The organism is Streptomyces cellostaticus, from assembly GCF_023630175.1.
Classification (GTDB): Bacteria; Actinomycetota; Actinomycetes; order Streptomycetales; family Streptomycetaceae; genus Streptomyces; species Streptomyces cellostaticus_A.
Genome location: NZ_JALLIN010000046.1, coordinates 1 through 56,690 on the forward strand (window position 1 = coordinate 1; position 56,690 = coordinate 56,690).

Annotated in this window: 51 protein-coding genes, 2 tRNA genes and 1 pseudogene (1 of these 54 running past the window's edge); 31 read left to right on the forward strand and 23 right to left on the reverse strand. The window is 72.3% G+C overall.

The window, feature by feature from the left end; all coding sequences use genetic code 11:
• From MXD57_RS25245 to MXD57_RS25255, 3 genes are all read right to left on the reverse strand, one after another.
• Nucleotides 1–1,054, reverse strand: a 1,054-nt coding sequence (locus tag MXD57_RS25245) for an acyl-CoA carboxylase subunit beta (RefSeq protein WP_250404325.1), incomplete at its 3' end; no start/stop codon positions are given.
• 105 nt (nt 1,055–1,159) lie between these two features.
• Nucleotides 1,160–1,963 carry an AfsR/SARP family transcriptional regulator gene (locus MXD57_RS25250; protein WP_250404326.1) on the reverse strand — a complete coding sequence of 268 codons (804 nt, stop codon included), beginning with the start codon at nt 1,961–1,963 and terminating at the stop codon, nt 1,160–1,162.
• Between the two features lie 275 nt (nt 1,964–2,238).
• A tRNA-OTHER gene (locus tag MXD57_RS25255) sits at nt 2,239–2,335 on the reverse strand.
• 174 nt (nt 2,336–2,509) lie between these two features.
• Between MXD57_RS25255 and MXD57_RS25260 the strand changes: the two genes are divergently transcribed.
• The 6 genes from MXD57_RS25260 to fabI all read left to right on the forward strand — a co-directional run bounded on the left by MXD57_RS25260 (nt 2,510) and on the right by fabI (nt 7,825).
• Nucleotides 2,510–3,517, forward strand: coding sequence for a DUF2156 domain-containing protein (locus MXD57_RS25260; protein WP_250404327.1), 1,008 nt, complete (start codon nt 2,510–2,512; stop codon nt 3,515–3,517).
• A 32-nt stretch (nt 3,518–3,549) separates the two neighbouring features.
• Nucleotides 3,550–3,699, forward strand: a complete 150-nt coding sequence (locus tag MXD57_RS25265; protein WP_250404328.1) for a hypothetical protein — start codon at nt 3,550–3,552, stop codon at nt 3,697–3,699.
• 322 nt (nt 3,700–4,021) lie between these two features.
• Entirely contained in the window at nt 4,022–5,134 is a 1,113-nt protein-coding gene (locus MXD57_RS25270; RefSeq protein WP_250404329.1) for a fatty acid desaturase family protein, read from the forward strand.
• A gap of 198 nt (nt 5,135–5,332) precedes the next feature.
• A complete protein-coding gene (locus tag MXD57_RS25275; protein ID WP_250404330.1) occupies nt 5,333–6,703 on the forward strand; it encodes an MFS transporter in 1,371 nt (456 codons plus the stop codon).
• A gap of 28 nt (nt 6,704–6,731) precedes the next feature.
• Nucleotides 6,732–7,061 (forward strand): ferredoxin, encoded by a 330-nt coding sequence (gene fdxA / locus MXD57_RS25280; RefSeq protein WP_250404331.1) that lies wholly within the window; start codon nt 6,732–6,734, stop codon nt 7,059–7,061.
• A complete protein-coding gene (fabI, locus tag MXD57_RS25285; protein ID WP_250404332.1) occupies nt 7,058–7,825 on the forward strand; it encodes an enoyl-ACP reductase FabI in 768 nt (255 codons plus the stop codon). The genes fdxA and fabI overlap by 4 nt, the downstream gene beginning before the upstream one ends.
• An 86-nt stretch (nt 7,826–7,911) precedes the next feature.
• Here the strand turns inward: fabI and serS are convergent, their stop codons facing one another.
• The 12 genes from serS to MXD57_RS25345 form a co-directional block, all read right to left on the reverse strand.
• Nucleotides 7,912–9,189, reverse strand: a complete 1,278-nt coding sequence (gene serS, locus MXD57_RS25290; protein WP_250404333.1) for a serine--tRNA ligase — start codon at nt 9,187–9,189, stop codon at nt 7,912–7,914.
• A complete protein-coding gene (locus MXD57_RS25295; RefSeq protein WP_250404334.1) occupies nt 9,173–10,651 on the reverse strand; it encodes an APC family permease in 1,479 nt (492 codons plus the stop codon). Before MXD57_RS25295 ends, serS begins: the two co-directional genes overlap by 17 nt.
• A gap of 102 nt (nt 10,652–10,753) precedes the next feature.
• On the reverse strand, nt 10,754–11,974 hold the full coding sequence (locus MXD57_RS25300) for a beta-ketoacyl-[acyl-carrier-protein] synthase family protein (RefSeq protein ID WP_250404335.1): 1,221 nt from the start codon (nt 11,972–11,974) through the stop codon (nt 10,754–10,756).
• Nucleotides 11,974–12,204: a phosphopantetheine-binding protein gene (locus MXD57_RS25305; protein WP_046422004.1), complete on the reverse strand. Its 231-nt coding sequence runs from the start codon at nt 12,202–12,204 to the stop codon at nt 11,974–11,976. The genes MXD57_RS25300 and MXD57_RS25305 overlap by 1 nt, the downstream gene beginning before the upstream one ends.
• Nucleotides 12,205–12,273: 69 nt before the next feature.
• A complete protein-coding gene (locus tag MXD57_RS25310) occupies nt 12,274–13,281 on the reverse strand; it encodes a beta-ketoacyl-ACP synthase III (RefSeq protein WP_250404336.1) in 1,008 nt (335 codons plus the stop codon).
• Nucleotides 13,278–14,270, reverse strand: coding sequence for a VlmB-like protein (locus MXD57_RS25315; RefSeq protein ID WP_250404337.1), 993 nt, complete (start codon nt 14,268–14,270; stop codon nt 13,278–13,280). Before MXD57_RS25315 ends, MXD57_RS25310 begins: the two co-directional genes overlap by 4 nt.
• A complete protein-coding gene (locus MXD57_RS25320) occupies nt 14,267–14,818 on the reverse strand; it encodes a flavin reductase family protein (RefSeq protein WP_250404338.1) in 552 nt (183 codons plus the stop codon). The genes MXD57_RS25315 and MXD57_RS25320 overlap by 4 nt, the downstream gene beginning before the upstream one ends.
• The gene (locus tag MXD57_RS25325) at nt 14,818–15,348 is read right to left on the reverse strand and encodes a hypothetical protein (RefSeq protein ID WP_250404339.1); all 531 of its coding nucleotides are present in this window, start codon (nt 15,346–15,348) and stop codon (nt 14,818–14,820) included. Before MXD57_RS25325 ends, MXD57_RS25320 begins: the two co-directional genes overlap by 1 nt.
• A 21-nt stretch (nt 15,349–15,369) precedes the next feature.
• A complete protein-coding gene (locus MXD57_RS25330) occupies nt 15,370–15,852 on the reverse strand; it encodes a type II toxin-antitoxin system RatA family toxin (protein WP_250404340.1) in 483 nt (160 codons plus the stop codon).
• Nucleotides 15,853–15,854: 2 nt separating this feature from the next.
• Nucleotides 15,855–17,159 carry an aspartate aminotransferase family protein gene (locus MXD57_RS25335; RefSeq protein ID WP_250404341.1) on the reverse strand — a complete coding sequence of 435 codons (1,305 nt, stop codon included), beginning with the start codon at nt 17,157–17,159 and terminating at the stop codon, nt 15,855–15,857.
• A gap of 213 nt (nt 17,160–17,372) precedes the next feature.
• Nucleotides 17,373–18,515, reverse strand: coding sequence for an acyl-CoA dehydrogenase family protein (locus tag MXD57_RS25340; protein ID WP_250404342.1), 1,143 nt, complete (start codon nt 18,513–18,515; stop codon nt 17,373–17,375).
• Nucleotides 18,516–18,550: 35 nt separating this feature from the next.
• Nucleotides 18,551–20,188, reverse strand: a complete 1,638-nt coding sequence (locus tag MXD57_RS25345) for an aldehyde dehydrogenase family protein (protein ID WP_250404343.1) — start codon at nt 20,186–20,188, stop codon at nt 18,551–18,553.
• Between the two features lie 160 nt (nt 20,189–20,348).
• Here MXD57_RS25345 and MXD57_RS25350 point away from each other — a divergent pair, with 160 nt between their 5' ends.
• From MXD57_RS25350 to MXD57_RS25385, 8 genes are all read left to right on the forward strand, one after another.
• Nucleotides 20,349–20,648 (forward strand): acyl carrier protein, encoded by a 300-nt coding sequence (locus tag MXD57_RS25350; RefSeq protein WP_250404344.1) that lies wholly within the window; start codon nt 20,349–20,351, stop codon nt 20,646–20,648.
• Nucleotides 20,649–20,659: 11 nt separating this feature from the next.
• On the forward strand, nt 20,660–26,380 hold the full coding sequence (locus tag MXD57_RS25355; RefSeq protein WP_250404345.1) for a type I polyketide synthase: 5,721 nt from the start codon (nt 20,660–20,662) through the stop codon (nt 26,378–26,380).
• 22 nt (nt 26,381–26,402) lie between these two features.
• A complete protein-coding gene (locus tag MXD57_RS25360) occupies nt 26,403–28,016 on the forward strand; it encodes a fatty acid--CoA ligase (protein WP_250404346.1) in 1,614 nt (537 codons plus the stop codon).
• Nucleotides 28,017–28,064: 48 nt separating this feature from the next.
• On the forward strand, nt 28,065–29,066 hold the full coding sequence (locus MXD57_RS25365) for an LLM class flavin-dependent oxidoreductase (protein WP_250404347.1): 1,002 nt from the start codon (nt 28,065–28,067) through the stop codon (nt 29,064–29,066).
• A 29-nt stretch (nt 29,067–29,095) separates the two neighbouring features.
• On the forward strand, nt 29,096–29,863 hold the full coding sequence (locus tag MXD57_RS25370; protein WP_250404374.1) for a thioesterase II family protein: 768 nt from the start codon (nt 29,096–29,098) through the stop codon (nt 29,861–29,863).
• Nucleotides 29,864–29,960: 97 nt separating this feature from the next.
• Nucleotides 29,961–30,980: a ketoacyl-ACP synthase III family protein gene (locus MXD57_RS25375; RefSeq protein WP_250404348.1), complete on the forward strand. Its 1,020-nt coding sequence runs from the start codon at nt 29,961–29,963 to the stop codon at nt 30,978–30,980.
• A gap of 162 nt (nt 30,981–31,142) precedes the next feature.
• Nucleotides 31,143–32,162 carry a ketoacyl-ACP synthase III family protein gene (locus tag MXD57_RS25380; protein WP_250404349.1) on the forward strand — a complete coding sequence of 340 codons (1,020 nt, stop codon included), beginning with the start codon at nt 31,143–31,145 and terminating at the stop codon, nt 32,160–32,162.
• A gap of 72 nt (nt 32,163–32,234) precedes the next feature.
• Entirely contained in the window at nt 32,235–33,692 is a 1,458-nt protein-coding gene (locus tag MXD57_RS25385; RefSeq protein WP_250404350.1) for an MFS transporter, read from the forward strand.
• Nucleotides 33,693–33,873: 181 nt separating this feature from the next.
• Here MXD57_RS25385 and MXD57_RS25390 read toward each other — a convergent pair whose 3' ends face one another.
• Nucleotides 33,874–34,752, reverse strand: coding sequence for a maleylpyruvate isomerase N-terminal domain-containing protein (locus MXD57_RS25390; protein ID WP_250404351.1), 879 nt, complete (start codon nt 34,750–34,752; stop codon nt 33,874–33,876).
• A gap of 306 nt (nt 34,753–35,058) precedes the next feature.
• Between MXD57_RS25390 and MXD57_RS25395 the strand changes: the two genes are divergently transcribed.
• From MXD57_RS25395 to MXD57_RS25405, 3 genes are all read left to right on the forward strand, one after another.
• Complete coding sequence (locus tag MXD57_RS25395) at nt 35,059–36,009, forward strand: diacylglycerol/lipid kinase family protein (protein WP_250404352.1); 951 nt, start codon at nt 35,059–35,061, stop codon at nt 36,007–36,009.
• A 61-nt stretch (nt 36,010–36,070) separates the two neighbouring features.
• The gene (locus MXD57_RS25400; protein WP_250404353.1) at nt 36,071–36,439 is read left to right on the forward strand and encodes a nuclear transport factor 2 family protein; all 369 of its coding nucleotides are present in this window, start codon (nt 36,071–36,073) and stop codon (nt 36,437–36,439) included.
• A gap of 94 nt (nt 36,440–36,533) precedes the next feature.
• Entirely contained in the window at nt 36,534–38,102 is a 1,569-nt protein-coding gene (locus tag MXD57_RS25405; RefSeq protein WP_250404354.1) for an MmgE/PrpD family protein, read from the forward strand.
• A gap of 272 nt (nt 38,103–38,374) precedes the next feature.
• On the opposite strand, the gene MXD57_RS25410 is transcribed toward MXD57_RS25405, so the two are convergent.
• Nucleotides 38,375–38,827, reverse strand: coding sequence for a nucleoside deaminase (locus MXD57_RS25410; RefSeq protein WP_250404355.1), 453 nt, complete (start codon nt 38,825–38,827; stop codon nt 38,375–38,377).
• On the reverse strand, nt 38,824–39,636 hold the full coding sequence (locus MXD57_RS25415) for an LLM class flavin-dependent oxidoreductase (protein ID WP_250404356.1): 813 nt from the start codon (nt 39,634–39,636) through the stop codon (nt 38,824–38,826). The genes MXD57_RS25410 and MXD57_RS25415 overlap by 4 nt, the downstream gene beginning before the upstream one ends.
• Before the next feature lie 93 nt (nt 39,637–39,729).
• Here MXD57_RS25415 and MXD57_RS25420 point away from each other — a divergent pair, with 93 nt between their 5' ends.
• On the forward strand, nt 39,730–40,176 hold the full coding sequence (locus tag MXD57_RS25420; protein ID WP_250404357.1) for an Lrp/AsnC family transcriptional regulator: 447 nt from the start codon (nt 39,730–39,732) through the stop codon (nt 40,174–40,176).
• Between the two features lie 112 nt (nt 40,177–40,288).
• On the opposite strand, the gene MXD57_RS25425 is transcribed toward MXD57_RS25420, so the two are convergent.
• The gene (locus tag MXD57_RS25425) at nt 40,289–41,569 is read right to left on the reverse strand and encodes an NB-ARC domain-containing protein (protein WP_250404358.1); all 1,281 of its coding nucleotides are present in this window, start codon (nt 41,567–41,569) and stop codon (nt 40,289–40,291) included.
• Complete coding sequence (locus tag MXD57_RS25430; protein WP_250404359.1) at nt 41,566–42,363, reverse strand: GntR family transcriptional regulator; 798 nt, start codon at nt 42,361–42,363, stop codon at nt 41,566–41,568. The genes MXD57_RS25425 and MXD57_RS25430 overlap by 4 nt, the downstream gene beginning before the upstream one ends.
• Before the next feature lie 315 nt (nt 42,364–42,678).
• On the opposite strand from MXD57_RS25430, the gene MXD57_RS25435 reads away from it, so the two are divergent.
• The 10 genes from MXD57_RS25435 to MXD57_RS25480 all read left to right on the forward strand — a co-directional run bounded on the left by MXD57_RS25435 (nt 42,679) and on the right by MXD57_RS25480 (nt 53,692).
• Nucleotides 42,679–43,959: an extracellular solute-binding protein gene (locus tag MXD57_RS25435; protein WP_250404360.1), complete on the forward strand. Its 1,281-nt coding sequence runs from the start codon at nt 42,679–42,681 to the stop codon at nt 43,957–43,959.
• A gap of 107 nt (nt 43,960–44,066) precedes the next feature.
• Nucleotides 44,067–45,065: a carbohydrate ABC transporter permease gene (locus MXD57_RS25440; RefSeq protein WP_250404361.1), complete on the forward strand. Its 999-nt coding sequence runs from the start codon at nt 44,067–44,069 to the stop codon at nt 45,063–45,065.
• A complete protein-coding gene (locus tag MXD57_RS25445; RefSeq protein WP_250404362.1) occupies nt 45,062–45,892 on the forward strand; it encodes a carbohydrate ABC transporter permease in 831 nt (276 codons plus the stop codon). Before MXD57_RS25440 ends, MXD57_RS25445 begins: the two co-directional genes overlap by 4 nt.
• Nucleotides 45,893–45,899: 7 nt before the next feature.
• Nucleotides 45,900–47,411: a glycoside hydrolase family 3 protein gene (locus MXD57_RS25450; RefSeq protein ID WP_250404363.1), complete on the forward strand. Its 1,512-nt coding sequence runs from the start codon at nt 45,900–45,902 to the stop codon at nt 47,409–47,411.
• A 203-nt stretch (nt 47,412–47,614) separates the two neighbouring features.
• Nucleotides 47,615–48,649: a phytanoyl-CoA dioxygenase family protein gene (locus MXD57_RS25455; RefSeq protein WP_250404364.1), complete on the forward strand. Its 1,035-nt coding sequence runs from the start codon at nt 47,615–47,617 to the stop codon at nt 48,647–48,649.
• A complete protein-coding gene (locus MXD57_RS25460) occupies nt 48,646–49,959 on the forward strand; it encodes a DUF6271 family protein (protein ID WP_250404365.1) in 1,314 nt (437 codons plus the stop codon). The genes MXD57_RS25455 and MXD57_RS25460 overlap by 4 nt, the downstream gene beginning before the upstream one ends.
• Complete coding sequence (locus MXD57_RS25465) at nt 49,956–51,137, forward strand: type III PLP-dependent enzyme (protein ID WP_250404366.1); 1,182 nt, start codon at nt 49,956–49,958, stop codon at nt 51,135–51,137. The genes MXD57_RS25460 and MXD57_RS25465 overlap by 4 nt, the downstream gene beginning before the upstream one ends.
• A 1-nt stretch (nt 51,138) precedes the next feature.
• Nucleotides 51,139–51,645 carry a GNAT family N-acetyltransferase gene (locus MXD57_RS25470; RefSeq protein WP_250404367.1) on the forward strand — a complete coding sequence of 169 codons (507 nt, stop codon included), beginning with the start codon at nt 51,139–51,141 and terminating at the stop codon, nt 51,643–51,645.
• Entirely contained in the window at nt 51,645–52,808 is a 1,164-nt protein-coding gene (locus tag MXD57_RS25475) for an MFS transporter (protein ID WP_250404368.1), read from the forward strand. The genes MXD57_RS25470 and MXD57_RS25475 overlap by 1 nt, the downstream gene beginning before the upstream one ends.
• Nucleotides 52,809–53,350: 542 nt before the next feature.
• Nucleotides 53,351–53,692 (forward strand): hypothetical protein, encoded by a 342-nt coding sequence (locus tag MXD57_RS25480; RefSeq protein WP_250404369.1) that lies wholly within the window; start codon nt 53,351–53,353, stop codon nt 53,690–53,692.
• 128 nt (nt 53,693–53,820) lie between these two features.
• On the opposite strand, the gene MXD57_RS25485 is transcribed toward MXD57_RS25480, so the two are convergent.
• Both MXD57_RS25485 and MXD57_RS25490 read right to left on the reverse strand, forming a co-directional pair.
• Nucleotides 53,821–53,917 (reverse strand) — tRNA-Ser (locus MXD57_RS25485).
• 184 nt (nt 53,918–54,101) lie between these two features.
• Complete coding sequence (locus tag MXD57_RS25490; protein ID WP_250404375.1) at nt 54,102–54,866, reverse strand: hypothetical protein; 765 nt, start codon at nt 54,864–54,866, stop codon at nt 54,102–54,104.
• A 249-nt stretch (nt 54,867–55,115) separates the two neighbouring features.
• Here MXD57_RS25490 and MXD57_RS25495 point away from each other — a divergent pair.
• The 3 genes and pseudogenes from MXD57_RS25495 to MXD57_RS25505 form a co-directional block, all read left to right on the forward strand.
• Nucleotides 55,116–55,223, forward strand: a pseudogene (locus MXD57_RS25495) (helix-turn-helix domain-containing protein); the annotation flags it as partial.
• Between the two features lie 81 nt (nt 55,224–55,304).
• A complete protein-coding gene (locus tag MXD57_RS25500; RefSeq protein ID WP_250404376.1) occupies nt 55,305–55,844 on the forward strand; it encodes a hypothetical protein in 540 nt (179 codons plus the stop codon).
• 104 nt (nt 55,845–55,948) lie between these two features.
• Entirely contained in the window at nt 55,949–56,254 is a 306-nt protein-coding gene (locus MXD57_RS25505) for a hypothetical protein (RefSeq protein ID WP_250404370.1), read from the forward strand.
• Nucleotides 56,255–56,435: 181 nt separating this feature from the next.
• Here MXD57_RS25505 and MXD57_RS25510 read toward each other — a convergent pair whose 3' ends face one another.
• Nucleotides 56,436–56,690: the 3' portion of a class I SAM-dependent methyltransferase gene (locus tag MXD57_RS25510; RefSeq protein ID WP_250404371.1), read on the reverse strand. The gene runs 486 nt beyond the window's last position; only the last 255 of its 741 coding nucleotides appear in the window; the start codon falls outside the window, past its right edge; the stop codon is at nt 56,436–56,438.

The following is a 56,690-nucleotide window of genomic DNA, read 5'->3' on the forward strand; positions in this document are numbered from 1 at the left end:
TGAAGGCGTCGCACATCTGCACGAAGCGGGCGGCCTTCTCGGACGCCTCGATGTCCAGCACGCCCGCCAGCACCTGCGGCTGGTTGGCGACGATGCCGACGACCTGGCCGTCCAGCCGGGCCAGCGCGCAGATGATGTTGCGCGCCCAGCGCTCGTGGACCTCGAGGTACTCGCCGTCGTCGACGATCTCCTCGATGACCCTGGCCATGTCGTACGGGCGGTTGCCGTCGGCCGGGACCAGGTCGAGCAGGACGTCGGAACGGCGGTCCACCGGGTCCGAGGAGTCCGTCCCGGGCGGGTTCTCGCGGTTGTTCTGCGGCAGCAGCGAGAGCAGGTAGCGCACCTCGCCGATGCAGGTCTCCTCGTCGTCGTAGGCGAAGTGGCAGACGCCGGAGGTCTCGGCGTGGACGTCGGCGCCGCCGAGCCCGTTCTGGGTGATCTCCTCGCCGGTGACCGCCTTGACGACGTCCGGGCCGGTGATGAACATCTGCGAGGTCTCGCGGACCATGAAGACGAAGTCCGTCAGCGCCGGGCTGTAGGCGGCGCCGCCCGCGCACGGGCCGAGCATCACCGAGATCTGCGGGATGACACCGCTGGCCTTCGTGTTGCGCTGGAAGATGCCGCCGTAGCCGGCGAGTGCGGAGACGCCCTCCTGGATGCGGGCGCCCGCGCCGTCGTTGAGGGAGACCAGGGGCGCGCCGGCCGCGATGGCCATGTCCATGATCTTGTGGATCTTGGTGGCGTGGGCCTCGCCCAGGGCGCCGCCGAAGATCCGGAAGTCGTGGGCGTAGACGAAGACCGTACGGCCCTCCACCGTGCCCCAGCCGGTGACGACACCGTCGGTGTACGGCTTCTTCGCCTCCAGGCCGAAACCGCTCGCCCGGTGCCGGCGCAGCGGTTCGACCTCGTGGAAGGAACCGTCGTCGAGCAGCAGGCCGATGCGTTCGCGCACGGTGAGCTTGCCCTTGGCCTTCTGGGCGGCGGTCGCCTTCTCGCTGGGGCCGGCGAGTACGCGCTCGCGTATGCCGGCCAGTTCCTCGACCTGGGACCTCATGTTTCCCCCTCCATGCCGGGCGGACCCCGTGGGGCGTGGTGGTTCCGTGCTTCCGCTCGTCCGTCGAGCGTGGCAACGCGGACTGACCGGGGACTGACGGACCGCTTACGCGGCGCGGGCGCTCGCGACGGGCTGGAGGCGGGCTTCGCCGGTCAGCGCGGGGTCGTGGGAGAGGATGGCGTGCTCGACGCGGCGCAGGGCGGGGGAGGGCTGGATGCCGAGTTCGTCGTCGAGGTGGCGGCGCATCCGGTGGAAGACGTCGAGCGCGTCGGCCTGCCGTCCGGAGCCGTACAGGGCGATCATGAGCTGCTCGCAGAACCGTTCCCGCAGCGGGTGGTTGGTGTGCGCCTCGGCCAGCTCGGCGAGCACCGCGGCATGGCGGCCGAGCCGCAGTTCGGCGTCGAAGCGCAGTTCCATGGCGCGCATCCGGTACTCCTCGTAGCGGGCGCCCGCGAGCTGGCACAGGGTTCCGCCGGTGAACCCGCCGAAGACCGGGCCGCGCCACATCCCGAGCGCGTCGGCGAGCAGCCGCGCGGTGCGCGCCGCGTCGGTGGCGGTGGCCGACTCGGCCAGCCGTACGGCCCGGATGAACTCGGCCGCGTCCAACTCGCCCTCGCCGACGCACAGCCGGTAGCCGGAGGGGTGCATCGTCAGCCGGGACGCCGGCCGGTCCGGCTCCAGGTCGCGGAGCCTGCGGCGAAGCCGGCTGACATGGGCCTGGAGGGCGTTGGCCTGGTGATCGGGGACGGCGTCCCCCCACATCTCCTCGGCCAGCCCCTCCCCGGACACCGGCTGGCCCTCGCTGACCAGCAGCGTCTGCACCAGTGTGCGCTGCAGGTCACCCGAGATGTCCGCCGGGCCGGCGTCGGTGAGTATCTGCAGTGCGCCGAGAATGGAGAACCTCAGCATGTATTCCCCCCTTTGGTGAAAATTCCTGGCGAAGGTTGTTTCTTTCTGGGGTGGTGCTGCGGTGAAAAGAACGGGTGACGCAATGCGCCGCGCCCCGGCGGGCGTCCGCTTCCGGGACGTCCCGCCGGGGCGGTTGTTCCGCCGGGACGGGGGGACGACCGGCGGCTCAGGGGCGTCCGGTGCCGTGCCGTCATCGGCGCGGCACCGGAGGGGGGTACAGGCGGTTCGCGTGCCGGATCAGCAATTCTTTTTCCCCCGTGCGGAATTCCGGACCCTGGCGGAGAGGGCAGGATTCGAACCTGCGCGGACCGTCGCCGGCCCGACCTCGAGGCGTGCTCCAGGTCCCCGATCAGCCACTCCGGGCACCTCTCCGTGTTTCCGGCCCGGTTTCCCGTGCCGTTCACGGGAACAACATTGACACCTCGCGCTGACGGAAAGCTGACACGCTTCTGACGCAGGCAATGAATTCCTTTCGGCTCTTTTCCAGGACCTCCTTCCGGTGTTGTACTCCCTTCGATGGAAAACGCTCCCGAAAGGGGTACGGGAATGACCGCCACCACCACCGAAACCGTCACGGACAACCCGGTCCTGGACGCAGTACGCACCCACACCGCGAGCGAGAACGCGAGTGCGTTCCTCGCTCTCAACAGCGGAAACAGTATCTTCACCGTCCCGGGCGCGGACGGTGTGATCGTGTACCGCCGCACCGGCCGCTGGGCCGTCCAGCTCGGCGGCCCCTTCGCCGCCGAGAAGGACTACGGCACCCTGCTCGACGCCTTCCGCGGCCACGTCCGCGACGAGGGGCTGCGGCTCGTCGGCATCCAGCTCCAGCGCGCCGACGCCGAGCGGTACGCCCGGCTCGGCTTCACCGTCAACCAGGTGGGCGCCTCCTGGGCGGTGGGCCTCGGCGAGTTCACGCTGCGCGGCACCAAGTTCATGCAGCTCCGCAACAAGATCTCCCGCGCGCTCCGCAACGGCCTGCAGATCCGGGAGGTCGACGCGGGCGACGTGGGCGACGCCATCGCCACCATCGACCAGGCCTGGCTCGGCTCCAAGGGCGGGGCCCAGCAACTGGAGTTCCTCGTAGGCCAGATCGGCGGCGAGGTCCAGCGGCACCGCCGGCTGTTCGTCGGCACCATCGACGGCGCTCCGGTCGCGTACATCTCGTACTCGCCGGTCTACGGCAGCCGGGCCGGCTGGATGCACGACCTCAGCCGCCGTATCCCCGAGGGCTCCCCGGGCCTGATGGAGGCCATCAACGCGCACGCCATCGAGGTGTTCAGGGCCGAGGGCGTCGAGTGGCTGCACTTCGGGTTCACGCCGTTCACCGGCCTGGACGCGGACCACGAACTCGACGGCCACAGCCCGGCGTTCCAGTGGCTGATGCACGCCCTGTGGGCCGAGGGCGCCGCCCTGTACCCGGCGCAGACCCAGCTCTCGTACAAGCAGAAGTGGGCCCCCGACGTGCTGATCCCGGAGTACGTCGCCTTCGACGGCCCGCAGGCCTCGCTGCCCGGCTTCGCGCACGTCTTCCGCGCCTGCAACGCCTTCTGACCCGCCACCGCGAACGACGAGAGGACACCGAGATGAGCCAGTCCACCGAGGAACTCCAGCACGCAACGGTCGAGCAGCTGATGGCCGTCATCGGCGCGCCCGACGACGAGTCGGTCGCCGACGCCGCCGACGCGGCCGTCCGCGCCCTCGACGAGCGGCTGCGCGCCGAGGCGGCCGCCTGAGCCGCTGCCGGGCGCGCCGGCGGGAGCCGGCGCACACCCGGTCAGACCGGTATCAGTGCCACATCAGCGTTCCACGGAACGCTGGACACACGTTCGCCCGGCGGTCCGGACCGGGAGTACCGCACTGTGCTCCCGTCGCCGGGCCCGCCGGGCGAAGCGGGGCCCTGCCGTCGCCCTCCGGGCGCACGCCGGGAGTTCGGCGACAGGGCCCATCCCGCGACGGTGACCCACGCGGGAGCCTTGTCGACTCGCGGCGCCCGCAGGTCCGCGGGGCAGCGGCGCCGCCGCCCGATCCGGGCACTTCTCCCAAGGAGAGCAACGCATGCAGCGTCCGCACATACAAGAAGCCGCGGCCCTGGCCGCCGGTGGAGGCGCCGGCGCCGGGCAGCGCACCGGTGCCTCGGCGACCTTCGCCGAGCTGCTCAAACGGGTCAAGGCCGAGGGCCTGCTGGACCTCGACCCCCGGTACTACGTGGGCAAGCTGGCCCTCAACACCACCCTGCTGCTGATCGGGTTCGCCGTCTTCTTCGAGCTGGGCGACTCCTGGTGGCAGCTCCTCACGGCCGTGTGGATGGGCCTGTGCGGCGGCCAGTCGGCGTTCATGTGGCACGACGCCGGACACAAGGCGATGTTCCGCAGCAAGAAGGCCGCCTCCGCGGTCGGATACGTCCACGCCAACCTGGTCAACGGGGTCAGCTACGGCTGGTGGGTCAACCACCACAACCGGCACCACAGCAACCCCAACCACCTGGACATGGACCCGGACATCGGCCGGCGCACCGCCATCTTCGACATCAAGCAGTACCCCACCCGCAAGGGCACCCAGAAGTTCGTCGTGCGCTACCAGAGCGTGCTGTTCTTCGTGCTGCTCGTGCTCGAGGGCTTCAAGATGCTGCGCACGGCCGTCCTGTCCATCGTCCAGGGCAAGACGAAGCGGCCGGTGCTGGAGACCTTTCTGATCGTGCTGCGCACCGCCGTCTACCTCGGCCTGGTGTTCACCGTCCTGTCCCCGGTGCTCGCGGTCGCCTTCGTCGTGGTCCAGCACGCCGCGCTCGGCGTCTACTTCGGAATGATCTTCGCCCCGAACCACAAGGGCATGCAGGTGCGCGACGGCGAGGCGGAGACCCTGGACTGGCTGGAGCGCCAGGTCCTCACCTCCCGCAACATCCGGCCCAGCCGGCTGGTCGACTTCCTCTACGGCGGCCTCAACTACCAGGTCGAGCACCACCTGTTCCCGGCGATGCCGCAGAAGAACCTGGGCCGCGCGCGGGAGCTGACCATGGAGTACTGCGCCGAGCGCGGAGTGCCGTACCACGAGGTCGGGTTCTGGGCCTCGTACCGCGAGGTGGCCTCCTTCCTGCACGAGGTCAGCGCGCCGGTGCGGCGCGGTGACGTCGAGGAGCAGATCCGGCGCCGGGCCGTGGAAGCGGCCTGAGTCCGGCCGGCGATCCCCACCGGCCCACCTTCCCCCCCACACTCCCCACACCCCCCACACCCCCCACACCCTCCCGCACCACCCGTTCCCCCACGCCCCGGCCCCCGGGCCGTACGCCCGGGCCCGTCGGCGGCCCGGGCGGTTCCCTTCCCGGGTGCGCACCACCGGTCCCCAGGAGCCTCCTAAGGAGCCAGCCCCATGTCCCAGACCACCGCGGCGGCGGGTGATGTCACCGCTCCCGCCCCGATCGGTGTCCGCCTGGACCGCATGCCGATCACTCCCCTGCACCGCAGACTCACCGCGGTCATCGGCGTCGGCCTGTTCTTCGACACCTTCGAGAACAACCTCTCGGGCACCATCGCCAAGGTGCTGCAGAGCGACTTCGCCTTCGGCGCGACCTCGCTCAAACTCGTCCTGGCCTCCGTGTTCGTCGGCCAGTTCATCGGATCCCTGACCCTCGGCCGGATCGCGGACCGGTTCGGCCGGCGCCGGGCCTTCCTGATCAACCTCGCCATCTACTCGGCCTTCTCACTGCTCGGCGCGTTCTCTCCGAACGCCACCTGGCTGATCGTCACCCGCTTCCTGGCCGGCGTCGGCATCGGCGCCGAGCAGGCCCTGTCCGACTGCTACCTGGCCGACGTGCTGCCCGCGAGGAAGCGCGGCCGGTTCATCGCCTGGGCCTACACCCTCGCCTTCTGCGGAGTGCCCGCGGTGGGCTTCGCCGCGCTGTGGCTGGTACCGCTCACCCCGCTGGGGGTGGCGGGCTGGCGCTGGCTGTTCGTGCTCGGCGCGCTCGGCTCCGCCGTCGTGTGGTGCCTGCGCCGGCAGCTCATCGAGTCCCCGCGGTGGCTGGCCTCGGCCGGCCGGAACGCGGAGGCGGAGCGGCTGGTCGCCCGGATGGAGGCGGAGGCCGCCGGCCGCGGACCGGTCCTGGAGCAGCCCGCGCCCGCCGAACCCGGCCCGGCCGCCCGGAACTCCCGGCTGCGGGACGTCCTGCGCCCCGGCATGCGCCGCCGGACCCTGGTGCTGTGGCTGTTCTGCGTGCTGTCGGTCGTCGGCTACTACGGCTTCGGCACGCTCGCCCCGCAGATCGTCGCCGCCAAGGGCTACGGCATCGTCGCGGGGCTCGGCTTCACCGCGCTGTCCTTCCTCGGCTACCCGGTGGGCTCCGCGCTCGCCCTGCCCGTAGTGGACCGCCTGGAGCGCCGCACCCTGGTCGCCCTCTCGGCGGGCGCGATGGTGGTGGCCGGACTCGGCTTCGCCTACGCCGGCTCGGCCGCGCTGATCGTGGCCTGCGGCTTCGCCTACACCCTGTTCAGCAACGTCTTCTCCAGCGTCAGCCACGTGTACCTGTCCGAGCAGTACCCCACCGCGATCCGCGCCACCGCCTCCGGCGCCGCCTACTCGCTGTCCAAACTCAGCGCAGCGGCCATCCCGTTCGTGCTGCTTCCGGTGCTGGAGGGGCACGGCGCGGGTGCCCTGTTCAGTGTCATCGCCGCCGCCATGGCCGTCCTCGCCGTCACCGTGCTGACCCTGGGCGAGCGCACCACCGGCGTACCGGTCAAGTGAACGTGACCCCCCAACCGAGGAGTTGAGCATGGCCTACGTCATCGGACTGCCCTGCGTCGACGTCAAGGACCGCTCCTGCGTCGACGAGTGTCCCGTGGACTGCATCTACGAGGGCCGCCGCGCCCTGTACATCCATCCGGAGGAATGCGTGGACTGCGGCGCCTGCGAACCGGTCTGCCCGGTCGACGCCATCTACTTCCACGACGACATGCCCGAGGAGTGGGGCGACGACCACGCGGCGTCCAACGCCGCCTTCTTCGCCGGCCTCGACTCGCCCGGCGGCGCCGCCGCGGCCGGCCCGCAGGACCACGACTCCCCGCTGGTCGGCGCACTGCCGAAGGGGGTGTCGGTGGCATGAGCGGCATCCTCGCGGGCAAGCGGATCCTGGTCACCGGTGTCGTCACGGACGCCTCCATCGCCTTCCACGTGGCCCGGATCGCCCAGGAGGAGGGCGCCGAGGTCCTGCTCACCGGATTCGGCCGCCTCTCCCTGATCGAGCGGTTCGCGGGCAAGCTGCCCCAGCCCGCCCCCGTCATCGAACTGGACGTCACCGACCAGAGCCACCTGGACGGCCTCGCCGAACGGATCGGCGAGCACACCGACTCCCTCGACGGCGTCGTGCACTCCATCGCCTACGGCCCCCAGGGCGCCTTCTCCTTCCTCGACGGCACCTGGGACGACGTGTCGACGGCCGTGCAGGTCTCGGCGTACTCCCTGAAGTCGCTCACCACGGCCTGCCTGCCGCTGCTGGAGCGGCGCGGCGGCTCGGTCGTCGGCCTCACCTTCGACGCCGCCGTCGCCTGGCCGCACTACGACTGGATGGGGGTCGCCAAGGCCGCCCTGGAGTCCACCAGCCGCTACCTCGCCCGGGACCTCGGTGACCGCGGCATCCGCTGCAACCTCGTCGCCGCCGGACCGCTGCGCTCCATGGCCGCCAAGTCCATCCCGGGCTTCGCGGAGCTGGCCGACGTGTGGACCACCCGGCGCGCCCCGGCGGGCTGGGACCTCACCGACCCGGAGCCGGCCGCACGCGGTGTGGTCGCGCTGCTGTCGGACTTCTTCCCGCGGACCACGGGCGAGATCGTGCACGTGGACGGCGGGGTGCACATGACGGGCGCCTGAACCGCCGAAAGGGGCGGGAGCCGAGGACCGGTCCTCGGCTCCCGCCCCTTTCGCGTGCGGTCGGGCTCCGTCCGGCGCACCGGGCCCTACTCGGTGGCCCCGCCCGGCAGGATCCGCCGGAAGCCGGTGTACGGCACCAGCGCCTCGGGCAGGACCACGGAGCCGTCGTCCTGGACGCCCTGCTCCAGCAGCGCGGCCACCGTCCGGCCGATCGGCAGCGCCGAGCCGTTCAGCGTGGCCGCGGGCGTCTTGCGGCCGTCGGCCCGCTTCACCCGGATGTCGGCGCGGCGGGCCTGGAAGGTGCCGCAGTCGGACACCGAGGAGATCTCCCGGAACGCGCCGCCACCGGGCAGCCACACCTCGATGTCGTACGTCATCCGGGCCGAGAAGCCCATGTCGCCCGCGGGCAGCAGGACGGTGCGGAACGACAGTTCCAGCCGGCGCAGGCACTCCTCCGCGTGTCCCACCATCAGCTCGAGCTGTTCCTGTGCCTGTTCCGGGGCGCAGACGCGCACCAGCTCCACCTTCTCGAACTGGTGCAGCCGCAGCACGCCCCGGGTGTCCCGGCCGTAGGCGCCGGCCTCCGCGCGGAAGCAGGGGGTGCGGGCGGTGAAGGCGTACGGCAGTGTGCGCGCGTCCAGGAGCTGCCCGGCCACCAGGTTGGTCAGCGGCACCTCGGCGGTCGGGATCAGGAACAGCTCCCGGTCCGCGACCTTCGTGCGGAACAGGTCCTCCTCGAACTTGGGAAGCTGCCCGGTACCGGTCATGGTGTCCCGGTTGACCAGGAACGGCACCGACTGCTCGGTGTAGCCGTGCTCCCGGGTGTGCAGGTCGAGGAAGAAGCCCCCGAGGGCCCGTTCGAGGCGCGCCCCCGCGCCGTGCGCGACGCTGAACCGGGCGCCGGACAGCCGTGCCGCGGCGGGGGGGTCGAGGATGCCGAGGGCCTCGCCGATCTCGGCGTGGTGCCGGGCACCGGCCGCCGGGCGCGGGTCCGGGCCACCGCGCCGTACCTCCACCGCCTCCTTCTCGGAGTCACCGTCCGGTACGGCGTCCAGCGGCAGGTTGGGGATGCCGAGCAGCAGCTCGGTCAGCCCGGCCGCGGCGGTCCGGGCGGTGGCCTCGGCCCGCTGCACCTCGGCCCGCAGCGCGCGGGCGGCCTCCTTCTCCGCCTCCGTGGGCGGCCCCGAACGGCGGGCCTTGGCGGTGCGGTTCAGCTCGGTGCGCAGCCGGGTCACCTCGGACTGCGCGGCCGAACGGGCGCGCAGCGCGGTACCGAGGGCGTCCAGGTCGAGGTCGTGGCGGCGGCGGGCCAGGCGCCGGACGGCGTCCTCGCCTGCCGCGGTCAGCTCACTGGGATCGTGCATGACGGTCTCCTGACAGGGCGGGGGAGGGGGCCGGGACGGGTTCGGCGGTGTGCCGGACGCCGAGCATGCGGTAGCGCGCCGGGTGGGCCGAACGCAGCCTCGCCGCGTACAGCAGGCCGCCCGCGGCGACCAGCGGCAGCAGCCAGGGCAGCGCGGCGATCACCGCGGACGGGGAGCCGGTGAGCATGTCGAAGTTGCCGACCACCAGCCACACCGAGGCGGCGAGACCGGCGAAGCCCAGCAGCGGGGCGACGGTCTCCCGCCACCAGTGCCCGGTGCCGGTACGCGCCCGCAGCCCGAGCACGGACAGCGCGGCCAGCGCCTGCAGCGCGACGATGCCCAGCGTGCCGAGCCCGAGCATGCTGGTGGTCAGGTCGGCGTACGGGTCGAGGCCCGCGACGGCGAAGCCGGCCACGACCACCGCGGTGAGCGCGCTCTGCGCGACGCTGGCCCGGTGCGGGGAGCGGTGCCGGGTGTGCTCGGCGGCCAGCGCGCCCGGCAGCAGGCCGTCACCGGCGAGCACCTGGGCGTACCGCCCGGCGGCGCTGTGCAGGGCCAGCGTCGCCGCGAACAGGCTGGTGCACAGCAGGATCTGCAGTCCGGTGCTGCCCGCCTTGCCGAGGAAGTCGTCGCCGAGGACGAAGAACAGGTCGCCCATCTGCCTGCCGGCGACCTCGCGCACGTTGTCGCTGCCGACGGCGCCGACCGCCAGCCAGCTCGTGAGCGCGTAGAAGCCGGCGATCAGGGTGACGGCCACATAGGTGGCGCGCGGCACGCTGCGCCGCGGGTCCTTCGCCTCCTTGCCGTACAGCGCGGCCGACTCGAAGCCGATGAAGGAGACGAACGCGAACATCAGGGAGACGCCGACGCCGTGCCCGGCCGCGGTGTGCGGCGAGAAGGAGGCGGTGGGCAGGGCGTGCAGCCCGTGGCGGGCGAGGATCGCCACGTCCAGCGCGGCCAGCACCCCGATCTCGCCGAGCATCAGCAGGGCCAGCACCCGGGCGCTGAGCGCGATCTCCCGGTAGCCGAGCACCGCCATCAGGACGATCCCGACGGCCGCGCACCACTGCCACGACACCGTCAGCCCGTGGGCCGCCAGCACGAGCTGGGTGAAGTAGCCGAGGGCGCCCGCGAGGCCGATGGTGGCGCAGTTGTAGGAGAGCAGGGCGACATAGCCGGCGGCGACCGCGGGCGGCCGGCCGAGCCCGTCGGCGACGGAGGCGTAGAAGCCGCCGGAGCCGCCGGTGCGGCGGGCGCTGACCGCGTACCCCACGGAGAAGCACAGCAGGGTGACGCCGGCGAACAGGAAGGCGGCGGGCACGCCGGCCCCGTCGCCGAAGGCGAACGCGAGCGGAACGGTACCGACCATCGCGGACAGCGGCGCGGCGGCGGCGACGATCAGGAAGAGGATGTGCCCGGTACCGAGGCGGCCGGACGGGGGTGGGGAACCACTGGAGGACATGACGACTCCGAGACAGGGGAGAGGGACGGGGACAGCCGCCCGCCGGGACTTCTCGGCGGACGGCTGCTGCGACGTGACGGGCGGACCGGACCCGGCGGGTGTCTACGCGGGTGCGATCGCCAGGGCCGTGTTCTGTCCGCCGAACCCCAGCGAGTTGCTCAGCGCCAGGTCGATCGGCATCGATGTGACCGTCTGGGCCAGCTTGATCTCGATCCGCGGATCGGGCATGACCAGGTTGGCGACGGGCGGGATGACCTCGTTCTCGACGCTGAGCAAGGCGAACGCGGCCTCGACCGCGCCGGCGGCGCCCAGCAGGTGACCGGTGACTCCCTTCGTGGACGTGACCAGCGGGTCCCCGCGCAGGGACCGCTGGATCATGCGGGCCTCCGACAGGTCGTTCAACGGGGTCGACGTGCCGTGGGCGTTGACGTGCTGCACGTCGTCCGGATCGGCGCCCGCGTCGGCGAGGGCCGCGCGTACCGCCGCCTCGATGCCGGCGCCGTCCGGGTGGGGCGACGTCATGTGGTGGGCGTCGGCGGTGGCGCCGTAGCCGATGATCCGGCCGTGTACGTGGGCGCCCCGGGCCCGGGCGTCCGCGACCCGCTCCATCACGAGGATCCCGGCGCCCTCCCCGGCCACGAAGCCGTCCCGGTCGACGTCGAACGGGCGGGAGGCGGAAGCGGGATCGTCGTGCCGCTTCGACAGCGCGCCCATCTGGGCGAACCCGGCCATGACCAGTGGGGTGATCATGGCCTCGCTGCCGCCCGCGAGGACGATGTCGCAGCGGCCGAGGGCGAGCAGGTCCCGGGCGGTCCCGATGGCGGTCGCGCCCGAGGCGCAGGCGGTGGCCACCACCAGGTTGGGCCCGGTCGCCCCGAACTCGATGGCCGTCTGACCGGCCAGCATGTTCGGGAGCTGCATGGGCAGCAGCAGCGGCGACACGCGGTCGGCGCCCTGCTCGCGCAGCACATGGTGCTGCTCCTCGACGGTGCCCGGCCCGCCGTCGGCGCAGCCGAGCACGACACCCACCCGCGCGCCGTCCCAGGTCTGCGGGTCCAGGCCCGCGTCGGCCACCGCCTCGTGGGCGGCGACCAGCGCGAACTGCACGAACCTGTCGAGACGATGGGCGCGCCGCGCGCTGAGCAGCGTTTCGGGGTCGAAGCCGGGCACCCGGCAGGAGATCTGTACGGGGTTGTCCGCCAGTACCGGATCGAGGGCGGCGGCCGGCCTGCCGTCGCAGACCGCCGCCCAGCTCGGTCCGACCCCGACCCCACCCGGGGTGACCAGACCGAGTCCGGTGACGGCGATGTCCATGCCGGCCATCAGACCTTCGCGCTCCGCTCCTCCATGAGCCGGACCATGTCGGCCACGGTCTCGGCCTCCAGGAGGTCGTCGTCGCTGATGTCCAGGTCCAGCTCGGACTTCAGCAGCAGCGACAGCTCCACCACGGCGAGCGAGTCCAGTTCGATGTCCTCGCGGGTGGCCTCCGGAGTGATCGCCTCGGGCGACACCTTGAGCTTGTTGGACAGGATTTCCTTGAGCTGCTCCAGCATGTCCGTTCCTTTCGAAGGGCGTACGCACCCCGCGTACCGCTGAGTTCGGTATGGGTTACTGACGGTCGGTCAGAATGTCTGCAGCTCCGGCCAGACGACGGTGCCCGCGCCCCAGGCCAGCCCGCCGCCGAACGCGGTGAGCAGGACCCGGTGGCCCGCGGCGAGCCGGCCCTCGGCGGTGGCCTCGGCCAGCAGCAGCGGAATCGAGGCGGCACCGGTGTTGCCGACCCGTTCGATGTTGCTCAACTGCTTGTCCTCGGGCAGCCCGAGGCGTTTGGCCACCGCTTCCAGGATCCGGGCGTTGGCCTGGTGCGCGGCGAACCGGTCGACGTCCTCCAGACGCCAGCCGACGCGTTCGGCTGCCTCGGCGGAGACGGACGTCATCCGCTCCACCGCGTGCCGGTAGGTCTCCCGGCCGAGCATGTGGAAGTACCGGTCCGCCGGGTCGACCGGGCGGTCGGTGGAGCGCTGCCGGGAGCCGCCGGCCGGCACCTCGATCAGGTGGCTCAGCTCGCCGTCGCTGCCGAGCACCAGCGGGCCGACCGCTCCGGGCTCGTTCGCCGAGCCGGCCCGCAGCACCACCGCGCCCGCGCCGTCGGCGAAGATCACCGCGGTGGTGCGGTCCTCCGGGTTGATGATCGTGGTGAAGGCGTCCGCGGCGATCAGCAGCACACTGTCCGCCACCTCGGCCGCGATGAGCCCGGCGGCCGAGGCCAGCCCGTACAGGAAGCCCGAGCAGACGGCCGACACGTCGAAGGCGGGTACCTGCCCGAGCCCCAGCCGGGCCGCCACCTGCGGTGCGGTGGCCGGGCAGGGCTGGTCGGGGGTGGTGGTGGCCAGCACCACCGCCCCGACCCGCTCGTCGCCCGCCGACTTCAGCGCCCTCAGGCCCGCCTCCACCGCCAGGTCGCCGGTGGAGGTGCCCGGGGTGATGAAGCATCGTTCGGCGATCCCGGTGCGGGAGCGGATCCACGCGTCCGAGGTGTCGAGCCGCTGCGACAGGTCGTCGTTGGTCACCACGTTGGGCGGGACGTACGAGCCGATCCCCGTGATGACCGCGGCCCGCCCGGTGCTCATGCGCCGGCCTCCGATGCGGGTGCCGACGCCAGGACCTCCAGAGGCAGCCCCATGTACTTCATGCGGACCTCGGCCATCTCGTCGGTCCACCGCTCGGCCATGTCGTAGCGCTCCTCGGCGGTGGTGTCGAGCAGCCGCACGCCCGGCCAGACCTCGTAGTCGCCGATCTTGTCGGCGTGCTCGGACATGCCCTGCTGGAACAGCTCCTCGCGGTGGATGACGAACTCCCGGTCCGGGATCTCGTCCCACAGCTTCACGCCCGAGCGCAGGATCTCCAGCAGCCGCGGCCTGTACTCCGGGTGCGCGATCACGTGGTCGCGCAGGATGGTGCTGGCCACGGTGAGGTGGCGGATCTCGTCGATGGCGGTGCCCCGCGAGATCTCGCCGGTCGCCGGGGACAGCGGGGTCCACTTGCGTTCGCTCAGCTCGGCCGCCGGGGCGAGCACCCCCTCGATGATGATGGCGAACACCGCGACGCCGCCGGGGAAGTCGCCCTGGTCGCGCACGATGTCCAGGGTGAAGTCCACCACCGGGTCCAGGACCCGCCTGCGGTAGTCCCGGGCCATCTCCTCGATGTCCTTCAGCAGGGTGCCCGCCGGGATGCCCAGATCCACCAGGTGCTGCCGGAAGACCCGGGCGTGCCGGGCCTCGTCGATGAGCTGGGTGGCGTAGAACTCCATCTCGGGGATGCCCGGAGCGATCGACACGTAGTGGCCGAGCAGCCGGGTGGCCAGCTCCTCCGCCAGCGCACGGAAGCCGAACTCCAGCACCAGTGCCTCGCGCAGCGGGCCGGGCGCCTTCAGGAAGTCGGGCGTGATCGCGTTCTCGTGGTGGCCGGTCGCCCCGCGGTCGCGCAGGGTTCCCTGGGCCACCGAGGTGATCCAGTAGGCGAGGTCGCACTCCTCGGGGCCGAGGGTGAGTTCCTTCGCGCCGTCGAGCAGACCGGGCGCCTTGTCCCAGTCCGCCTCGGGGGCAACGGGTGCGGTCATGATGCGGCGGCCTCCTTCGCCGGACGCAGGGAACCGGCGAACAGCCCGCCGGCGTAACTGAACAGCGGCAGACCCGGGTCGGCCGTGGCGCGTACGACATGGCCGAGCAGCAGCTCGCTGTCGCCGGCCGCGTGGGCCGAGTGGAAGCGGCAGACGTAGTGCGCGAGCGCGCCCGCGATCAGCGGGGCGTGCGCGTACCGGTCCGCCGTCCAGGCGAGGCCCGCGAAGGCCGCGTCGCCGTCCGGACGGCCGCTGGCGGCGAACCGCCGGGCCACGTCGGCCTGGTCGCCGCCGAGCACGTTGATCGCGAACCGGCCCTCGGCGGCGGCCAGCCGGGCGAACGACGAGCCCGCCCGCAGCACCACGCCGACCAGCAGCGGCGAGCGTGACACGAGGGTGACCGTGCTGGCGGTCGTGCCGTGCATCCGGTCCTCGGGACCGGTGGTGAGCACCGACACCGGGGACGCCAGGTGGTACAGCGCCCGGCGGCGCTCGGCCGGGTCCTGGCGGACCGGCCGGGCGGCGCGTACATCGGTCGCGGTGGTCATCACACGGCCTCCGTCTCCCGGACGACCGGCCGCGCGGGCACGTGACCGACCGGCTCCGGGTCCATGGCGTGCCCGACCGGCTTGGGGTGGGGCAGGCCCAGGTCGTCCAGCAGCCGCAGGTAGCCCTGCTGGCGCACCGGCTCGAAGGGCAGTGCGAAGGACTTCATGAAGTTGCCGAACAGGCCCCGGTCGCCGAACAGGTGGAACGGCAGCACCAGCAGCGCCCACTCCGGCTTGACCAGCCAGCACCACAGCGCGGCCACCGCCCCCTGCGTGATGAGGCTGTGCATGACGTTGTAGAGGACGTAGTAGGCCTTGTGGATCGGCCGGCCGCCGCTCTTCTTGAACGCGATGGCGCCGGGGATGTAGCCGATCAGGTCGATGTAGAGGAACAGGCCGATCGCGGGCAGCCAGCGGATGTCGCCGAAGTGGTAGACGATCAGTCCGGTGGTGACGGCGAGGCCCACCAGGTACTCGGCGCGGTGCAGCGAGTACGTGCGCGGTGTCTCGAAGGGGTTCGCCTGGTCCATGGTCAGCTCCTCGCGCGGGTGCTAGGCGCCGACCGCGGCGGGTTGGGTGAGTTCGATGCCGCCCTGGATGCGCACACCCGGGAACAGGCCGGTCAGCGCCCAGGCGACGGTCTCCTTGATGACCCGCTCGGCGATCGGGTCGAGGATGCCCTCCAGGCTCGGGATGCCGAAGTCGAAGTCGGCGTCGAAGCGGACGGTGACGTCGTCCCCGGACTGCCGGACGGACCAGGCCCCGGAGAAGGAGTCGAAGTCGCCGTCGGACTGCTCGAAGCGGATCTCGCCGCTCTCCGGCAGCACCGTGTCGTCCTCGGTCCAGCGCAGCAGGCCGCTGCGGAAGTGCAGCTCCCAGCTCGACGAGGCCTTGGGGTCGGGGTAGGAGGCGTGCACGGTAGTCGCGTTGACGTGGGGCGCCAGGTCCGGGAATCGCTCCCAGCGCCGTACGGCGTGCAGGACCGTTTCGGCCTGCTCCGCGGGTATCAGGGCATCGAGTTCGACGTGCCGCACGATCAGTTACCGCCTTCCGGCATTTTGGCCGCGCCCTTGATCAGGTCGCGGGTGGCCAGGTCGAAGGAGTCGACGAGGAAGTCCACGTCGGTGTCGTCCAGCACGGCGGGCGGGGTGAACCGCACCACCGAGCTGCCGTTCATGGAGTGGTTGGCGACCACGCCGTGGTTGAACAGTTCGATCAGCAGCTCGCCGGCCAGTCCGGCCTCGACGAGCTCCACGCCGATGAGCAGGCCCCGGCCGCGCACCTCGACCACGAGTTCGGGGATGTTGCGCCGGGCGACCTCGGTGATCCGCGGCAGCAGCCGGGCACCGATGTCCATGGCGCGGGTGACCAGGCGCTCCTCCTTGACCGCCCGGATCGCGCCCTGCACCGCCGCCATCAGCACCGGCTGGCCGGAGAACGTGGCGGTGTGCACGTAGGGGTCCTTGTCGAAGGGGCGGAACGCCTTGCGGGTGGCGACGGCCGCCGACACCGGCATCACTCCGCCGCCGAGCGCCTTGCCGGTGAGCAGGACGTCCGGGACGACGCCCTCGATGTCGGCGCCCCACCACTCGCCGAGCCGCCCGAAGCCGGACTGGACCTCGTCGAGGATCAGGAAGCCCTCGTACTCCCGGACCAGTTCCTCGACCCGCTTGAGGTAGCCCTTCGGCGGGATGATGACACCGCCCTCGCCCTGCACCGGCTCGAGGATCACGCAGACCTCACCGGGGTGGGCCCTCAGCTCCTCCTCCAGGGCGTCGGCGTCGCCGAACGGCAGGTGCCGGAAGTCGGGGACGAGCGGACGGAACGGCGCCTGGTAGACGTCCTTGGCGGTCGCCGAGAGGGCGCCCAGGGTCTTGCCGTGGTAGCCGCCGCGCATCGAGACGGTCCGCTTGAACCCGTTCGCACGGGCCAGCTTCAGGCCCGTCTCCACCGCCTCGGCGCCGGACAGCGCGAAGTGCACGCGGTCCAGTCCGGGCGGCAGCACGGAGACCAGGGACTCGGCGGCGCGGGCCACCGTCGGCTCCAGCAGGATGCGGGTCGCGGTGGGGTGGGTGCGGAGCTGGCGCTCCACCTCCTCCATCACGATCGGGTGGCGGGCGCCCATGATGAACACGCCGTAGCCGCCGGCGTTCAGGAAGCGCTCACCGTCGCTGGTGGTGAGCCAGGCGCCCTCGGACGCCGTCTCCATGTGGCTGCCGAACAGTTCGGCGAGCGTGGCCCGGCCCTTGCTGAGGTGGGCCCGGTAGAGGTTGAGGATGTCCGCCTCGTGGTCGGCGGCGGAGACCGGCGCCGGTGCCGGCGATTCCTGGATGACGGTCACGTGTCGCTCACTCCAAGGGTGTGGGTGGGTCGGGAGGCCTTCGGCGGCGCCAGGGCCGTGACCGGGAAGGTCTGCCGGAAGGCTCGCGGCGTCCGGTGCGGTGCGCCGCAGGGCGGAGCCTCGCCCGGGTACTGGACGTACTCGGGCGGCGCGACAACGCGGCGAGGTGCCGTGCCGGGCGTCGCGGGCCGGTGAACCTTGGCGGTCACGGCGCTAGGCCAGTACCAGCGGACCCCCGTCGAAGTAGGTGAGCAGCGGCTCCGCGGCCGCGATGCGGGACGGCGGGTGGAAGGCCAGGGCGCGCGTCGCGGCGGCGACCTGCGCGCTGGCGGAGTTGACGATGAAGTCCAGGCCGCCGAGCAGCTCCAGCGCCCGCGCCACGATGTCCGGCAGCGCGTTCTGCACGGCGTACCGGGCGACCAGCACCCGGGCCACCGACTCCTCGTCGCCCGGCTCCTGGCCGGTGCCGCGGGCCACGCCCTCCAGCAGGGCGAGGGCGGCCTCCATGTCCACGGCGAGGGCGGCGCGATCCCCGGCGCTGCCCCGCCGCCGCTCCAGCACCTGCTCGACCAGTGCGGCGGCACCGCCCGCGTATCCGGCGGAGATCAGCATCTCGAACCAGACGAACCCGGCCGACTGCAGGTCGTCGAGGCGGGTGGGGTCGTCGGCACCGGCGCGGACGACCATGTCCGCGGGGATGAACACGTCCTCCAGGCGGACCTCGTCGCTCTCGGCGCCGGCCAGCAGGTCGTTGCCCCAGAACGGGTGCACGGACAGCCCCGGCGCGTCGGACGGGACGAGCGCGAGCGCCAGCTCCGGCTCGCCCCCGTCCTCGCCGTGGATGGCGATGGACGCGGTGAGCAGGCTCATCGAACGGGCCAGGCTGCACGGCTTCTTCGAGCCGGACAGCAGGAAGCCGCCCTCCACGGGCCGCGCGGTCACGGCCGGCTTCAGGATGTTCTGCGCGGTCCGGCCCTCGGCCCAGCCGGAGGCCATCACCTGCTGGTCCGGGACGATCCGGTGCAGCAGCGCGGTCTGCGCGTCGGTGAGCCGGCCGGACTTGACGGCCAGCGAGTACAGCATCGCGGCGGTGAAGTGATGCATGGAGACGGCCGCGACCAGCGACGGGGACACGGCGCCGAGGGCGAGCTGCACGCGCAGCGCCTCCAGCGGGGCGGCGCCGTGGCCGCCGTAGCTCTCGGGTATGAGCAGACCCACCCCGCCGTGGATGCGGAACAGGTCGATCACCGGGCTGCCGGGCTGCTCCCGCTCGGCGTACGGGATCTGCTCCAACTCCTTGAGCAGTCCGGGATGGAACCGCTCGCACACGGTCCGGGCAGCATCGAGGGAACGCACGGGAAACCTCCGGAAGACGTCGAGAACGAGGTCGGTCAGGCGCCGAAGACCGCGTCGTACGGGCTCACGTCGCGGGCGATGCTGACTCCCTGGATGTGGGAGGTCTTGAGCATCGGGTAGTTGGCCTCACCGAAGGCGCCGCCGGTGCGGCCGGTGCCGCCGTGGCTGGGCAGGTACGGCAGGAAGCCGATGTGGGAGTCGTTGACCTTCAGCAGACCGCCGTTGACCACGCGGCGCACGAAGGTCTCGATGATGTGGTCCGAACGCGACCACAGGGAGTTGCGCAGACCGTAGTCGTTGCTGTTGACGAACTGCAGGAAGGCCTCCAGCAGGGCGTCGTCGTTGTCCCGCTCGGGGACCACGATCGGGATCAGCGGGAAGAACGTCTCCTCGCGGACCACGTCGTACGTGCGGGCCCGGTCCAGGCCGTCCACCCGCACCACCGTCGGCTGCAGGAACACGCCCGTCTCCGACACCGTGCCGTCGACCTCGGTGCGGTTGCCGCCGGTCACCAGTTCGGCGCCGTTGTCCAGTGCCTGGCGCAGCAGCCGGAAGAAGCGCTCGCTGCGCCTGACCGGCGACAGCAGCACGTCCTCCTCCTCGGGCAGGCCCGGCCTGATGCCCTTGACCTGCTCCTTCACCTCCGCGATCAGCGACTCGGCGAGGTCCGGGTGGACCAGGACGTAGTTGGGCACCATGCAGATCTGACCGGATCCGTAGAACGACTCGGTGATGGCCTCGGCCGCCCACTTCACGTCGGCGTCCTTCCAGACCACGATGCCGTCGTTGCCGGCGAGTTCGAGGATCGGCTTCTTGCCGTGCGCCACGCAGCTCTGCTCGAAGCGCAGTCCCTCCTGGCTGCCGCCGATGTAGAAGATGTCGTCGATCAGCGGGTCGGCGATCCAGCGGTCCATCGTCTGCTTGGGGTTGGAGCACACCGCGTTCAGCACACCGGCCGGCGCGTCGATCTCCTCCAGCAGCGGGGCGACGATGTCCCGAAGCAACCACATGGTGGACAGCGCGATCGAGCGCGGCGCGCGCACCACCACGGCATTGCCCGCCATCAGCGCCAGCACGCACAGGGCGGCGCTCGGCAGCGGGGCGTTCTGGGGCGGGTTGAAGGCGACCACGCCGTCCGGCTGGCGGTGCAGGATCAGCTTGCGGCCGTTGTACTCCTTCTCCACCCGCATCTGCTTCAGATACCAGCGCAGGGAGCCCGGGGCATAGATCTGCAGCAGGCAGCTCAGCTCCCACCGGGCGAGCTTCACCGGGTGGGACTCCGCGACCAGCATGCGCAGGAACTCGTCCTGGTGCTTGATCAGCTCCTCGCGGAAGCGGGTGCCCAGCTGCATCCGCCGCTCCAGCGGAACGGCGGCCCAGTCGGGGGCGGCCGCGGCCGCTGCCTGGGTGGCCAGGTCGATGGCGGAGTCGTCCGCGATCGCGCAGCGCCCGACGACGTAGGGGTGCTTGGCCGCCTCGGACTCCGGGTCCTGTTCCAGGGAGCGCTTCAGGCTGACGCTCGTGAAAACGTCCTCCAGCAGCGAACGCCCGCTGACGGTGTAGACCCAGCCGTCGCCGGCCACGTCCTTGCCCGCGATGTAGAGGTCGTAACTCTTCAATGCGGAAGGTGCCTCAGCACTCTCCTCCTGCTCCTGCGCGGCTTCGCGAAGCATCTTCAGCCTTTCGGATATGGCGTGTGGATTTCTTGAAGCAATGCGAGCCTGGCAGCGGAATCTGACCCGGCGCTGACGCATGACTGACCGCGCCGATCCGGCCAACACGTCGGCCTGATGCCGTCAGTGGGGCGTCAGTCGGCGCTGGTTGCATGACCGCATGCCACCCGTCGACAGCACGATCCAGCGGTTGCGCGACCTGCCGCGCAGCGAACTCGCCGAAGAAATCGAGTCAATCGTCCTGGAGAAGTTCAGGGCGGTCCTGCTCATGGACGATTCCGAGGAACTTCCCCTCGACATCAGCTATTTCGATCTCGGCCTCACGTCGCTGCGGCTGACCGAGATACGGCAGAGCCTGGAGCAGCTCCTGGACCTGTCGATCAACGTCAACGTGCTCTTCAACGAGCCGACGGTCGCCCATCTCGTCGACCACCTGACCCAGGAAATCCAGGACGCTTGAGGAGTCGTTCCATGCCGCGTACGGAATCAGAGCAGGCGCCCGAACCGGTCGCGATCGTCGGAATCGGTCTGCGGTTCCCCGGCGGCAGCGGCTCGCCCGACGAGTTCGACGCCTTCCTGCGGGAGGGCCGCAGCGGAATCGGCCCGATCCCCCGGGACCGCTGGGACGTCGAGGCGTTCACGCCCGAGGGGCCCGACGACAAGGGCAAGATCATCGCCAAGGCCGGCGGCTTCCTCGACCGCATCGACCTGTTCGACGCCGGCTTCTTCAACATCAGTCCGAAGGAAGCCCGTTACATGGACCCCCAGCAGCGGCTGCTGCTGGAGACCGCCTGGCAGGCCCTGGAGCACGCGGGCATCGACCCGGCGCCGCTGCGCCGCGGCAACGGCGGCGTGTACATCGGCGCCAGCTCCATCGACTACGCCCTCGAGCTGGACTCCCTCCCGTACGAGGAGCTGGACGGCCACCTCGCCTCCGGCATCACCATGTTCCCGCTGTCCGGCCGGCTCTCGTACTTCCTGGGCTGGCGCGGTCCGAGCATGAGCGTCGACACCGCCTGCTCCTCCTCGCTGGTCGCCCTGCACCTGGCCGTGCAGGCGCTGCGCGCCGGCGAGAGCGACATCGCGCTGTGCGGCGGCGTCAACGCCCTGCACCACCCGCGCATCCCGGTGATGTTCTCCAACGCCCAGATGCTGTCCCCGGACGGCCACTGCAAGACCTTCGACGAGGCCGCCGACGGCTACGCGCGGGCCGAGGGCTGCGGCATCGTCGTCCTCAAGCGGCTCTCCGACGCCCGGCGCGACGGCGACCGCGTCCTGGCCCTGGTGCGCGGCACGGCCGTCGGTCAGGACGGCGACAGCGCCGGCCTGACCGTGCCCAACGGCCCCGCCCAGGAGAAGGTCATCCGGGCCGCGCTGGAGACCGCCCACCTCGGCCCCGAGGACATCTCCTACGTCGAGGCGCACGGCACCGGCACCCCCCTCGGCGACCCCATCGAGTTCGGCGCCATCGGCGACGTCTTCGTCGACTCCCACACCAAGGACCGGCCGGTGCTGGTCGGTTCGGTGAAGACCAACCTCGGCCACATGGAGCCGGCCTCCGGCATCGTCGGCGTCATCAAGACCGTGCTGCAGCTCCGCTCCGGCACGGTCTACCCGCACGTGGGACTCAACACCCCGTCGGGCCGCATCCCCTGGGACCTGTACCCGCTGCGGGTGCCCACCGAGTGCGAGCCGTGGCGTGCCGAGGTCAAACGCGCCGTCGTCAACAGCTTCGGCTTCGCCGGGACCATCGGCGCCGTCGTACTGGAGGAGGCGCCCGGGAAAACCGAGCGCGTGGAGCCCGAACTCCCCTACGCTGCACCGGTGTTCACTGTGTCCGCGAAAAGCGCCGGCGCCCTGCGGGAGCAGGCCGCCCGTTACCGGCGGCTCCTCGACGACGAGCCCGGACTGCAGGTCGGCGCCCTCGCGTACACCGCCAACGTCGCGCGCGCCCACCACCCCTACCGGGCCGCCGCGCCGGTCGCCGACCGCGCCGCCCTCGCCCGGCTGCTGGACCGGGTCGCCGAGGCCGAGCACGAGGGCCCCACCGGCATCCGCAAGACCGCCTTCATGTTCACCGGGCAGGGCTCGCAGTACGCCGGCATGGGCGCCGCCCTCTACGCGGCACTGCCCGTCTTCCGCGCCCACGTCGACGAGTGCGACCGTCTCTTCGCCGGCCCCCTCGGCCGCTCCGTACGTGAGCTGCTGCTCGGCACCGCCGCCGACCCGGACGCCATCGACCGCACCGAGTACACCCAGCCCGCGTTGTTCACCCTCGAATACGCCCTCGCCCAGCAGTGGATGGCCTGGGGAGTACGCCCGAACGTGCTCATCGGGCACAGCATCGGCGAGGTCGTCGCTGCCGCGGTCGCGGGCCTGTTCACCCTGCCCGACGCCGTGAAACTGGTCGCCGCCCGGGCCCGGCTGATGCAGGCGGTGCGCGCCGAGGGCGGCATGGCGGCCGTCGCCGCACCCGCCGAGGAGGTCGCCCCGCTGCTGGAGGGCCGCGACGACCTGGCGCTGGCCGCCGTCAACGCCCCCGACCAGACCGTCGTCTCCGGCGCCACCGCCGCCCTCGACGAGGTCACCGGCATCCTCGCCGACCGGGGCTTCCGGGTGGACCGGCTCACCGTCTCGCACGCCTTCCACTCGCCGCTGATGGCCGAGGTCTACGACGACTTCCGCGCCGCCCTGGACGGCATCACCTTCCACGAGCCGAGGATCAGCCTGATCTCCAACGTCACCGGGCGCCTCGCCCGGCTCCGGGAGATCGGCGACGCCGACTACTGGGTGCGGCACATCGGCGAACCCGTCCGCTTCCTCGACGGCATCCGCGCCGTCGCCAAGCGCGGCCGGCACGCCCTGATCGAGATCGGCCCGCAGGCCGCGCTCACCGCGCTCGCCCGCCGCGGTGTCACCGTCGAGGACCACGTGTGGCTGGCGAGCCTGCGCCGCCGCGACACCACCACCGCCACCACCCTGACCGCACTCGCCGACTACTACGCCGCCGGGCTCGGCGTCTCCTGGGCCGGCTACCACGACGGGTACGGCACGCCCGCCAAGGTGGACCTGCCCACGTACGCCTTCCAGCGCAAGCGCTACTGGCTGCCCTCCGCCACCCCCCGGCGCTCCGCCGGTGGCGGCAGCGCCCGGCACCTGCTGCTCGGTACCGAGGAGCGGTTCGCCAGCGGAGTGCGGGAGTTCACGGCGGACTTCACCGCCGAGGAACTCGGCGCGCTCGCCGACCTCGCCGACGGCGGCCGTGCCACCCTGCCCGCCGGCGCCTACGTCGACCTGCTGCTCGCCGCGCAGGACGCGGTCCAGGGTCACGCCCGCTCCGCGATCCGCGACCTCACGCTGCTCGCCCCGCTCGAGCTGCCCGCCGAGACCACTCTCACCCTGACCACCCGCTGGCGTCCACGCCCCGGCGGCGGCGCCGAGGTGGAGGTGTTCACCGTCGTCGGCGGCGAGGAGAACCCGCACGCCACCGCCACGGTCGCCGCCGACCGCGAGGCACTCGTACCGGTCTCCGGACTGGCCGAGCTCGACGCCGCGCAGGCACCCGCCGGGCAGCGTGTCGACGACGAGGACATCTACACCGACCTGGCCTCCGTCGGCCGCCCCGCCGGACCCCGCATGCGGCTGCTCCGGCACGTCACCCGGCACGGCGACGGCCTGGTCTCCGGCGAGCTGACCGGCCGCGACGCCACCGCCGTCGAACACGTCCCGGCGGAGCTGCTGGAGGCCGCCGCCCAGGCGCTGGTCGTGCTCGACCCCGAGGGCCCGGTCTTCGTGCCCCGCGCGATCGCCTCCGTGCGGCACTTCCGCAAGCCGCGCGGTGCGAACCTGCGCGTCCTGGCCAGGATCCGCTGCGAGCAGGACCGCCGCCTGGCCGACGTGCTGCTGCTGGAGAACGGCGACCCGGTCGCCGAACTCCTCGGCGTCCGCCTGGCCCGCCCCGACGACCGCACCGGCCGCCGCCGCTTCCTGCACCGCCCCGAGTGGATCCGGCGGGCCCTGCCCGCCGGCGGGGCCGCGCCCGCCGAACGGCACGTCGTGCTGCTCGACCCGGCCGCCGCCCGCGCCGCCGAACTCGCCGGCGAACCCGGCCTGCGGGTCACCTGGCTCGCCGACCCCGCCGAGCTCAAGGCCGTCCTCGACGACCCGACCGTCACCGACGTCGTCCGCCTCTGGCGCACCAGGCCCGGTGGGATGTCCGTGGACCGGCTGCGCGCCGAGTCCGAGGAGAACTACCGCGAACTGCTCGCCACGGTCGGTGTCCTGGACGCGGCCGGGCTGTCCCGGCCGCCGCGGCTGTGGCTGGTCACCCAGGGCGCCCAGGCGCTGCCGGGCGACCCGGCGGGCGACGGCGGACACCTCGCGGCCGCCACCCTGTGGGGCTTCGGCCGGGTGCTGCTCACCGAGTACCCGCAGTTGCGCGCCACCCTGGTGGACCTCGCCCCCGGCAGCGGCCTGACCCCGCTGCTGGAGGAGTGGCGCACCGAGCCCGCCGGCGAGTACCAGGTCGCCTACCGGTCCGGCCGCCGCTACGTCCGCCGGCTGCTCTCCGGCGACGAGGCGCTGAACTGGAGCGGCGACTTCGAACTGCGTGCCGCCGAGTCCGGCGACCTGTCCGACCTGGCGCCCGCCCCGGCCGCCGGCCGGGCGCCCGCCGAGGACGAGGTCCAGGTGCGCGTCCGCATGGTGGGCCTGACCGCCGAGGACGCCCGCACCGCCCTGGACACCGGCCGCGCCGACCGCGAGGACCACGAGGAGGAGGACGGCGAGGCCGCGCCGCCGCCCGTGCTCGGCCGCACCGCCCACGGCACGGTCCTGGCGGCGGCGCGGGGCACCGGCTTCGCACCCGGCGACGAGGTCCTGGTCCGCCACGACGGGACCTTCCGCTCCACGCTCACCCTGCCGGCGACGGCCGTCGTGCACGCCCCGGCGCCCGAACCCGGCGACGGCGCGACCCACTTCGGCCTCGACGAGACCGGCGAGGCACTGCGCACCGCCCTCGCCGACCCCGCCGGCCCGGTCTGGGTGACCCTGCCCGAGGACCCGGCGGACCGGCGGCGGGAACCCGCCGGGCGGCAGCCGGCCGGCCTGCGCGCCGACCGCACCTACCTCGTCACCGGCGGCCTCGGCGGCCTCGGCCTCGCCACCGCCCGGAAGCTGGCCGACCTCGGCGCCCGGCACCTCACGCTGGTCAGCCGCAGCGGCAGGCCCGCTCCGGAGGCCGCGGAACTGCTCGCCGGCCTCGCCGGGGTGGCGGAGGTCGACGTCGTCCGCGCCGACCTCGGCCGCACCGAGGACGTCGCCCGGCTGGTGCGCCACATCGAGTCCGGACCGCACTGCCTGGGCGGCATCGTGCACGCCGCCGGCGGCTCCTACGACGAGCGGCTGATCTCCGAACTGACCTGGGAGTCCATCGAGGACCAGCTCGAGGCGAAGGCGTACGGCGGCTGGCTGCTCCACGAGGCCACCGAGAAGTCCTTCCCGGACCTGGAGTTCTTCGTCGTCTACTCCTCGGTCTCCTCGGTGCTCGGCGGCTTCGTCGCCCAGGGGCACTACGCCGCGGGCAACGCCGCACTCGACGGCCTCGCCGACTGGCGTGCCCGCCGGGGCCTGCCCGGACTCGCCCTCAACTGGAGTTCCTGGTCCCGGGTCGGCATGTCCTCCCGCATGAACGACGTCCTCATCCAGGAGCTGGAACGCGGCGGCGTCCACCTGTTCTCGCCGACCCGGGCCCTGAACACCCTGGTCAGCCTCTGGGACCAGCCGCGCGGCCAGCGCGTGGTGGGCGACTTCGACTGGGACCGCTACATGGCGGGCCGGGTCACCGGCGACCTGTTCTTCGACCGTCTGGCCGGCCGGGCCCCCGAGGACGACGACGGGCTCGACGTCGCCGCCCTCGCCGCCCTGCCCCCGCAGGAGCGTGCCACGGCCGTCACCGCCGTGGTCCGGGAGAAGGTCGCCGCCGTTCTGCACCTCGAGGAGGGCGACGAACTGGATCCGAACACCGAGTTCGTGTCGCTGGGCCTGGACTCACTGATGGCCCAGCAGGTCAGGTCCGGTCTGGAGCAGGCCTTCCGGCTGCCCCTGCCGGCCTCCCTCACCCACGACCACCCGACGGTACGGCGGCTCGCCGGCTTCCTCGGCGAGCGGATCGTCCCGGCACCGGCCGCGTGACGGACGACAAGGACGGACGACCATGACTGACATCTCCAGTGGCATACCGAGGGAGCGCTGGACGCTCCACCACTCCGCCCGTGCCCACGCCGGCAGCCGTCCGGACCACCCGGCGATCGTCTGCGAGGGCCGCGTCACCACCTACGAGAAGTTCCACCGGGACAGCAACCGCGCCGCGCACGCCCTGCGTGCCTGCGGGGTCCGGCGCGGCGACCGGATCGCCTACCTGGGCCGCGAGTCGGAGAACTACTACCTGGTGATGATCGCCTGCGCCAAGGCGGGCGCGGTCCTGGTACCGGTCAACTGGCGGCTCACGCCCGGCGAAGTGGACCACATCCTGCGCGACTCCGGCGCCGCCCTGATCTTCGTCGACGACGAGTTCTGGGACACCGTCGCCACGGTCCGCCACCAACTGCGCGGACTGCGCAAGGTGATCCGCGTCGACGGCACCGACGCCGACGGCGAACCCGCCCGCGGCGCCGGACTGCCCGCCTGGGCCTCGAACCAGCCGGACACCGACCTCACGCCGGGCACCGGACCCGACGACGCGGTCATCCAGATCTACACCAGCGGCACCACCGGTCTGCCCAAGGGCGCCGTCCTCGCCCACCGCAGCTTCTTCACCCTGCCGCACGCCAGCCGGGAGCGCGGCCTCGACTGGATCGACTGGCTGCCCGAGGACGTCGGCCTGATCTCCCTGCCGGGCTTCGGGGTCGCGGGCATCGGCTGGTTCCTGCACACCTTCAACGCCGGCGGCACCAACGTGATCATGCCGCAGTTCGACCCGCAGGAAGCGGTCCGGCTCATCCGCGCCCACCGGGTGACCACCACCTTCGCCGCACCGGCCATGCTGCAGGCGATGGCGGCCGAACGCGGCGCGGGACCCGAGGCGTTCACCTCCCTGCGCAAGATCGCCTACGGGGCGGCCCCGATGTCCGAGACGCTGCTCAAGCAGTGCCTGGAGACCTTCGGCTGCGAGTTCGCGCAGATCTACGCCAGCACGGAGACCGGCAGCGTGGCGGTCTGCCTGCCGCCCGAGGCGCACCATCCCGGCAGCACCGTGCTCACCTCGGTCGGCAAACCCTGCCCCGGCAACGAGATCAAGGTGATCGGGCCCGACGGCGAGACCCTCCCGCCCGGCGCCATCGGCCAGATCTGCGTCCGCGCCCCGTCCCGGATGCTCGGCTACTGGAACCTGCCCGAGGCCACCGCCCGCACCCTGGTGGGGGAGTGGCTGCACATGGGCGACGCCGGCTACCTCGACGACGACGGCTATCTCCACCTGTGCGACCGGATCAACGACACGATCATCGTCGCCGGGCAGAACATCTACCCCGCGGAGGTGGAGAAGGCGCTCGCCGCGCACCCGGCCGTCGCCGACGCCGCCGTGGTCGGACTGCCCGACGAGCGCTGGGGGGAGAGCGTCCACGCGGTGGTCGTGCTGCGGCCCGGGACGAAGGCCACCCCGCGCGAGCTCCTGCTGTCGCTGCGCGGCCGGATCGCCGACTACAAGATCCCCGGCACCTACCACTTCGCCGACTCACTGCCCCGCAACCCCTCGGGCAAGATCCTGCGCCGCGCGGTACGCGAACAGCTCACGGCACCGGCGCGGAACCCGCTCGCGAGCACCGTATGACACCCGTATGACACCGACCCGGCACCCCGTGCCCGAAAGGGACCTGACATGAGCACCGAGCCCCTGCGGATCGGCATCCTCCTTCCCACCCGGGAGCAGGCCATCAACGGCAGCTACGCGGCCGCGCCGCTGCTGGACTTCGCCCGGCAGGCGGAAGCGCTCGGCTTCGACTCGCTGTGGGCCGGGGACTCCCTCACCGCCCGCCCCCGCCTCGACCCGCTCGTCGTCCTGTCGGCCGCCGCGGCGGCCACCGAGCGCATCGCGGTCGGCACCGCGGCCCTCACCCCCGCCCTGCGCCACCCGCTGATCGGCGCCAACATGGTCGCGAGTCTCAGCCATGTCGCCGCGGACCGGCTGATCCTGGGCCTCGGCTCGGGCTTCCCGATGCCCGAGACCGAGGAGGAGTTCGCCTCGGTCGGCGCCTCCTTCCAGGGCCGGGTGGGCCGCCTGGACGAGATCACCGGGCTGTGGCGCACCGCCTGGCGCTCGGGCGAGGAAGGCGAGCCCGGTGACTTCCAGGGCAGGTTCTGGCAGGCCGAGCGCCTCGACCGGCTGCCCTCCCCGGCCGTCGCCGGCGGCCCCCCGCTGTGGCTGGCCGGCAGCGACACCCCGAAGGTCCTCGCCCGCGCCGCCACCCGCTACGACGGCTGGCTGCCGTTCCTGCCCGACGTCGAGGCCTACGGCCGCGCCCGCCGCCGTATCGCCGAACTCGCCGAGGAGGCGGGGCGGGGCGCCGGTGCCGTCACCCCCGCCCTGTACGCCACGGTCACCGTGAACAGCGACGAGTCGGCGGCCAGGGCCGAACTGGAGCACTACATCAGCCACTACTACGGCCGCTCCCTGGACCAGATGCGGGCCATCCAGGCCTACGCCTGGGGCAGCGCCGAGAAGTGCGCCGAGTGGCTGGGCGAGTACGTCCGGGCCGGCGCCCGGCACCTGGTCGTGCGGATCGGATCCCTCGACCCCGCACCGCAGTTGAAGGAGATCGCCGAGGTGCTGCTGCCCGCGGTACGCGCCCTCGGCCCCACCGTTGGGAGCACCCAGTCGTGACCAGTGCCATCGCCGCCGTCGGCCAGGACATGTCCCGCGCGGGGCAGTGGTTCCACCCCGCGGAGCCCTCGCCCGACGCCACGATCCGGCTGTTCATGCTGCCGCACGCGGGCAGCGGGGCCATCATCTACCGCGACTGGGAGCGCCTGCTGCCGCCCGACATCGCCCCGCAGGCGGTGACCCTGCCCGGCCGGCACAACCGCCGTGAGGAGCAGACGTACGAGGAGTTCGAACCGCTGCTCGAGGCGCTGCACGAGGCCGTGCTCGACGACCTCGACGACCGTCCGTTCGCCCTGTTCGGGCACTGCCTCGGCGCGCAGCTCGCGTTCCGGCTCACCATCCGGATGGAGGAGGAGGGCGGTCCCTCGCCGCTCATGGTCGGCACGTCCGGCTGGTCCCCCCAGGGCTTCTTCAAGCCCACCGAGGAGCAGAGCCGGATGCCCGAGCCGGAGATGGTCGAGTGGATCAAGAAGCTGGGCTCCTTCCCGGCGGAGATCTACGACAACCCCGAGATGCTCGCCCTCGTGGTGCCGGCGCTCCGCGCCGACCTGCGCGTCGCCGCCGACCACGACGACGACGGCGCCGGTGTCAACTGCCCGCTCGCCTCCTACGGCGGCCGCTCCGACCCGCTCCAGGAGCACCCGGACGCCATGTCCCACTGGGCCGGGCGCACCCCCACCTACCTGGGCCACAACGAGTACCCGGGCGGCCACTTCTACATCGACACCCACGCCCAGTCCGTCACCGCCCACTTCGCCCACCGGCTGCAGCGCATCGCCGCGACCCGGCCGGCCTGAGCACCCGTTCCTCCAGGCAGCGGCCGACCGGGCCGGCCGCTGCCGCACGCGCTCGGAGCGAGCCGCGCCGGCGCCCCGAGAAGCGAGAGAGAAACACATGAAAGCACCTCACGACCTCTACATCGCCTCGGCCGCCGCCTGGGTGCCCGGCACGCGTCCACTGGGCGAGGCCGTCGCCGCCGGTCTCGTCGACGAGGAGCACCGGGGCCTCGGCTACGAGTCCATCGCGGTGGCCGAGGGCGTCTCCGGGCCCGAGATGGCGGTGCGCGCGGGGCGGCTGGCGCTGGAGCGGGCCGGGTCCGACGGCCACGAGGTGGGCCTGGTCCTGCACTCCTCGTGCGGTTATCAGGGTCACGACATGTGGCCGACGGCGTCGTACGTCGCCAACGGGACCGTGGGCCGCGCGGCGGCCGGCTTCGACGTCCAGCAGCGCTGCAACGCCGGACTCGGCACGCTGTGGCTGGCCGCCGGGCAGATCGCCGCCGGCTTCACCGACGCGGTGCTGCTGACCACCGGGGACCAGTTCGCGCCGCCGTGGGTGGACCGCTGGAACGTGCAGCTCAACTTCATCTTCGCCGACGGCGGCAGCGCGCTGCTGCTGTCCCGGCGGAGCGGATTCGCCCGGGTGGTCTCGCTGTGCGTGGGCGCCGACAACTCGCTGGAACGCTGGAACCGCGGCCTGGAGCCGTTCGGCACCGCACCCGGCCGGGAGCTTCCGCTGCGGTTGCGCGAACGCGGGGTCCAGCACGCCGTCACCCCCGAGGCCGAGGGCTCCTGGCAGCGCTTCGAGGCCGGCCTGCTGGGCACCACGGCACGGGCCCTGGACGACGCCGGCGTCACCACCGAGGACATCTCCCGGGTCGTCGTACCGCACATCCACCGGGGCGAGTCCCCGGAGAACTACGAACTGCTCGGTTTCGCCGAGAAGCAGAGCACCTGGGACCTGGGCCGCCGGGTGGGCCACATGGGCGCCGGCGACCAGTTCCTCGGCCTCGAACACCTCGTCGCGCAGCGGTCCGTCGGCCCGGGCGACCTCGTCCTGCTGGTGGCCGCGGGTGAGGGCTTCAGCTTCTCCGCCGCCGTGGTCGAGATCCTCGACACCCCCGACTGGCAGTAGCGGGTTCCCCTGTGCCGCGGCCCGTCCGGCCGGCGCGTCAGCGCCGTGTCAGCGGGCTGCGGGACAGTGGCCGTCCGACGCACACGGGAGACCGCCGCAGTCCGCGCGCAGGCGGGCAGGGCATGCCACCCCCTCACCCCTGAGCGAAGGTATCGAGAAGACATGAAGCTGGACACAGAGCTGTACATCGCCTCCGCCGCCTCCTGGCTCCCGGACGCCCGCCCGCTCGGCGAGGCCGTCGCCGCCGGTCTCGTCGACGAGGAGCACCGGGGCCTCGGCTACGAGTCCATCACGGTGGCCGAGGGCGTCTCCGGGCCCGAGATGGCGGTGCGCGCGGGGCGGCTGGCGCTGGAGCGGGCCGGGTCCGACGGCCACGAGGTGGGCCTGGTCCTGCACTCCACGTGCGGCTACCAGGGTCACGACATGTGGCCGACGGCGTCGTACGTCGCCAACGAGACCGTGGGCCGCGCGGCGGCCGGCTTCGACCTGCAGCAGCGCTGCAACGCCGGGCTCGCCTCCCTGTCCCTGGCCGCCGGGCAGATCGCCGCCGGCTTCACCGAGGCGGTCCTGCTGACCAGCGGCGACAACTTCGCGCCGCCGTGGGTGGACCGCTGGAACGTGCAGCTCAACCTCATCTTCGCCGACGGCGGCAGCGCGCTGCTGCTGTCCGGCCGCGGCGGCTTCGCCCGGGTCGTCTCCGCCCGCGTGGGCGCCGACAACTCGCTGGAACGCTGGAACCGCGGCCTGGAGCCGTTCGGCACCATACCGGGCCGCGAGATGCCGGTGCCGCTGCGCGCACGCGGCCGCCAGCACGCCGTCACCGCGGAGGCCGAGGGATCCTGGGAGCGCATCGAGGCCGGGCTGAAGGACACCACGGCCGGCGCGCTGGCCGACGCGGGCGTCACCACCGAGGACATATCCCGCGTGGTCACCCCGCTGATACACCGCGGCGAGTACCCCGAGAACTACGACGTGCTGGGCTTCACCGAGAAGCAGAGCACCTGGGACCTGGGCCGCCGGGTGGGCCACATCGGCGCCGGCGACCAGTTCCTCGGCCTCGAACACCTGGTCACGCAGCGGGCCGTGGGCCCCGGCGACCTGGTCCTCATGGTGGCGGCGGGAGCCGGTTTCAGCTTCTCCGCCGCCGTGGTCGAGATCCTCGACGTCCCCGACTGGCAGTAGCCCCGCGTGTCCGCCGGTTCCGGTCCGCCTTGCCGGCGGGGCACACGCAGGACAAGAAAGGAACCGTCAACCATGTCCCTGCAGCAAGCGCGGACAGCCGGCGCCGAGACCCGGGAGCGGGAGCCGGCCGGCCCGCACTGGGCGACGCTGCCGCTCATCCTGGTCGGCACGTTCGTGATCACGCTCGACGTGTTCATCGTGAACGTCGCCATCCCCGAGACCCAGCGCGACCTCCACGCGAGCGCCTCCGCCGTGGAGTTCGTGGTCGCCGGCTACGCCCTGGCCTACGCCGCCGGCCTCATCACCGGCGGCCGGCTCGGCGACCTGTACGGCCGGCGCCGCATGTTCCTCCTCGGCGTCGCGCTGTTCACCCTCTCCTCCGCCTGGGCGGGCATGGCGCCGACCGCCGGGCAGCTCGTCGTGGCCCGGATCGCGCAGGGCCTGGCCTCCGCGCTGATGGGCCCGCAGGTGCTGGCCATCATCGGCGTCACCTACGAGGGCCAGGCCCGGGTCAGGGCCTTCAACGCCTTCGGTCTGACCATGGGCCTCGCGGGTGTCTTCGGGCAGCTCATCGGCGGACTGCTGATCCACGCCGACATCGCCGGCCTCGGCTGGCGCACCTGCTTCCTGGTCAACGTGCCGGTCGGCATCGCCGCGCTGCTCCTCGGACCGCGCCTCATCCCCGAGTCCCGCGCCGAGGGCCGGGCCCACCTGGACCCGCTCGGCATGGTGCTGGTCTCGGCCGGCCTGGTCGCGGTGGTCCTGCCGCTCGCCGAGGGCCAGCAGCAGGGCTGGCCGCTGTGGACGTGGCTGTGCCTGGCCGCCTCGCCGGTGCTGCTCCTGCTGTTCGCGGCCTACCAGCGGCGCCTGGCGAACGCCGGCGGCAGCCCGCTGGTCAACCCCGTGCTGTTCCACAAGCGGCCGTTCACGATCGGCGTCGTCACCGGCGTCGTGTACTACTCCGGCATGGCGTCCTTCTTTCTGGTCCTCGCCCTGTACCTGCAGGCGGGGGTGGGGCTGACGGCCCTGGCGTCCGGCCTGGTCTTCCTGCCGCTGGGGGTGGGCTTCCTGGCCACCTCGCTGCTGGCCCGCAAGGTGGCGGCGCTGCTCGGCCGTCAGGTCCTCGCGGTCGGCGCCCTGGTGCTGCTGGCCGGACTCGGCGGACTGTGGGCCGCGGTCGGCCACATCGGCACCGAGGGCGCCGTGGCCTGGCTGGTGCCCGGACTGCTGGTGGCCGGCTCGGGCATGGCGATGGTGATGGCGCCGCTGGCCTCCATCGCCCTCGCCGGCACCGACCCGCGCTACGCCGGAGCCGCCTCGGGCGTGCTCTCGACGGCCGCGCAGGTCGGCGGCGCGGTGGGGGTGGCCGCGGTCGGCGTGGTCTTCTACCACGTCCTCGGACAGGGCACCGGCCCCGGTGCCTACGCCGACGCCTTCAGGGCCAGCGTCTACCTGCTGGCGCCGCTCGCGCTCGCCGTGGCCGCGCTGGTCCAGTTCATCCCCCGTCCCAGGCCGGCCCCCGCCTCCTGAGCGGCGGGGTCCCGCCCGGGGCCAGTGCCGCGTCGGCCGGGGGCCGCCCCGCCGCGGCGCCCGGCCGGGACGCTCGCCGCACCGGCCGGAAGCCCGGGTACATCCGGTACCAGGGTTCCGGCCGGCCCGCCGGGAGCATCCACCGGGCGCCGCTCCTCGACGGGCCCTCCCCGTGCGGCGGTCAGGAGACGGCGTGCTCCAGCCAGAACTCCAGCAGCTCGCGGTCGCCCGACACCGTCACGCGCGGGCCCCGCGGCCGCAGCCGCCCCTTGACCACGAGCAGCAGGTCCGAGGGGGACGCGACGACGGTGACGTCCGCCGGGGCGCCGTCCGCGGCGGCCCGGGTGACCCGCACCCCGTCGGGGGCGCAGGTGACCAGCCAGTTCGAGACCCGGCCCGGCGCACCCCAGGCCGAGCGGAAGCGCAGCGTCTCACCGCCGCGCGGCACCTCCGCGAACAGGGGGGAGTGGAAGGGCCTGGCCTCGGGCACGCCGAAGGCGGCCACGCAGAAGTCCACGCAGTCCAGGGCCACATCCGTGGCCAGCTCGAAGGACCGGCCGGCCAGCAGGTCCACGTCGGCCCGGTGCACGCTCGTCTCGTACATCGCCCAGCGCGGCCAGAACTCCTTGTTCTGCCTGCCGTGCGGCGCCCAGACGGGTACCTCGGGGCCGATGCCCTCGATCGCCTCGATCAGCCGGTCCGCCCCCTCAGTGACGAACCGCGTCCGCAGAGCGGGATCCAGCAGCCGGCCGTCCTGCGCGGCCTGCCGCGCCCCGAGCCCGGCCACCCGCTCGGTCCAGCTCGTGCCGTCTCCGGCGCCGCCGTCCGGGTCACCGCCCGGCAGGACGAACGTCGTGCTCCGGGTGGCCAGAATGGTCGTCGCCCATTCGTGGCCCTGGCGTAAGTGCCGCACCAGGTCGCCCAGTGTCCATCCGGGGCAGGCCGGGACCGGCTCCGTCAGCGGAAGGTCCCGGGCGGCGTCCGCGAAGCGGGCCGCCTCCCGGCGGAGTTCCGAGGTACAGCGGTCCACGGGCAGCGGAACGTACGTCTGTGCGTTCATGAGGTCTCACTCCGGTCGGTGGAATGTGCACGGACCGGTGCCGCGGCGAGCCACGGGCCGCCGGGGCACCCCGCCCATTCGAACCGGGCACCCTGACACGGTACTGATCATTCCGGGCGACCCGCTTGCCGACGTCAGGCGCGTGTCAGAGGCGGGTCAGCGGCACTTGGCAGAGTCGTCCCCGTCGCACGCTCCTCCTCGCCGGGGCCGGGCCGCATCTGTGGCCCGCGTCCGCCCGCGGCGAGGACACCCCCATCGTTGCCGTGCCGGTCCGCCGGCACGTCCGACGTGAGGAGAACGCTCGTCATGGCAGACACCGCAGTCCCGGGGCCGACCCGGGCCCTGATCGTGGCAAACCCGGCCTCCGGCAGCCACAGCCCCGAACTGGTCCGCCAGGTCGCGGAGCTGTGCGAGTCCTGCCTGAACCGCGCCGAGGTCCATCTGACCAGCGCGCCGGGCGACGCGACCGGCGCGGTGCGCCGGGCGCTGGAGCGCAAGGACGGCGCGCCCGACCTGGTCGTCGCCGTCGGCGGTGACGGCACGGTCCGCGAGGTCGTCCAGGGGCTCGTCCCCGCGACCGGCCGGGCGACCCTGGCCGTCGTACCCGGCGGCACCGGGAACTCCGGGTACAAGATGCTGTGGGGCGACCGCCCCTGGACCGAGTCGCTGAAGGCGGTCCTGACCGACTCCGGCATAGGCGGCAGTGCCCGCCTGCGCCGGCTCGACCTGGCCCGTCTCGCCGAGACCCGCAACTACGTCTACCTGGGCGCCTGTTCGGGAGTGATCGCCGACGCGCTGATCACGGCCCGGGAGCTGCCGCTGACCGGGCGCGAGCGCTACGCCCGCGCCTTCGCCGACACGGCCGACGGCTACGCGCCCTACCCGGGCCGGGTCACCGTCGACGGCCGGGTCGTGCACGAGGGCCCCACGGTCCTCGCCAACGTCGGCGGCGGCCCCTACCGCGGCGGCCGGTTCAAGGTGCTGCCCGACTCGCTGCTCGACGACGGACTGCTCGACGTCTGCGTGCTGGGCGGCGAGGTCCCCGCGGCCGACGTGCCCCGGCTGACGCTGGACGCGTCGCACATGGACCACCCGGCGACCGTGTACGCGCGCGGCCGCCGGATCACCGTCGAGCGCACCGACGGCCACCGGCTGCCGCTGGAGCACGACGGTGAGTACCAGCAGGGCATCGGCGCCTCGGCCACCTTCGAGGTGCTCCCCGGAGCCCTCCCGGTCTGGGCGCCGGCCACCCCCTGAAGTCCCTGCCGAGCCACCTGCCGGAACCACAAGTAAGCAAGACACAGAGGAGAACGCCCGCATGAGCGACCTGACCACCACCGTCTCCCGCTACCTCGACATCTGGAACGAGGCGGACGCCGACAAGCGCGCCGCGGCCATCGCCGAGCTGTTCACCGCCGACGCGCCGTACATCGACCCGCTCGCCGCGGTCGAGGGCCACGAGGGCTTCGGGGCCGTGGTGGCCGGCGCCCGCGACCAGTTCAAGGGCCTCATCTTCGAACTGCACGGCACCGTCGACGCCCACCACAACCAGGCCCGCTTCCAGTGGGGCCTGGTGACCGAGCCGGGCGCCGAGCCGATCGCGATCGGCTTCGACGTCCTCGTCACCAACGACCAGGGCAAGATCCAGGGCGTCTACGGCTTCCTGGACAAGGTCCCGGCCGCCTGAGCACGCACCCAGCGCGGGAGCACCGGGACCGCCGGTGCTCCCGCGTTCGCGCGCACGCCGCCGACGCACACACGGCAAGGAAGGTAGCCGCCCCATGACCGCTGTCCTCGGGGAGAGCGTGGCCCAGGCCCTGTGCGCCGACTGGGCCGAGCAGGCCCACACCCTGCCCAGGGCCGCACCCGGCCGGGCACCGGCCGACACCCCCCTGCGGGAACTCTCGCACTGGGCCGCGTCCTTGCGCCCGCAGCACATCCCGTGCCGGGTGCTGAAGCTCGCCGCGAGCCAGGTGCTGTCGCAGATCGCCTCCATCCGGGCCGGTCTGCGGCATCCGCTCGGCAGGAAGCTGGTGGCCGCCTTCGGGCATCCCATGCAGCGCGACCCCCGGCAGGCCGCCGGCGTGCTCGCCGCGCTCGGCTCGTGGCTCAACCTGGACGACACCGCCTACGCCGGACACCTGTCGAACTCCACGGTCGCGGTCCCCCTGGCCTTCGCCTACGCCCGCGGCCTGGACGGGCTCTCGCTGCTCACCGCCGTGGTCGCGGCCAACGAGTGCGCGGCCCGCATCACCGCCTCCGCGACCCTCGGCCCGCTGCGCGGGCAGAGCGCCGTGCACACCCATCTGGCCGGCGCGGTGGCGGGGCGGCTGCACAGCGACCGGGCGTCCGCGAGCCTCTTCGAGAACGCGTTCGGGCTGGCCTTCGCCATGCCCAACTGGCCGCTGATGCGCGCCTTCCTCGCCAGCGACGCCCGGCTGTTCAACACCTTCACCCCGGTGCGCACCGCGATGGACGCCTGCGACGCGGCGTACGCCGGGCTGCGCGGGGCGCCGGACATCATCGAGCACAGCGACGGCTTCCTGGCCCGGTTCGCCACCGTGCCGCTGCCGCAGGCGGTGGCGAAGGGGCTGGGGCGCCGCTGGCACACCGACACCCTCTCGTTCAAGATGCACCCCGGTGGCCCCGGCATCGACGCGGCGGTGGACTGCGCCGCCGAGATCCACCGCGAACTCGGCTCGCTTCGGCCCCGGGACGTGGCCGAGGTGGTCGTCGAGGCCTCGCTGTACACGCTGTTCGCGGGGGAGCGGGCGGCCCGCTACGTCACCGGCCCCGGCTCCCCGCTCGGGGCGCTCGTCCTGGACGTCCCCTACCCGGTGGCCACCACCCTGCTCACCGGGGAGTTCTCGGTGGACGACTTCTCCTCACCCGCCGTGGACGACACCGACCGCTGGGCGCTCGCCCAGCGGATCCGGCTGGAGCACGACACCGAGATGACCCGTGAACTCTTCCTGTCCGACGCGCCGTTCGGCGAGGCGGTACGCGAGGCGGGGGAGTCGGCCGTGCCCTGGCTGCGCGGCTTCGGCGGGGACGAACTGGTCGACCTGATCGGAGCGTTGCAGGCCGACGACCGGGACTTCTCCCGGTCCACCAAGGCCACCGGCGCCCGGGTCACCGTACGGCTCACGGACGGCCGCACGGTCTCCCGTACCCGGCTGATCCCGGTCGGCGCCGCCGGTCCGGAGACCCGGTCGGACCACGCCGCGCTGGTGCGGGAGAAGTTCCTGTCGGCGGGCGGCTCGCAGGAGGTCGCCGACACGGTCGGCGGGCTGCACCGGATGCGCCCGCGGGCGGTACGCCGCTGGATAGAGACGGCGTTCCTGGACTGAGGGCCGGCCCGTGCTCCCCGGTGGGTCGGCGCACGGTGCCGGATGCGGTGCGTCGCAGGGCGGAGCGTCGTCCTCGTACCGGGCGTGTTCGGGCGGTCCGGCAACGCGGGCGGCGTGCCGTGGCCGTCGTCGTGCGCCCGCCGGGGATCGCGGGACAGCCCTCGGGGCCGCTCGTCCGGAACGATCCACGCGGCGAGGACCTCACCCGGATCACCCGTCGACGCGCGCGCCACGCACTCGACGCGCGTGGCGCGCGCGTGACGGGCCCGCGGTCAGGTGCCGGCCGGCGGGCCCGGCCCGTAGTAGGCCTCGACGGGCGTGCGTGCCTCGTCGAAGAGGGCCGGGCCCTCCTGCGCCACCGACGGCCAGGCGCCCGACTGCGGGTTGAGTTCGACGAGCTGCTCGGTGGCGAGCGCGTACACGACCCGGCCGATGCCGGAGCGGACGATACCGCCGCCGCACATGCCGCACGGCTGGCAACTGGTGTACATGGTGGTGCGGGCGGCGGTGTCCGCGTCCAGCTCACGGGCCGCCCACCGGGCCAGCTTCAACTCCGGATGAGCCGTGATGTCGTCGTCACGCCGGACCGTGTTGTGCGCCTCGGCGAGGACCGCCCCGTCCGGTCCGGCCAGCAGCGAGCCGTACGGCGCGTCGCCCAGCTCCACCGCGCGCGCCGCGATCCCGATGGCGCGCCGCAGCAGCGCCTCGTCAGCAGGGTCGATCACGACGCCGCCCTCCACCGCTCGGCCACCGCGGTGAGCGCCCGCCACGCGGCCTCGGGCCGACGGGTCTCGGCCGGGTCCCCGTGGTAGGGGTCGAGCACCACCGTCCGCGCGCCGAGCCCGCGAAGCTCCGCCAGATCGCCCACGATCTGCTCCAGGTCCCCGACACCGGCCGGTCGTTCGGCCTCGTCGACCGGCGCGTCGCTCAGCCGCAACGCGATCCGTGGCGCGAACCCCGGCAACGCGTTGTCCGCCAGGACCGATCGCATCCGCGCCACCGGCAGCCGCAGCGGATGCCAGGCGTCGCCGAAGCCGGCCGCCCGCCGCACCGCCGCCGCGCTGTGCCCGCCGACCCACACCTCGGGCGCGGGCCCGTCCTGCGCCTTCCACGCCTCCCGCACCACCCCCAGGTACTCGTCGGTCAGCCGGCCCCGCGCGCCGAACGGCACCCCGAGCGCGTCGAACTCCTGCCGCGCCCAGCCGACCCCGACGCCGAGCACGAACCGCCCGCCGCTGAGCCGTTGCAGGCTGCTCGCCATCCGCGCCACCAGCAGCGGATGGCGGTACGGCAGCACCAGTACGGTCGTGCCCAGCCGGAGTTCGCCACCGGTGACTCCGGCCAGCCAGGACAGTGTGGTGAACGGGTCGTAGAACGGTTCCGGATACCGCTGCGCCACATCCGGGGTGACGGCCACGTGGTCCGACACCATCAGCAGGTCGAAGCCGAGCCCCGTCGCCACCCGCGCCCACTCGCGCAGTGCGCCCGGGTCGGTCCCCGGCCCGAAGTTCGGTACGTTGACACCAAGTTGCATGCCTCGAGACTATGACCGTGATCGTGCCGCAGGGAACCGGATCTTCCTGGTGGTGACGGCCTCCGGCAGTGAATCTCCCGGTAATATCGCGTCATGGCCGTGAACCTCGACGACCTCGACTGGGCGATCATCGAGCAGCTCCAGCAGGAGGCCCGCATCTCCCTCAGCGAGCTGGGGCGGCGCGTCAACCTCAGCCCGTCGGCCACCACCGAGCGGGTGCGGAATCTGGAGTCGCTGGGCGTCATCACCGGCTACCACGCCACCGTGGACCTGGCCAAGGTCGGCTACCCGGTCCTCGCCGTCGTCCGCCTGAAGTACCCCGGCAACCGGCACCAGTCACTGCACCGACTCCTCGCCGAACGCCGCGAGATCCTGGAGTGCCTGCGCACCACCGGCGACGACTGCTACACCCTGAAGATGGCCGCGACCTCCATGGAGCACCTGGAGACCCTGGTGGACGAACTGGCCGGCTTCGGCAGCACGACCACGAGCGTCGTCTACAGCCGCACGCTGCCCCACCGCGGACCCCACCGGCCCTGACCCGCGGCCGGCCGCCGCCCCGCGGCCGCTGCTCGGCGGCGGGGCACCACGCCGTTTGCCGTCGATCACGGCTCACCACCGCACGCCCCGGGGCCGTGGCGCGCCGGCCGCCTCACCCGCCGTACGCCACGTACAGGCGCACCGCCTCGTGCAGCCGGTAGCGGATCCGGCCGGACCGGTCCGGCTCGCCGGCCCGGATCAACTGGCGCTGCAGGAGGTCCTCCAGCAGGTCCACGGCGACCCGCCGGGACGGGGTCACCCGGTCCATCATCTCCTCCACGCCGAAGTCGTGTTCCATGTCCCGGAGCTGGTGCAAGGAGGCCTTCAGCGCTGGCGGCAGGGGCCGGTGGTACGCCGCCACGCTCGCCCGCAGGGACAGGTCCCCGACGGACAGCGTGGCCAGCCGGTCCCGCTCGTCCGCCAGCCGGTCGGCCAGCTCGCGCGGTGAGCGGCTCGGGCGGGCCGAGAGCCACAGCCCGGCGAGGTGCAGGGCGAGCGGCAGCCCGCCGCAGTACCGCACGATGTCCAGCACGGCCGGCCGGTCGGCCCGGACCCGGGCGGCACCCGCCAGGTCGGCCAGCACCCGGCAGGCCTCCGCCCGGCCGAGCGGGCCGATCCGGTGGCCCGGCCAACCGGGCAGGGCGGGCAGTTCGCGGCGGGTGGCGACCAGGACGGCGCTGCCCCCGCCGTCCACGAGCAGCGGACGCACCTGCGCCTCGGTGACCACGTTGTCGAGCACCACCAGCACCCGCCGTCCGCTGAGCGCGTCCCGCAGCCGGGCCCGCGCCTCCTCGGGGCCGCGGACGCCGGCACCCCGGCCGAGGGACCGCAGGACGCGCTGGACCAACTGGTCGGAGGTGAAGGGGAGGCAGGAGGTGGGGTGCAGGTCGACGTAGACCTGGCCGTCCGGGAACCCGTCGCGGGCCGCGTGCGCGGTGCGCAGTGCCAGGGCGGTCTTCCCGGAGCCCGGCGGCCCCACGACCACGACGGGTCCGTCCCGGCCGGGCAGGCGCGCCGCCAGCGCGTCCGCGAGCGTCTCCCGTCCGGCGAGCCGGTGCCGGGGCGCCGGGGGCAGTTCGGCCGGCACGCGGGCTCCGGGCGGCGTCGTGGCGCCGGCCGGCCGGGCGGCGCTCCGGGGCAGCCGTAACAGCCGTCGCGCCTCGGCGGGCGCCAGTCCGAGTGCCTCGGCCAGCAGCACCAGCGACTGCCTGCGCGGCCGGGCGGTGTGCCCGGTCTCCAGATTCCGTATGGCCCGCACGCTCAGCCCCGACCGCACGGCCAGCTCGTCCTGGGTGAGACAGGCCGCCTCCCGTGCCCGGGCCAGCGCCACGGCGAGGCTCGGCCCGTGTCCCGGGTGGTCCGGCAGGGCCCCGGAGCGGGGCGGGAACGTCACCCGTCGTCCTGGACGGAGACCACGGACGGACCGCTGAGCGGCCGGCGCAGGGCGGCGACGAACTTGTAGCGCGAGCCCCGGTACACCGAGCGCACCCATTCCACCGCGGTCCCCTCGGCGTCCCGCGAGTGCCGGGACAGCAGCAGCATCGGCAGCCCCACGTCGGTGGCCAGGAGGTGCGCCTCACGCGGCGTCGACAGCGATGTCTCGATGGTCTCGTCGGCCTCCGCCAGACGCACGTCGTACACCTCGGCGAGGGCCGTGTACAGCGAGGGGTACGTGGTCAGGGACCGCCGCAGTCCGGGAAAGCGCCGTACGGACAGATGGGTCGTCTCGATCGCCATCGGGGCGCCGCTGGCCAGCCGCAGCCGCTCGATGCGCAGCACGCGCTCGCCGGCGCCGATGCCGAGGAGCGCGGACAGCCGGGCGTCCGCGGGCACCTCGCCGATGTCCAGCACCTGCGAGGCGGGCTCCAGGCCCTGGGCGCGCATGTCCTCGGTGTGCGAGGTGAGCTGCAGGGTCCGGTACAGCTTGGGCTGGGCGACGAAGGTGCCCTTGCCCTGGACGCGGTCGAGCCGGCCCTCGCCGACCAGTTCCTGCAGCGCCTGCCGGATGGTGGTGCGCGAGGTGCCGAGCCGGACGGCGAGCAGACGCTCCGCGGGCATCGCCGAGCCCGGCTCGAGCGCCCGCGTCATCTCCAGGACCTGCTGCTTGATCCGGTAGTACTTCGGTACGCGCGCGATGCGGCCGGGCGCCCCCCTGGGCTGCTGGGCGCTGCTGACGTCGGTGGCCATGCCTGCCTTCCCGGCTGTGGGTGTGGGGGCTCCCGTTATAGCGACCAACTGCCCTATGGTCTAGTCCAACTGGCAAGAGGTCTAGTCCAGCGAACAGGGTGGCCCGGAAGGGGGCGGGCGCGCTCCGGTGACTTTCTCGTAACGGCCGGAACGCCTTTCCGAACCACCCTTGACACTCAAAAAGGTCTAGGCCAAGCTCCACCGTACTGGTCTACACCATTAGTGACCAGGTCCCGAGCCCTACGTGCAACAGCGTCGTACGCAGGTCACCGCCGAGGGCGTGGGGGGATTAGTGGCATCCCTGAGGAGGGTGGCGTGAAGCGCAAGCTTGCTGCCGCGATCGTGATCGCGGGCATGATGGTCTCCGTCTCGGCGTGTGGCGGCGACGACGACAAGGACACGGGCAAGAACGCGGGACCGGACAGCTTCAAGGGCCAGACCCTGACGGTCTGGACGATGGACGGCTCGGCGCCGCCGCAGTGGTCGAAGGACGTGCGGGCCGCCTTCGAGAAGAAGACCGGCGCCAAGCTGAAGTTCGAGACGCAGAAGTGGGACGGGATCCAGCAGAAGATCACCACCGCCCTCTCCGAGTCCAACCCGCCGGACGTCCTCGAGGTCGGCAACACCCAGACCCCGGCCTACGCCGCCACCGGCGGTCTCGCCGAACTCGGCGACCTCAAGCAGGAGATCGGCTCGGACTGGACCCCGTCGGTCTCGCAGTCCTCCGTCTTCGACGGCAAGCAGTACGCCGCGCCCTGGTACTTCGCCAACCGCGTCGTCATCTACAACAAGAAGATCTGGGCGAAGGCCGGTATCAAGGACACCCCGAAGACCCGGGACGAGTTCTTCGAGGACCTGGACGCCATCGACAGGAAGACCGACGCCGAGCCGCTCTACCTGCCCGGCCAGAACTGGTACTTCTTCGACGGCCTGACCATCGGTCAGGGCGCCGACCTGGTGAAGAAGCAGGGTGACAAGTACGTCTCCAACCTCGGCGACCCCAAGGTCTCCGCGGCCATGGAGCTCTACAAGAAGTACGCCGCCTACTCCAAGGCCCCCAAGGACAAGGACGAGGCCACCCCGCAGCAGGCCACGATCTTCGCCAAGGGCAGGACCGGCGCCTTCATCGGCATGGGCTGGGAGGCCGGCACGGCGATCCAGGCCAACAAGTCCATCGAGAAGGACCTCGGCTACTTCACCATCCCGGGCGAGAGCGCCGACAAGCCCGAGGGCGTCTTCCTCGGCGGCTCCAACCTGGCCGTCGCCCAGGGCAGCAAGAAGCAGGCGCTGGCCAAGGAGTTCCTGAAGATCGCCCTGTCCGACCAGTACGAGGGCCGGCTCGCCAAGCTCAACGGCGTCATCCCGAACAAGGAGTCGCTGGAGAGCAACCTCGAGGGCAACGGCGCGGCCGAGGCCGCCGCACCCGGCGCCGCGGCCGGCGGCACCACCCCGCTGATCCCCGAGTGGGCCGCGGTGGAGAACACCCCCAACCCGATCAAGTCCTACATGACCGCGGTGCTCAACGGCAAGTCCCCGGCGGCCGCCGCCAAGCAGGTCGAGGGCGAGATCAACAAGCGCCTGGCCCAGCAGAACTGATGACCCGCGCCGGGGGCGTCGGCGGACGCCCCCGGCTCAGTCGTTCGTACCGCCCGTCATGCCCGTACAGCCCACGGCCCGTACGGTCACGGAAGAGATGGCAACTCATGTCAGTGCAGACCGAAGGCACGGACACGGCCGGGGAGCCCGCTGTCCACAAGGCCCGGCTGCCGGCGCCGCCGGCGGGCGGGGACGGCGGCTCCGCCCCGTCGGCCCGCCGCGGTGCCGCGGCCCCCTATCTGCTCCTGCTGCCGGCGCTGCTGGCCACACTGATCCTGCTCGGCTGGCCCCTGGTGAAGAACGGCATGCTGTCGTTCCAGAACCTCAACCCGCGGCAGCTCATCCAGCACCTCACCGAGTGGAACGGCGGCGACAACTACCGGGAAGTCCTGACCGGTTCGGACTTCTGGCACGTCGTCGAGCGATCGGTGGTCTTCACCGCGGTCAACGTCGTCCTGATCATGCTGCTGGGCACCCTGATCGGACTGCTGCTGGCCCGCCTCGGCAAGAGGATGCGGCTGCTGCTCATGCTGGGCCTCGTCCTCGCCTGGGCCATGCCCGTCATCGCCGCCACCACGGTCTACCAGTGGCTGTTCGCGCAGCGCTTCGGTGTCGTCAACTGGGTGCTGGACAGGCTCGGCTGGCACTCCATGGCCGACTACAACTGGTTCGGCTCCCAGCTCTCCACCTTCTCCGTGATCACGCTGCTGATCGTCTGGCAGTCGATCCCGTTCGTGGCGATCAACCTGTACGCGGCCACCACCACGATCCCCAGGGAACTGTACGAGGCCGCGTCCCTGGACGGCGCCGGCGCGTGGAAGAGCTTCACCTCGGTCACCCTCCCGTTCCTGAGGCCGTTCCTCTACGCCACGACGTTCCTGGAGGTCATCTGGGTGTTCAAGGCGTTCCCGCAGATCTTCGCGATCAACGAGGGCGGTCCCGACCACCTCACCGAGACCCTGCCGATCTACGCCTTCGTCGAGGGCGTCGGCAACCAGCACTTCGGAGTCGGCGCGGCGATCTCCTTCCTGACCGTCCTGGTGCTGCTCGTCATCACCTCGTACTACCTGCGCATGGTGCTCAAGCAAGAGGAGGACGAGCTGTGAAGCGCTCGGTCTTCGGCCGTGTCTGGCCCAACGCGACCGCCGGTGTCCTCTTCGCCGGCTTCGTGTTCCCCGTCTACTGGATGTTCGCGACGGCCTTCAAACCGACCGGCGACATCATCGCCGAGAGCCCGGTGTGGTTCCCGGCGGACGTCACGGCCGGCCACTTCGCCAAGGCCGTGGACGCCGACCACTTCTGGACCCTGGTCCTCAACTCCGTCACCGTCACGGTCAGCGCGGTGCTGCTCTCGCTCGTCATCGCCCTGTTCGCCGCCTTCGCGCTCGCCCGGATGCGGTTCAGGGGCCGGCGCGGCTTCATCGTGACCTTCATGCTGGCGCAGATGGCGCCCTGGGAGGTCATGGTCATCGCCATCTACATGCTGGTCCGCGACAACGACCTGCTCGACAGCCTGGTCCCGCTCACCGTCTTCTACGCGATCATGGTGCTCCCGCTGACCATCCTGACGCTGCGCGGCTACGTGGCCGCCGTGCCGAAGGAACTGGAGGAGTCCGCGATGGTCGACGGCTGCACCCGCACCCAGGCCTTCGTCCGGGTGATCTTCCCGCTGCTCGCCCCCGGTCTGATGGCCACCTCGCTGTTCGGCTTCATCACCGCCTGGAACGAGTTCCCGCTGGTCCTGATCCTCAACAAGGACATCGAGAAGCAGACCCTGCCGCTGTGGCTGTCCCAGTTCCAGACCGCCTTCGGCGACGACTGGGGTGCCACGATGGCGGCTTCCTCCCTGTTCGCGCTGCCCATCCTGGTCCTGTTCATCTTCCTGCAACGCAAGGCTGTCAGCGGTCTCACCGACGGCGCCGTGAAGGGATGACGCCCCGATGACAACACTCACCACCTCTGGGTCCGGCGGCGGCTCCGGCGCGGGCGACGCCCTCACCCGGGACGCGCTCGCGGTGCTGCAGCCGGGGTTCGACGGCACCACCGCCCCGGACTGGGTGCGCCGCCGGATCGGCGAAGGCCTCGCCTCCGTAGCCCTGTTCGGCCGCAACGTCGTCACCGAGGAGCAGGTCACCGCACTGACCGCGCAACTGCGCGCCGAGCGGGACGACCTGCTGGTGGCCATCGACGAGGAGAGCGGGGACGTCACCCGCCTGGACGTGCGCACCGGCTCGTCCTTCCCCGGCAACCACGCGCTCGGCGCCGTCGACGACCCCCGCCTCACCCGGGGCGTGGCGCGCGAGCTGGGCCGGCGCCTGGCCGCCTGCGGCGTCAACTTCGACTGGGCGCCGTCCGCCGACGTCAACGCCGACCCCGACAACCCCGTGATCGGGGTGCGTGCCTTCGGCGCGGACACCGGGCTGGTGGCCCGGCACACCGCCGCCTGGGTCGAGGGTCTGCAGTCCACCGGTGTCGCCGCGTGCACCAAGCACTTTCCCGGGCACGGGGACACCAACGTCGACTCCCACCACGCGGTGCCGCGCATCGACGTGAACGCCGAGACGCTGTACGCGCGGGAGCTGCCCCCGTTCCGCGCCGCGATCGAGGCCGGCAGCCGGGCCGTGATGAGCGCGCACATCCTGGTCCCGGCCCTCGACCCGGACCGCCCCGGCACCCTCTCCCGCCGCGTCCTGACCGATCTGCTGCGCGGCGAACTCGGTTACCGGGGCCTGATCGTCACGGACGGCATGGAGATGCGCGCCATCTCCGGGACCTACGGTCTGGAGCACGGCGTGGTCCTCGCGGTCGCTGCGGGCGCGGACGCGATCTGCGTCGGCGGCGGCCTGTGCGACGAGGCCACCGTGCTGAAGCTGCGGGACGCGCTGGTCGCCGCCGTGCGCTCCGGCGAACTGCCGGAGGAGCGGCTGGCCGACGCGGCCTCGCGGGTGCGGGACCTGGCGCGCTGGACGGCGTCGGCGAGGAGGGACGCCGGGACCGTCCGGCCCGAACCGGAGATCGGCCTGGTCGCTGCCCGCCGCGCGCTGACCGTGACCCGCGGCGCCGCCGTGGCGCCGGTCACGGAACCGGTGTACGTGGCCCGGTTCGACCCGGCGCCGAACATCGCCGTCGGCGACGAGACGCCGTGGGGCGTGGCCGCCGAACTGACGCGGCTGCTCCCGGGCAGCGCGGCAGGCTCGTTCACCGGGGCCGGAGCGGGCCGCGAGGCCCTCGCGGCGGCGGCCGGCCGGCGGGTCGTCGCCGTGGTCCGCGACGAGCACCGGCACGGCTGGATGGGGATGGCCCTGGACGCCCTGCTCGCCGGCCGTCCGGACACCGTCGTGGTCGAGATGGGCGTCCCGCAGGCACCGCCGCGCGGCGCCGCGCACATCGCCACCCACGGCGCCGCCCGCGTCTGCGCGGTGGCTGCGGCGGAGGCCGTCGTCGCGGGCTGAGCAGGAGCGCCGGAGCCGGCACCACGGCCGGGACGAGGCCCCACCGGGGCCTCGTCCCGGCCTTTCTCAGGTCGGACAGGCGGCACTGAGGCGGCAGTCGGGCGGCACTTTGCCGGGGGTACCGACCGGTATCCGTTGACACCCGCAATTGGTCTAGTCCAGCTTGGGAGGGCGCTTCTGTTCGATCACCACGGAGTGACGGCATGCACCAGCCCACCACCCCCTACCTCCACCGGGCGGCCTCCGGCCGCCCCTACTTCAGCGCCGACGGCGAGACCTATCTCGCCCCGGCCCCGCTGCGCGACCTGGAGAAGACCGAGCCCCTGAGGGTGCTGTCCGAGGAGGACTTCGCCTTCTGGCAGACCTACGGCCACGTCGTCGTCCGGGAGGCCATCACCCCCGGCGCGGCCAAGGGCCTGCTCGACCTCGCCCTCGACTTCCAGGGCCTGGACCCCGGCTGCCCGGAAACCTGGTACGAGGAACCGGAGTTCCGCTCCGACCTCGACCGGCACCTGTTCATCTACGGCTTCGTCGAGGCGTACCACCACCAGCTCATCTGGGACAGCCGCCAGACGCGCCGCGTGTACGACGCCTTCGTGGACGTCTGGGACTGCGAGGAGCTGTGGGTCACCCTCGACCGGCTCAACCTGAACCCGCCCAACGTCCGTACCCGCTCCCGCTCCCTGATCGAAGCCACCGACGAGGGCTTCGACATCGAACTGCACTGGGACGTCGACACCACCCTCGCGGTGCTGCCGCAGCGGGTCCAGGGCATCATCGCGCTCACCGACACCCGGCCCGAACTCGGCGGCTTCCAGTGCGCACCCGAGCTGTTCCGCCGTTTCGAGGAGTGGCGCCTCGCGCAGCCCGCCGGCCGCGACCCGGTCCGCCCGGCCGCCGGCCGCGCCGAGTTCCCCGTGGTCCGGCCCGAACTCCAGGCCGGCGACCTGCTGATCTTCAACGGGCTCCTGGCGCACGGCGTGGCACCCAACAGCTCCGAACAGGGCCTGCGGGCCGTGCAGTACCTGTCGATGATGCCCGCCCTGGAGGAGCACACGCGGCTGCGGCGCTCCCGCGTCGAGTCCTGGCGCACGCTGAGCACGCCCGACTGGAATGCGACACTGCTCGGCGACGCCCACCGGCCGGAGGCGCTGCGCTACGGACCCGCCGAACTCGACGGGCTCGGGCGCAAGGTGCTCGGCCTGGACTCCTGGTCCGGCACGGAAGGGGCCCAGTGAACCGCGTCTGCCTCTGCCTGCCCACCAACCGGGCCTGCCCCGCGACCATCCGCGCCGTCCACGAGGAGGCGGCCTACGCGGCGGAGCAGCTCGGCGCCGATGTCGAGCTGCTGATCCTCGACTCCTGCGACGACCGCACCCGGGCCGAACACGCCCGCGTGGCCGCTCAGCTCCCACCGGTGGCCGGGGTCACCGTGCACCACCTCGGGGAGGAGACCCAGGCCGGCTTCCTGCGCCGCGCGATCCGGCGCGCCGGCCTGCCCGAGCCCGGTCGCCTGCTCGACCTGCTGCTGCCCGCCGGTGTCTCCTACGGCTCCTGCACCAACCGCGCCTTCCTGCTGGCCGCCGCTCTCGGCTGCCGGTCGGTGCACCGCAGGGACTCCGACAGCACCTACCAGGTCCGGCACGGCGGGAAGGTCTTCCCCGTCCACCACGAACTGCCCCCGCTGGGCCTGCGCGCCGCCGACGCCTCGGCCCACGTCGCCGTCACCGACCTCGGCCCGGCCCACACCGGCCGCCCGGTGTCCCTGGCCGGAGCCTCCTTCATCGGTGAACTCTCCGTCGACATCGGCGAGGTGCGGGCCCTCGACGCGGGGATCTACCACGACGTCGTCGGCCTGTGGGCGCCCGCGGGATGCCCGCCGGAGGCCAGGCGCCGCCTGGTGGAGGAGTCCTTCACCGGAGCGGGTAGCACCCCCTTCACCGGCGACCACTCCACCCTGACCCTGGTGGACCCGATGCGGGTGGACATGTGCAACATCGCCCTCCACCACGACGTGTACGAGCGGGTGCCGCTGCCCCCGGCCACCGACACCATCGGCAGCGACTACTTCCTCACCCACCTGGTCCACGACGCCACCCTCCCCGGCGTCCTGCACAACCGGCACATCGAGAACTTCCACACCCCCGAACGCCGGACCGACGCGGGCTTCCACGCCTACCAGACCCGCTTCGTGAAGTTCCTGCTGTCGATGCTGTACTTCCACCACGTCTACGGCCGCATGGCCGCGGCGGGCGCCGACCTCCTTGACGACCGGCAGCACGTACGGGCCGAACCGGTGGTGGCGTTCCTGCGTGAGAGCACCGCCCTGGACCGGGCGGAGAACGTGTGGCGTCTGGACCGGATCGACACCGCCTACCGCAAACTCGGCGGACGGTACCGGGAGTTCGCCGAGCGGCTCGTGCCACGGCGCACGGAACTGCTGGACCGGGCCCGCCGGGACATCGACGACTTCGCCCTGCTCACCGAGGCCTGGCCCGCGCTGGTCGGCGCGGCCCGTGACACCGGCCCCGGAAGCGGGGCCCGGTGAGACCGGGCCCGCGGCTGGCCGCCGCCCTGGCCGAAGCCCCGGTGGACCGCATCGTCTACGACCTCGTCGGCATCGAGGGCCAGCTCGACCGGCTGCGCACCGAACTGCCGGGCGTACAGGTCCGCTTCGCGCTGAAGGCCTGCCCGGTCGACGAGGTGCTGCGCTGCCTGGCGGACCGGGACGCCGGCTTCGACGCGGCGAGCCCCGCGGAGATCCGGCAGGCCCTGCGCACCGAAGTGCCCGCCGACCGCGTGCACTACGGCAACACCGTGAAGTCCGACGCGGACATCGCCGAGGCCCACCGGCTGGGCGTCCGCACCTTCGCCACCGACAGCCTCCAGGACGTGCGGGCGATCGCCGAACACGCCCCCGGAGCACGCGTGTTCTGCCGCCTCGCCACCAGCGGCGACGGTGCGCTGTGGGGCCTGAACCGCAAGTTCGGCTGCTCCTCCGGGGACGCCGTGCGCATCCTCACCACCGCCCGCGCGCTGGGACTCACCCCGGCCGGCCTCTCCGTGCACGTCGGCTCCCAGCAGATGACCGGCGAGGCGTGGCAGCAGGCCGTGGACCTGCTCGCCGAGACGCTCACGACGCTCGCCGGAGCCGGGATCGCCCCGGACCACGTCAACCTCGGCGGCGGCCTGCCCGCGCTCGGCTACCTCGACCGGCACGGCGCCCCCCTCGACCCGCCCCTCGACAAGATCCTCACCGTGATCCGCGAGGGCATGGAGCACCTGAACCGTCTCACCGCCGGCCCCCTCGGCCTCGTCATGGAGCCCGGGCGGCACCTCGTCGCCGACCACGGAGCCATCCGCGCGCACGTGTACCGCCTGACCGGGCGGACCGGGCCGGACGGCGGCCGTGCCCGCTGGCTCTACCTCAGCGTGGGCCGCTTCAACGGCCTGTACGAGATGGACCAGGTGAGCCACCGGCTGCTGTTCCCCACCCACCCGGGCGGGGAGCGCGTCCCCGCCGTGGTCGCGGGCCCCACCTGCGACAGCGACGACGCCTACGGCGGCGGCCGGCACCCGGTGCGCGTCCCCGCCGCGGCGGCCTCCGGAGACCCGGTCTGGATCCTCTCCGCCGGCGCCTACGCCGCCAGTTACACCACCCGGGGTTTCAACGGCATCCGCCCGCTGCCGTGCGTCTGCACGCGCGGCCCGGAAGGACGACACTGACATGACCCACGTGATACGCGGCATCACCGAGGCCGACTGGCCCCAGGTCGCGGCCCTGGAGGCCGGGGCGTACGCGGACACCCCGCTCACCGAGGGCGAGGCCGGCCTGCGCTCCCGCACCTCGGCGGGCACCTGCTTCGTACTCGACCTCGACGGCCGCCTCGCGGGCTACGTACTGGCCCTGCCCTACCCGATGTTCCGCTACCCGGACCTGCACCGTCCGGAGCGCGTCGCCCACCGGTCGCCCAACCTCCACCTGCACGACCTCGTGGTCAGCGCCCCCCTGCGGCGCGGGGGACTGGGCAGCCGCCTCGTGCGCCACCTGCACCGAGCGGCGGGCACGCGCGGCTACCGCACCATGTCGCTGATCGCGGTCGCCGGCAAGGAGTCCTTCTGGCGGGCCAACGGCTACCGGCCGCACCCCGGGGCGCGACCACCCGCCGGATACGGCGCCGACGCGGTGTACATGTCCGCACCGGTGGCCACCGGGCACCGGAGGGCCGGCTGATGGAGCACTCCGGCTTCCGGCGCGCCAAGTGGTCCATCGCCGCGCTGTTCTGCTTCCTCGGCCTGCAGTACGCCACCTGGGCCGCCCGGCTGCCCGCGCTCAGGGCACGGCTGGACCTCGGCGCCGGCGAGGTCGGTCTGCTGCTGATGGCCTGCGGCGCGGGCGCGGCGGCCTCCTTCCCGCTGGTCGCCCACCTGATGCGCAGACTCGGCTCCCGGCGCCTGTCCCTCGCCTCCGCCCTGTGCCTCGTCGCGCTGCTGGCGGCCCTGTCGGTGGTCCCGGACTACCCACTGGCCCTGCTGGTCGTCTGTGCCGACGGTGTCGCCGTGGGCTGCCTGAACGTCGCGATGAACGCGCAGGGCGCGGCGCTGGAGGCGGCCCACGGCCGCACCGCCATGTCCCAGCTCCACGCCACCTTCAGCGCGGGTCTGCTCGCTGCCGCGCTCCTGGCCTGCGGGGTCACCGCCGTCACCCCGTCCGTACCGGCCCACTTCGCGGTGGCGGCGGCGATCCTGCTCCTGCTGCTCACCACGGCGCGCCGGGGTCTGCTGCCGAGCGCGGACGCCGGCCCCGAGGCCCCGAGGAAGCGGACACGCCTGACCGCGCCCTCCGGGGAGACCCTGCTCATGGGCTGCGCCATGGCGTTCGGCACCATCACGGAGGGTGCCATGAACGACTGGTCCACGCTCTACCTGAAGGACGTCGTGGAGGCTTCGCCGGCCGTCGCGCCGATGGGCATCGCCGTCGTCTCGGCGATGATGCTGCTGGCCCGGGTGCGCGCCGACCACTGGCGCGACCGCTGGGGCGACGCCCGCGTGGTGCGCATCGGCAGCGCCGCGGCCGGGCTCGGCCTGGCCCTCGCCCTGACGGCCGGCGGGGTGGTCCCGACCCTGCTCGGCTTCGCCTGCGTCGGCCTGGGCGCGGCCGCGGTGACCCCGTGCGTGTACGTGGCCGCCGCCGGACGCGGCCCGGACGCGCTGTCCCTGGTCGCCGCGATGGGCACGACGGGCCTGCTGGCCGGCCCCGCCCTGATCGGCTTCGTGGCCGGAGCCGCAGGCCTGACCCTCGGCATGGCCACGGTCGCGGCGTCGGCCCTGCTCGTCACCCTGTCGGCCACCTGGATCCCGTGGCGGAAGCGGGTCGCCGTGCCCGCGGGCCGGTGAGCCGGAACGCGAGGGCCCAGAAGTTGGCACTCCGTGGAGCCGTGCCGAGATCGGCGATCAGCGCTCCAGAAGCCGCCTGGTGCCCTCGCAACGCAGAGTGGTGTCGAGACCCACACCACAACTCGGCGCACGTCGCGTGGGAGCTCCTGGCTGAGTGGGGGCGCCTGGAGGATGAGGAGCGGTGGGAGAAGCTTGATTTCTTGGAATCAGGTTTCTGGCAGTCCGGGATGCCTCCGTCGACGTTGCGTGTGGCTCCCTCGACAACCTTGTGGCACAGGTGCACAACCGCTCCTTACGAGAGGCGATGGCGCTCGGGTCTGGGCTGTCCCTGGGCCGTCCGAGGCCGCTCCGCAGTGACCAACGACGACCGAAGACGACCACCAGGCGCCTGAGCGCACCGCTCCTGAACAGGGAAGACCCAGCTGATCACGATCCCCGACAAGACCCAGGGCAAGAAGACACCGGCGAGCCCGGAGCCTTGACCACGTGTGGCCGCAGGTCACGGGCGGCTGTCCGGCGGCAAAGCGTGTGCATCATGAGGCATGGGGATCGACCTGGAGCTGCACTCATCACGGCCGGCTAACAACAACTGGCGCAAGTCCCGCGTGACACTTCTGCGGAGTTCCTACGGGCACGGCGACGCGCTGGCCGATGCGCTTGGCTCGCTCCAGCTCCTTGGAGTACCGGGGAGGCTTACTGCCGTCGATCCGTACGGGGACACGTTGATGAACGAGCAAGAAGCCGCAGCCGCCCTCCGGGAGATCCACGGCCTACGGCAGAGATGCGGCGATGGACGTCAGCTCGCCGCACTGGACGACCTCTCCACGATGCTGGAAGAGTGCGCGGCCACCCCAGGAAGTTATCTGTGGTTCCAGGGCGACTGAAGCCGTGCCCCATCCGTGCCCGACAGAGCGGGAACTCACTGGGAACCACGGCCACTGGCAGGCACCGCGCACGAGGAAGGCCCCCGACCGATGTTCCTGGTCAGGGGCCGTTCTCACAGCTCCTCGTGCGGAGGCGGTGGGATTTGAACCCACGGTGACATCGCTGCCACGACGGTCTTCAAGACCGTTCAGGGCTTGTGCGGGGTCGGCGCTGACAAGTCCCCCTCTTGGCCATCGACTAGGCCTGGAAGTCGGTTGGGCCACGGATTGGATACCGGACCACCCCCAGACAGAACCAGGGATGCAGCTGCACTTCAGAGCTGGATACCTCGTCGCCGACCGCGCGAAGCCCGACCCTAAAGGTTCTCCTGTAGCTGTGCCGAGTAGGTCGAGAGGCAGTCCAGGGAACTCACTTCACTACGACGTTGTCGCCGGCCGAAGTCGACGCCCCGGTAGTGGTGTTGCCGTGATACACCCAGCGCCATGTGCCCGTCTTGGATGCCTTCACGGTCGTCTTGAGGTTGCCCGAGTCGTTCGCGTACACCTTCTTCACCGTGGTGTAGGAGGTGGTTCCGGTGGGCTTGAACTGCAGGGTCACCCGGCGGCCTTCGTAGGAGACGTACTTCCTGGTCTCCCAGTTGGCCCGCGTGACCTTGCCGGTCACGGTGATGGTCTTGCCCTTGGCCACCGGTTCGGGCGAGGCGTTCACGGTCAGGCGGGAGTTGCGCTTGACGTATGCCGTGAGGCCCTCGTCATCGGTGTCACCGCCGCCGCCCTGGAAGTAGACCTCGGCCGCGACCTTCCACGCTCCGGCCTCGCTGTTGCGCATCTCCCACTCGCTCGGGTCGAAGTACATCGTCTCGTTGAAGTCACAGACGCCCGAGCTCACCTTGATGCAGTCGCTCGTCTCGATCGCGTGCCACAGCCGCTCACTCGTCTTGCCGCGGTACAGGAACACCGCCGGCCACTTCCACTGGTGTGTGGTCGCCATCCGGAAGGATGTGGGCACCGCGACCTCATTCGACACCCCAATCACGATCGCCTTGCCGCCGTTCACTTGGACACGGGTGAACGAGACCCCGCCCTCGGCCGCCCCGGCCGGTCCCGCGGTCATGGCCATGAAAACCGCCGCCGCGCCACCGGCCGCGACAGCTCTCCAGATCTTCTTCCCCACCTGATCCCCGATCTCCGTACGGAAGAGCACCAGAGGCTCACCCTCCGGCGCCCTTCAGACAGTTGGGATCCGCATGGGGTTGTACACCCTTGGATCACGATTGCGCGCGACCCGTACGACGTCCTCGCGGAACTCCTTCGGATACGGCTTGGGCACTGCAACATCCTTCCAGGCCGCCTCTCAGCAAGCCAGGTCAGGTGTCACCTATCCGTGCAGCAGTCCCCTGCATAGCCAAGCCGCTCCGTAGGAGTGGTGGATGTTTACTGGCTTCGGCTCGCTGAACGCTTCCAGGTCTCACCGACCACGGCTCAGCGGTGGGCTGACCGCTATCGCCGACTCGGCGAGCCGGGCATGGCCTGAAGGGCCAACCACCCGCCAGCCGCGTCCCCAACCTCACAGGGCAATACAACTAGACCGGGGGAAACCGTTAACCGACCACTGCTGTTCCTCGACGTCGACGGGCCACTCAACCCTTACGCGGCCAAGCCGGAGAGGCGTCCCGACGGCTACACCACACTCAGAGTCCCTCGGAACGGCGCTCATGAGGACGACAGGGGCCTCTCGTCCCGACGACGCCCCCTACGGGGCTGGCTCAACCCAGAGCACGGACGAATGCTGCTCCAGCTCGGCTTCGAGCTGTGCTGGGCCACCACATGGATGGACGACGCCAACCGGTGGATCGCACCGATCCTCGGCCTTCCGGAACTTCCCTTCGTGGACTTTGGCGACGTCCTGCTCCAGGAACGCCCTGATGGAGTCCACTGGAAGACCGGGCCGCTGGTGGACTACGCAGGCGGCCGTCCTTTCGCCTGGGTGGACGACGAGCAGAGCGAGCTGGATCAGGCGTACGTGGCCGCCCACCACCAAGGGCCCGGGCTCCTCCACCACGTCAACCCGCGGATCGGCCTACGGGAGAACGACTTCCGCGCACTCGCCGACTTCGCCCAGTCCCTGGCCACCTCACGAACCACTGGCTGAGCACCTCACCCGCACTTCCGGGCAGCTTGGCGGAGTTCCGGCTGCCGAACTCCGGCGGGCAGGCACTGACGAGCTACTGCGCAGGCGCCGGCCGCCTGCACGGAGTGGCGATCGACCCCCTGCACGGACCTCAGATCACGATGGACGGGCTCCGACTGGTTGGACGTGTGCCGTCACAGCTGGCGGACCGGTTTACCGACTACGTGCTGTCCCGCGGCCTGAGGAAGGACGTCTACGTCTCCCAAGAAGGCGACCCCGGCGCCGATGAGCTCGGGCTGCAACTGCGTGCACAGCGCCCTGGAGGCATCTTCCTCACGCGACCGGTCTTCGTCGCCCGCGAGTGGGCGGATGGCGTCGGTGCCACCTCCCCGGGCCACATCGCTCGGGCAGAGTGGCAGGTTCACGCATAGTCGTCAGCAACAACCACCTCGTGGTAGCCCCGGACTCAGCTTTGATCCGCGCCGGCCCAGTGATGTCCGACGCTGACCTCAACGTCATCGAACAGCAGCGGAGTCCAGCAGCCGGGCGGGAACCGGGTGTCCTGGGGTGTGTCCGGCGAGGGGATACCTTCACGTCTCGGCGCGGCGGGACCTACGGTTTGTGGGTTACCCAGAGCAGTTCGGACGGCCAGCGGTGTGCCCAGTCGGGCGGTTCGGTTTCGTTGTAGCCGTTGAGTGTTCCGGGTTCGGGCCGCGGCTCGATGAGGTCGTCGATGATGAGACCCGCTCCGCGCAGGACCCTGACCCAGTCGCCGTAGGTGAGCTGATAGCTGGTCGCGCCGTCGCCTTCGGCGATGGTGTTCAGCCCGAAGTAGTCCTGCCGCAGCGTCGTGGTCACACGGCTGGC

Excerpts from the sequence above, each read along its gene's own strand:
- MXD57_RS25300 (WP_250404335.1), bottom strand. The coding sequence starts at position 11,974 with ATGGCCGGCATGGACATCGCCGTCACCGGACTCGGTCTGGTCACCCCG.
- MXD57_RS25375 (WP_250404348.1), top strand. The coding sequence starts at position 29,961 with ATGAAAGCACCTCACGACCTCTACATCGCCTCGGCCGCCGCCTGGGTG.
- MXD57_RS25350 (WP_250404344.1), top strand. The coding sequence starts at position 20,349 with ATGCCACCCGTCGACAGCACGATCCAGCGGTTGCGCGACCTGCCGCGC.
- MXD57_RS25470 (WP_250404367.1), top strand. The coding sequence starts at position 51,139 with ATGACCCACGTGATACGCGGCATCACCGAGGCCGACTGGCCCCAGGTC.
- MXD57_RS25325 (WP_250404339.1), bottom strand. The coding sequence starts at position 15,348 with ATGGACCAGGCGAACCCCTTCGAGACACCGCGCACGTACTCGCTGCAC.
- MXD57_RS25430 (WP_250404359.1), bottom strand. The coding sequence starts at position 42,363 with ATGGCCACCGACGTCAGCAGCGCCCAGCAGCCCAGGGGGGCGCCCGGC.
- MXD57_RS25400 (WP_250404353.1), top strand. The coding sequence starts at position 36,071 with ATGAGCGACCTGACCACCACCGTCTCCCGCTACCTCGACATCTGGAAC.
- MXD57_RS25380 (WP_250404349.1), top strand. The coding sequence starts at position 31,143 with ATGAAGCTGGACACAGAGCTGTACATCGCCTCCGCCGCCTCCTGGCTC.
- MXD57_RS25305 (WP_046422004.1), bottom strand. The coding sequence starts at position 12,204 with ATGCTGGAGCAGCTCAAGGAAATCCTGTCCAACAAGCTCAAGGTGTCG.
- MXD57_RS25260 (WP_250404327.1), top strand. The coding sequence starts at position 2,510 with ATGACCGCCACCACCACCGAAACCGTCACGGACAACCCGGTCCTGGAC.
- MXD57_RS25320 (WP_250404338.1), bottom strand. The coding sequence starts at position 14,818 with ATGACCACCGCGACCGATGTACGCGCCGCCCGGCCGGTCCGCCAGGAC.
- MXD57_RS25455 (WP_250404364.1), top strand. The coding sequence starts at position 47,615 with ATGCACCAGCCCACCACCCCCTACCTCCACCGGGCGGCCTCCGGCCGC.
- MXD57_RS25390 (WP_250404351.1), bottom strand. The coding sequence starts at position 34,752 with ATGAACGCACAGACGTACGTTCCGCTGCCCGTGGACCGCTGTACCTCG.
- MXD57_RS25310 (WP_250404336.1), bottom strand. The coding sequence starts at position 13,281 with ATGAGCACCGGGCGGGCCGCGGTCATCACGGGGATCGGCTCGTACGTC.
- MXD57_RS25315 (WP_250404337.1), bottom strand. The coding sequence starts at position 14,270 with ATGACCGCACCCGTTGCCCCCGAGGCGGACTGGGACAAGGCGCCCGGT.
- MXD57_RS25385 (WP_250404350.1), top strand. The coding sequence starts at position 32,235 with ATGTCCCTGCAGCAAGCGCGGACAGCCGGCGCCGAGACCCGGGAGCGG.
- MXD57_RS25415 (WP_250404356.1), bottom strand. The coding sequence starts at position 39,636 with ATGCAACTTGGTGTCAACGTACCGAACTTCGGGCCGGGGACCGACCCG.
- MXD57_RS25295 (WP_250404334.1), bottom strand. The coding sequence starts at position 10,651 with ATGTCCTCCAGTGGTTCCCCACCCCCGTCCGGCCGCCTCGGTACCGGG.
- MXD57_RS25265 (WP_250404328.1), top strand. The coding sequence starts at position 3,550 with ATGAGCCAGTCCACCGAGGAACTCCAGCACGCAACGGTCGAGCAGCTG.
- serS (WP_250404333.1), bottom strand. The coding sequence starts at position 9,189 with ATGCACGATCCCAGTGAGCTGACCGCGGCAGGCGAGGACGCCGTCCGG.
- MXD57_RS25405 (WP_250404354.1), top strand. The coding sequence starts at position 36,534 with ATGACCGCTGTCCTCGGGGAGAGCGTGGCCCAGGCCCTGTGCGCCGAC.
- MXD57_RS25440 (WP_250404361.1), top strand. The coding sequence starts at position 44,067 with ATGTCAGTGCAGACCGAAGGCACGGACACGGCCGGGGAGCCCGCTGTC.
- MXD57_RS25360 (WP_250404346.1), top strand. The coding sequence starts at position 26,403 with ATGACTGACATCTCCAGTGGCATACCGAGGGAGCGCTGGACGCTCCAC.
- MXD57_RS25365 (WP_250404347.1), top strand. The coding sequence starts at position 28,065 with ATGAGCACCGAGCCCCTGCGGATCGGCATCCTCCTTCCCACCCGGGAG.
- MXD57_RS25270 (WP_250404329.1), top strand. The coding sequence starts at position 4,022 with ATGCAGCGTCCGCACATACAAGAAGCCGCGGCCCTGGCCGCCGGTGGA.
- fabI (WP_250404332.1), top strand. The coding sequence starts at position 7,058 with ATGAGCGGCATCCTCGCGGGCAAGCGGATCCTGGTCACCGGTGTCGTC.
- MXD57_RS25345 (WP_250404343.1), bottom strand. The coding sequence starts at position 20,188 with ATGCTTCGCGAAGCCGCGCAGGAGCAGGAGGAGAGTGCTGAGGCACCT.
- MXD57_RS25450 (WP_250404363.1), top strand. The coding sequence starts at position 45,900 with ATGACAACACTCACCACCTCTGGGTCCGGCGGCGGCTCCGGCGCGGGC.
- MXD57_RS25480 (WP_250404369.1), top strand. The coding sequence starts at position 53,351 with ATGGGGATCGACCTGGAGCTGCACTCATCACGGCCGGCTAACAACAAC.
- MXD57_RS25275 (WP_250404330.1), top strand. The coding sequence starts at position 5,333 with ATGTCCCAGACCACCGCGGCGGCGGGTGATGTCACCGCTCCCGCCCCG.
- MXD57_RS25250 (WP_250404326.1), bottom strand. The coding sequence starts at position 1,963 with ATGCTGAGGTTCTCCATTCTCGGCGCACTGCAGATACTCACCGACGCC.
- MXD57_RS25395 (WP_250404352.1), top strand. The coding sequence starts at position 35,059 with ATGGCAGACACCGCAGTCCCGGGGCCGACCCGGGCCCTGATCGTGGCA.
- MXD57_RS25355 (WP_250404345.1), top strand. The coding sequence starts at position 20,660 with ATGCCGCGTACGGAATCAGAGCAGGCGCCCGAACCGGTCGCGATCGTC.
- fdxA (WP_250404331.1), top strand. The coding sequence starts at position 6,732 with ATGGCCTACGTCATCGGACTGCCCTGCGTCGACGTCAAGGACCGCTCC.
- MXD57_RS25420 (WP_250404357.1), top strand. The coding sequence starts at position 39,730 with ATGGCCGTGAACCTCGACGACCTCGACTGGGCGATCATCGAGCAGCTC.
- MXD57_RS25475 (WP_250404368.1), top strand. The coding sequence starts at position 51,645 with ATGGAGCACTCCGGCTTCCGGCGCGCCAAGTGGTCCATCGCCGCGCTG.
- MXD57_RS25370 (WP_250404374.1), top strand. The coding sequence starts at position 29,096 with ATGTCCCGCGCGGGGCAGTGGTTCCACCCCGCGGAGCCCTCGCCCGAC.